49 protein-coding genes and 1 pseudogene (1 of these 50 only partly in view) are annotated in these 57,337 nt (G+C 59.1%); 25 read left to right on the top strand and 25 right to left on the bottom strand.

What is annotated here, in order from left to right:
- Positions 1-777: 777 nt before the first annotated feature.
- A complete protein-coding gene (locus E5J99_RS03770; protein WP_245318691.1) occupies positions 778-1,794 on the bottom strand; it encodes an OmpA/MotB family protein in 1,017 nt (338 codons plus the stop codon).
- Between the two features lie 177 nt (positions 1,795-1,971).
- On the opposite strand from E5J99_RS03770, the gene E5J99_RS03765 reads away from it, so the two are divergent.
- The 7 genes from E5J99_RS03765 (at position 1,972) to E5J99_RS03735 (ending at position 8,859) form a co-directional block, all read left to right on the top strand.
- On the top strand, positions 1,972-3,021 hold the full coding sequence (locus E5J99_RS03765) for a class I fructose-bisphosphate aldolase (RefSeq protein ID WP_135496381.1): 1,050 nt from the start codon (positions 1,972-1,974) through the stop codon (positions 3,019-3,021).
- Positions 3,022-3,173: 152 nt separating this feature from the next.
- Positions 3,174-4,058 carry an acetyl-CoA carboxylase, carboxyltransferase subunit beta gene (gene accD, locus E5J99_RS03760; RefSeq protein ID WP_135496380.1) on the top strand — a complete coding sequence of 295 codons (885 nt, stop codon included), beginning with the start codon at positions 3,174-3,176 and terminating at the stop codon, positions 4,056-4,058.
- A 230-nt stretch (positions 4,059-4,288) separates the two neighbouring features.
- On the top strand, positions 4,289-5,029 hold the full coding sequence (locus E5J99_RS03755) for an OmpA family protein (RefSeq protein ID WP_245318690.1): 741 nt from the start codon (positions 4,289-4,291) through the stop codon (positions 5,027-5,029).
- Between the two features lie 562 nt (positions 5,030-5,591).
- On the top strand, positions 5,592-6,299 hold the full coding sequence (locus E5J99_RS03750; protein WP_135496379.1) for an OmpA family protein: 708 nt from the start codon (positions 5,592-5,594) through the stop codon (positions 6,297-6,299).
- Positions 6,300-6,443: 144 nt separating this feature from the next.
- Complete coding sequence (locus tag E5J99_RS03745) at positions 6,444-7,202, top strand: endonuclease III domain-containing protein (protein WP_135496378.1); 759 nt, start codon at positions 6,444-6,446, stop codon at positions 7,200-7,202.
- Between the two features lie 65 nt (positions 7,203-7,267).
- The gene (locus E5J99_RS03740) at positions 7,268-8,251 is read left to right on the top strand and encodes a radical SAM protein (protein ID WP_135496377.1); all 984 of its coding nucleotides are present in this window, start codon (positions 7,268-7,270) and stop codon (positions 8,249-8,251) included.
- An 89-nt stretch (positions 8,252-8,340) separates the two neighbouring features.
- The gene (locus tag E5J99_RS03735) at positions 8,341-8,859 is read left to right on the top strand and encodes a gamma carbonic anhydrase family protein (protein WP_135496376.1); all 519 of its coding nucleotides are present in this window, start codon (positions 8,341-8,343) and stop codon (positions 8,857-8,859) included.
- A gap of 100 nt (positions 8,860-8,959) precedes the next feature.
- Here the strand turns inward: E5J99_RS03735 and E5J99_RS03730 are convergent, their stop codons facing one another.
- Positions 8,960-10,288 (bottom strand): hemolysin family protein, encoded by a 1,329-nt coding sequence (locus E5J99_RS03730; protein WP_135496375.1) that lies wholly within the window; start codon positions 10,286-10,288, stop codon positions 8,960-8,962.
- A gap of 229 nt (positions 10,289-10,517) precedes the next feature.
- Here E5J99_RS03730 and E5J99_RS03725 point away from each other — a divergent pair, with 229 nt between their 5' ends.
- The 6 genes from E5J99_RS03725 (at position 10,518) to E5J99_RS03705 (ending at position 16,538) form a co-directional block, all read left to right on the top strand.
- Positions 10,518-12,719: a protein-disulfide reductase DsbD family protein gene (locus E5J99_RS03725; RefSeq protein WP_135496374.1), complete on the top strand. Its 2,202-nt coding sequence runs from the start codon at positions 10,518-10,520 to the stop codon at positions 12,717-12,719.
- Positions 12,720-12,822: 103 nt separating this feature from the next.
- On the top strand, positions 12,823-12,963 hold the full coding sequence (locus E5J99_RS22125) for a hypothetical protein (protein WP_167851965.1): 141 nt from the start codon (positions 12,823-12,825) through the stop codon (positions 12,961-12,963).
- Positions 12,964-13,020: 57 nt separating this feature from the next.
- Complete coding sequence (locus E5J99_RS03720) at positions 13,021-13,881, top strand: isoaspartyl peptidase/L-asparaginase family protein (protein ID WP_394345938.1); 861 nt, start codon at positions 13,021-13,023, stop codon at positions 13,879-13,881.
- A 541-nt stretch (positions 13,882-14,422) separates the two neighbouring features.
- Entirely contained in the window at positions 14,423-14,887 is a 465-nt protein-coding gene (locus E5J99_RS03715) for an AsnC family transcriptional regulator (protein WP_135496372.1), read from the top strand.
- 286 nt (positions 14,888-15,173) lie between these two features.
- Positions 15,174-16,133 carry an energy transducer TonB gene (locus tag E5J99_RS03710; protein ID WP_135496371.1) on the top strand — a complete coding sequence of 320 codons (960 nt, stop codon included), beginning with the start codon at positions 15,174-15,176 and terminating at the stop codon, positions 16,131-16,133.
- A gap of 93 nt (positions 16,134-16,226) precedes the next feature.
- A complete protein-coding gene (locus E5J99_RS03705) occupies positions 16,227-16,538 on the top strand; it encodes a hypothetical protein (RefSeq protein ID WP_135496370.1) in 312 nt (103 codons plus the stop codon).
- A gap of 73 nt (positions 16,539-16,611) precedes the next feature.
- On the opposite strand, the gene trxA is transcribed toward E5J99_RS03705, so the two are convergent.
- The 5 genes and pseudogenes from trxA to E5J99_RS03680 form a co-directional block, all read right to left on the bottom strand.
- Positions 16,612-16,941, bottom strand: a complete 330-nt coding sequence (gene trxA, locus E5J99_RS03700) for a thioredoxin (RefSeq protein WP_135496369.1) — start codon at positions 16,939-16,941, stop codon at positions 16,612-16,614.
- Positions 16,942-17,189: 248 nt separating this feature from the next.
- Complete coding sequence (dnaE, locus tag E5J99_RS03695) at positions 17,190-20,873, bottom strand: DNA polymerase III subunit alpha (protein ID WP_135496368.1); 3,684 nt, start codon at positions 20,871-20,873, stop codon at positions 17,190-17,192.
- 165 nt (positions 20,874-21,038) lie between these two features.
- Positions 21,039-22,742, bottom strand: a complete 1,704-nt coding sequence (locus E5J99_RS03690) for a T9SS type A sorting domain-containing protein (RefSeq protein ID WP_135496367.1) — start codon at positions 22,740-22,742, stop codon at positions 21,039-21,041.
- 206 nt (positions 22,743-22,948) lie between these two features.
- Positions 22,949-23,095: pseudogene (locus E5J99_RS21760) on the bottom strand (PHP domain-containing protein); the annotation flags it as partial.
- Between the two features lie 241 nt (positions 23,096-23,336).
- Positions 23,337-23,810, bottom strand: a complete 474-nt coding sequence (locus E5J99_RS03680) for a hypothetical protein (RefSeq protein ID WP_135496365.1) — start codon at positions 23,808-23,810, stop codon at positions 23,337-23,339.
- Between the two features lie 304 nt (positions 23,811-24,114).
- Between E5J99_RS03680 and E5J99_RS03675 the strand changes: the two genes are divergently transcribed.
- On the top strand, positions 24,115-25,182 hold the full coding sequence (locus tag E5J99_RS03675; protein ID WP_135496364.1) for a fatty acid desaturase family protein: 1,068 nt from the start codon (positions 24,115-24,117) through the stop codon (positions 25,180-25,182).
- Positions 25,183-25,256: 74 nt separating this feature from the next.
- On the opposite strand, the gene E5J99_RS03670 is transcribed toward E5J99_RS03675, so the two are convergent.
- The 8 genes from E5J99_RS03670 to E5J99_RS03635 form a co-directional block, all read right to left on the bottom strand.
- Entirely contained in the window at positions 25,257-26,072 is an 816-nt protein-coding gene (locus E5J99_RS03670; protein ID WP_135496363.1) for a LysM peptidoglycan-binding domain-containing protein, read from the bottom strand.
- Between the two features lie 53 nt (positions 26,073-26,125).
- On the bottom strand, positions 26,126-28,303 hold the full coding sequence (locus tag E5J99_RS03665; RefSeq protein WP_135496362.1) for a LysM peptidoglycan-binding domain-containing protein: 2,178 nt from the start codon (positions 28,301-28,303) through the stop codon (positions 26,126-26,128).
- Positions 28,304-28,560: 257 nt separating this feature from the next.
- Positions 28,561-31,527 carry a TonB-dependent receptor gene (locus E5J99_RS03660; protein WP_135496361.1) on the bottom strand — a complete coding sequence of 989 codons (2,967 nt, stop codon included), beginning with the start codon at positions 31,525-31,527 and terminating at the stop codon, positions 28,561-28,563.
- A 63-nt stretch (positions 31,528-31,590) separates the two neighbouring features.
- Positions 31,591-32,232: an O-methyltransferase gene (locus E5J99_RS03655; RefSeq protein ID WP_135496360.1), complete on the bottom strand. Its 642-nt coding sequence runs from the start codon at positions 32,230-32,232 to the stop codon at positions 31,591-31,593.
- 38 nt (positions 32,233-32,270) lie between these two features.
- The gene (locus tag E5J99_RS03650) at positions 32,271-33,017 is read right to left on the bottom strand and encodes a DUF4184 family protein (RefSeq protein ID WP_167851963.1); all 747 of its coding nucleotides are present in this window, start codon (positions 33,015-33,017) and stop codon (positions 32,271-32,273) included.
- A gap of 10 nt (positions 33,018-33,027) precedes the next feature.
- Positions 33,028-33,951 carry a YDG/SRA domain-containing protein gene (locus tag E5J99_RS03645; RefSeq protein WP_135496358.1) on the bottom strand — a complete coding sequence of 308 codons (924 nt, stop codon included), beginning with the start codon at positions 33,949-33,951 and terminating at the stop codon, positions 33,028-33,030.
- A 6-nt stretch (positions 33,952-33,957) separates the two neighbouring features.
- Positions 33,958-35,190, bottom strand: coding sequence for a M16 family metallopeptidase (locus tag E5J99_RS03640; protein WP_135496357.1), 1,233 nt, complete (start codon positions 35,188-35,190; stop codon positions 33,958-33,960).
- 143 nt (positions 35,191-35,333) lie between these two features.
- A complete protein-coding gene (locus tag E5J99_RS03635; protein WP_135496356.1) occupies positions 35,334-36,371 on the bottom strand; it encodes a glycosyltransferase family 9 protein in 1,038 nt (345 codons plus the stop codon).
- Positions 36,372-36,709: 338 nt separating this feature from the next.
- Between E5J99_RS03635 and E5J99_RS03630 the strand changes: the two genes are divergently transcribed.
- Positions 36,710-38,008, top strand: a complete 1,299-nt coding sequence (locus E5J99_RS03630; RefSeq protein WP_135496355.1) for an aminopeptidase P N-terminal domain-containing protein — start codon at positions 36,710-36,712, stop codon at positions 38,006-38,008.
- Positions 38,009-38,225: 217 nt separating this feature from the next.
- Here E5J99_RS03630 and E5J99_RS03625 read toward each other — a convergent pair whose 3' ends face one another.
- From E5J99_RS03625 to E5J99_RS03605, 5 genes are all read right to left on the bottom strand, one after another.
- On the bottom strand, positions 38,226-38,786 hold the full coding sequence (locus E5J99_RS03625) for a DUF4252 domain-containing protein (protein WP_167851962.1): 561 nt from the start codon (positions 38,784-38,786) through the stop codon (positions 38,226-38,228).
- A 67-nt stretch (positions 38,787-38,853) separates the two neighbouring features.
- Positions 38,854-40,380, bottom strand: coding sequence for a hypothetical protein (locus E5J99_RS03620; protein ID WP_135496353.1), 1,527 nt, complete (start codon positions 40,378-40,380; stop codon positions 38,854-38,856).
- A 230-nt stretch (positions 40,381-40,610) separates the two neighbouring features.
- Positions 40,611-41,018, bottom strand: coding sequence for an EVE domain-containing protein (locus tag E5J99_RS03615; RefSeq protein WP_135496352.1), 408 nt, complete (start codon positions 41,016-41,018; stop codon positions 40,611-40,613).
- A gap of 102 nt (positions 41,019-41,120) precedes the next feature.
- Positions 41,121-41,534, bottom strand: coding sequence for a hypothetical protein (locus E5J99_RS03610; RefSeq protein WP_135496351.1), 414 nt, complete (start codon positions 41,532-41,534; stop codon positions 41,121-41,123).
- Positions 41,535-41,609: 75 nt separating this feature from the next.
- Positions 41,610-42,005: a hypothetical protein gene (locus E5J99_RS03605; protein WP_135496350.1), complete on the bottom strand. Its 396-nt coding sequence runs from the start codon at positions 42,003-42,005 to the stop codon at positions 41,610-41,612.
- A 193-nt stretch (positions 42,006-42,198) separates the two neighbouring features.
- Between E5J99_RS03605 and E5J99_RS03600 the strand changes: the two genes are divergently transcribed.
- The 4 genes from E5J99_RS03600 (at position 42,199) to E5J99_RS03585 (ending at position 46,049) form a co-directional block, all read left to right on the top strand.
- The gene (locus tag E5J99_RS03600) at positions 42,199-43,947 is read left to right on the top strand and encodes a DNA polymerase/3'-5' exonuclease PolX (protein WP_135496349.1); all 1,749 of its coding nucleotides are present in this window, start codon (positions 42,199-42,201) and stop codon (positions 43,945-43,947) included.
- A gap of 139 nt (positions 43,948-44,086) precedes the next feature.
- Complete coding sequence (locus E5J99_RS03595; protein WP_135496348.1) at positions 44,087-45,142, top strand: glycosyltransferase family 9 protein; 1,056 nt, start codon at positions 44,087-44,089, stop codon at positions 45,140-45,142.
- Positions 45,143-45,312: 170 nt separating this feature from the next.
- Complete coding sequence (locus E5J99_RS03590) at positions 45,313-45,774, top strand: OsmC family protein (protein WP_135496347.1); 462 nt, start codon at positions 45,313-45,315, stop codon at positions 45,772-45,774.
- A 17-nt stretch (positions 45,775-45,791) separates the two neighbouring features.
- A complete protein-coding gene (locus E5J99_RS03585; protein ID WP_135496346.1) occupies positions 45,792-46,049 on the top strand; it encodes a UBP-type zinc finger domain-containing protein in 258 nt (85 codons plus the stop codon).
- A gap of 79 nt (positions 46,050-46,128) precedes the next feature.
- Here E5J99_RS03585 and serS read toward each other — a convergent pair whose 3' ends face one another.
- Positions 46,129-47,403, bottom strand: a complete 1,275-nt coding sequence (serS, locus tag E5J99_RS03580; protein ID WP_135496345.1) for a serine--tRNA ligase — start codon at positions 47,401-47,403, stop codon at positions 46,129-46,131.
- Positions 47,404-47,875: 472 nt separating this feature from the next.
- Here serS and rho point away from each other — a divergent pair, with 472 nt between their 5' ends.
- Both rho and E5J99_RS03570 read left to right on the top strand, forming a co-directional pair.
- Entirely contained in the window at positions 47,876-50,011 is a 2,136-nt protein-coding gene (rho, locus tag E5J99_RS03575) for a transcription termination factor Rho (protein WP_135496344.1), read from the top strand.
- A gap of 116 nt (positions 50,012-50,127) precedes the next feature.
- Positions 50,128-50,796 carry a DsbA family protein gene (locus E5J99_RS03570; RefSeq protein ID WP_135496343.1) on the top strand — a complete coding sequence of 223 codons (669 nt, stop codon included), beginning with the start codon at positions 50,128-50,130 and terminating at the stop codon, positions 50,794-50,796.
- Between the two features lie 16 nt (positions 50,797-50,812).
- Here E5J99_RS03570 and E5J99_RS03565 read toward each other — a convergent pair whose 3' ends face one another.
- The 4 genes from E5J99_RS03565 to E5J99_RS03550 are packed head-to-tail and all read right to left on the bottom strand — an operon-like array spanning position 50,813 to position 53,661.
- The gene (locus E5J99_RS03565) at positions 50,813-51,424 is read right to left on the bottom strand and encodes a hypothetical protein (RefSeq protein ID WP_135496342.1); all 612 of its coding nucleotides are present in this window, start codon (positions 51,422-51,424) and stop codon (positions 50,813-50,815) included.
- A 60-nt stretch (positions 51,425-51,484) separates the two neighbouring features.
- Entirely contained in the window at positions 51,485-52,363 is an 879-nt protein-coding gene (locus E5J99_RS03560; RefSeq protein WP_135496341.1) for a UbiA family prenyltransferase, read from the bottom strand.
- Between the two features lie 42 nt (positions 52,364-52,405).
- Positions 52,406-53,194: a class I SAM-dependent methyltransferase gene (locus E5J99_RS03555; RefSeq protein ID WP_135496340.1), complete on the bottom strand. Its 789-nt coding sequence runs from the start codon at positions 53,192-53,194 to the stop codon at positions 52,406-52,408.
- Positions 53,195-53,244: 50 nt separating this feature from the next.
- The gene (locus E5J99_RS03550) at positions 53,245-53,661 is read right to left on the bottom strand and encodes a hypothetical protein (RefSeq protein ID WP_135496339.1); all 417 of its coding nucleotides are present in this window, start codon (positions 53,659-53,661) and stop codon (positions 53,245-53,247) included.
- Positions 53,662-53,952: 291 nt separating this feature from the next.
- Between E5J99_RS03550 and E5J99_RS03545 the strand changes: the two genes are divergently transcribed.
- The 4 genes from E5J99_RS03545 to E5J99_RS03530 form a co-directional block, all read left to right on the top strand.
- The gene (locus tag E5J99_RS03545; RefSeq protein WP_135496338.1) at positions 53,953-54,606 is read left to right on the top strand and encodes a hypothetical protein; all 654 of its coding nucleotides are present in this window, start codon (positions 53,953-53,955) and stop codon (positions 54,604-54,606) included.
- Positions 54,603-54,896, top strand: coding sequence for a winged helix-turn-helix domain-containing protein (locus E5J99_RS03540; protein WP_135496337.1), 294 nt, complete (start codon positions 54,603-54,605; stop codon positions 54,894-54,896). The genes E5J99_RS03545 and E5J99_RS03540 overlap by 4 nt, the downstream gene beginning before the upstream one ends.
- A gap of 81 nt (positions 54,897-54,977) precedes the next feature.
- Positions 54,978-56,591: a DUF4153 domain-containing protein gene (locus tag E5J99_RS03535; RefSeq protein ID WP_135496336.1), complete on the top strand. Its 1,614-nt coding sequence runs from the start codon at positions 54,978-54,980 to the stop codon at positions 56,589-56,591.
- A gap of 11 nt (positions 56,592-56,602) precedes the next feature.
- On the top strand, positions 56,603-57,337 hold the 5' portion of the coding sequence (locus E5J99_RS03530) for a ferritin-like domain-containing protein (protein ID WP_135496335.1). The gene runs 69 nt beyond the window's last position; 735 of the gene's 804 nt are visible here — the first part of the coding sequence; the start codon lies at positions 56,603-56,605; its stop codon lies off the right edge, out of view.

The raw sequence follows: 57,337 nt of genomic DNA, 5'->3' as shown, positions 1-57,337 counted from the left end.
CAACGGCGCACAGCGGGTCTTGACCTTGCGCGTCTGCGCGATGAGTAACCGATGGCAGCTGGTACGCCAACACATTGAACCCTTCAACACGGCCAGGGCGGCGTAGCGACAATTTGGGTTGCACCCCCTGAAACCTGAAACTGTTGTTTTAGAAGATAACTGTTAGCCGAGTAGCTGGTACTGCTGTCAGAAAGAGTCGGGGTGGGTTGTTCCTCTGGCTTTGTGCAACTGCCTACTAATAGCAGTGCCGCCATGGTGTAGATTCTGAAATGCGTGTTGTAGTACATTAAATGGTATATAAAAGGGTGAAAAATCGGTATTCACGACCAGGATAGGTTGATGACGCCTATTGAATTACTGCACGAAGGCAGTAAAACTGGAAAGAGAAAGCACAAAAGATGCAATAGAGATAGTAGCGCGAGACCAAACATAGAGTTTGGCTTATAATGGTTCACAAATAAAGGATTTTATGGAATGTATACTGCAAAATTTTCTTAAAAAAATGTGTTTCTGTATTCTTATTTGGTAATCCACACACGCTCTAAGGCCTCAGACGAACCCTTAGAGCGTGTGTGGGAATTTTCTGAAAAAGCTGATTCTGTCCTGTTGAGCGTAGCGGAGTCGAAGCATCTCTACCGCACTGGTATATGATTTTACTATTGCAGTAGAGCTGCTTTGACTCCGCTACGCTTCGCTCAGCAGGACACGAAAACCATAATCCCAAACACGCTCTTGGCGATACTTTAGCTGCGTGGACGCCAGAGTAAGCAGAGTGTTCTATTTGCCGGGCGTGGCAGTCGTCGAGTTCGAGTCCAGAATCTTGAGCAGCTCGTTGAGCTTGGGCGTCAGGATGATTTCGGTGCGGCGGTTCAGGGCCTTGTTGCCCGGCGAGTCGTTGGCGGCCACCGGAATAAACTGGGAGCGGCCCGATGCCGTGATGCGCTGGGCCTCGACGCCGCCGGCCGTGATGAGGCGGGCAATTTCGGTGGCCCGCAGCACGCTCAGGTCCCAGTTGTCCTGCATGGCGGCCGTGGGGCGGCTGAAGGGCACGTTGTCGGTGTGGCCTTCCACTACCACGTTCACGTCGGGCTGGGTTTTGAGCACCGTGGCCAGCTGCTTCAGCGCTTCCTGGCCCTTGGGGTCTACTTTGGTCGAGCCGCTTTTGAAGAGCAGCTGCTCCGACAGCGACACGTATACTTTGCCGTCCTTCATCTTTACCTGCAAATCGGTGCCCTGGAAACCGCGCAAGGCATTGCTCACGCTGGCCCGCAGGTCATTCACGGCTTTGTCCTTGTCGGCCAGGGCTTGGGTGAGCTCGGCCAGCTTGGCTTCCCGCACCTTCAGGTCGGCGTTCAGCTTGTCGATATCGGCTTTGCTGCGGCGCAGGTTGGTATCCAGCTCGCCCAGCTCGGCTTCGCGGCGGGCCAGGTCCTTGGCCACCTTGTTGTAGTCCGCCGATTTGTCGGCCATGGCCCGGTCGCTGTTTTTGAGCAGCTTGTCGTAGCTGTCGGTCAGCTGGGTGTAGAGTGTGCGGGTGCGACGCAGGGCGTTGCCGTTCTGGGTCGAGTCGGCCATGAGGCGCTTGTTGTTGAGGCGCATTTCGGTCAGCTCATCGGTCGTTTTTTTCAGCTCAGCTACGGCCTGGCGCTGCTGGCGCTCGGCTTCCGCCTTGCCTTGCTCGGTAGCTTGCTGGCGGGCCCGCAGGTCGTCATATTTTTTGGAGGCCACGCAGCCCGGCAGCGCCGAACCAGCCACCAGGGCCAGAGCTACTAGGAGGGAAGAAGATTTTTTCACGCAGGTAGTATCTTGAATAAGCAATGGAGAAAGATGCGGTCAACAATTGCCCCGCATCCTCGAAGCAAGGTAGCGAGGCGCGGGCGCATCTGCCAGTAAGCGGCCGGCAGCGGTTTAATTTTAGACTTATATTTGCTTGCTTTCCTCTGCGTCCTCCCGCTCCCTAACTCCCCACTCATGGCTACGCTTACCCCCTTGAGCGCCGAAACCGAGGCGTTGCTCCGGCACGAGTGCACAACCATTAGCAAAGACCTGATTCACCAGCCCGGCCCCGATTTTCTGGACCGCTGCTTTGTGCCCTCCAACCGCACGCCGCAAGTGCTGCGCAGCCTCGGGCAGCTCTATGGTCATGGTCGCCTGGCCGGTACCGGCTACTTGAGCATTCTACCCGTCGACCAGGGCATCGAGCACACCGCCGGGGCTTCCTTTGGGCCCAATCCGATGTATTTCGACCCCGAAAACATCATCAGGCTGGCGCTGGAAGGAGGCTGCAACGCGGTGGCTACCACGTTTGGCACCTTCGGAACGGTGGCCCGCAAATACGCGCACAAAATCCCGTTCCTGGTCAAAATCAACCACAACGAGCTGCTGACATATCCCAATACGTTCGACCAGATTATGTTCGGCTCGGTGGAGGAGGCCTGGAACCTGGGCGCTACTGCCGTGGGGGCCACTATTTATTTCGGCTCCGAGGAGTCGAGCCGCCAGATCGTGGAAGTCAGCCAAGCCTTTGCGCGCGCCCACGAGCTGGGAATGGCCACGGTGCTGTGGTGCTACATCCGCAACAACGCCTTCAAAACTGCCGACAAAGACTACCACGTCGCCACCGACCTTACGGCCCAGGCCAACCACCTCGGCGTCACCATTCAGGCCGATATCATCAAGCAGAAGCTGCCCGAAAATAACGGCGGCTTCTCGGTCCTCAAGTTTGGCAAGACCCACAAGGCCATGTACGAAACCTTGTCGTCGGACCATCCGATTGATCTGACGCGCTACCAAGTGGCCAACTGCTACATGGGGCGCATCGGCCTGATCAACTCCGGCGGCGAGAGCAAAGGCGCTTCCGACCGCGAAGAAGCCGTGCGCACGGCCATTATTAACAAGCGCGCCGGCGGCCAGGGCCTGATTTCGGGTCGTAAGGCTTTTCAGCGGCCGTTCGCGGAAGGCGTCGCGCTGCTCCATGCCATTCAGGACGTATACCTCGACCACACCATCACCCTCGCGTAGAACCGGCGGGCCGTCGGCGGCTCGTGGCCTTGCCTGGCTGCGAGCCGCTGGCTTATCTTTGACGACCACACTTTTGCTGAAAGTAACTTCCGGGGCTGGTAGTCTGGCTTTCCTGGGCTTACCTTGCAGCTTCCAACTTCTTATGAATAACAATGTCTTGGTTTAAGCGCGTAGAAAAGGGCATCGTCACCCCGACGGAGCAGAAGAAGGAGACGCCGGACGGCCTATGGTATAAGTGCCCGGAGTGCAAAACCGTGGCCTCGATGGCCGAGCACAAGCGCCTGCACTACACCTGCGCCAAGTGCAACCACCACGACCGGATTGATTCGGCCGAGTATTTTGAGCTACTCTTCGACGACAATCAGTTTGTGGAGCTGGACGAAAGCCTGACCTCGGGCGACCCGCTGCACTTCGTGGACACCAAAGCCTACCCCCAGCGGGTGGCGGCCACCCAGAAAAGCACTGGGCTGAAAGATGCCGTGCGCACGGCCCACGGCCAGCTCAACGGGCTGGATCTGGTAGTGGCTTGCATGGACTTCAAATTTATCGGTGGCTCGATGGGCTCGGTAGTAGGGGAAAAAATAGCCCGGGCCATCGACTACGCCCGCCTGAACCGGATTCCGTTCCTGATGATTTCCAAGTCGGGAGGGGCGCGCATGATGGAGGCGGGCTACTCGCTGATGCAGATGGCCAAAACCTCGGCCAAGCTTGCCCTGCTTTCCGAGGCCGGCATTCCGTATATCTCCATGCTCACCGACCCGACCACGGGCGGCGTCACGGCTTCCTTCGCTATGCTCGGCGACTTCAACATTGCGGAGCCCGGCGCGCTGATTGGCTTTGCTGGTCCCCGGGTTATCAAGGAAACCATCGGGAAGGATTTGCCCAAAGATTTTCAGAGCGCCGAGTTTGTACTCGAACACGGCTTTCTCGACTTCATCGTGGACCGCAAACAACTCAAGCAGCAGCTCGCCGACCTGATAACCATGCTGCGGCCCGCAGAAGTGCCGGCCACGCAGGCTCAGGCTACGCTGCGCTAACACCGGGCACTATTTCCGGCAAGCTTTTTGGAAAAGCCTGTTTAAGTGCATAACGAATGCATTTAGTGGGCTTTCATCTGGTGCGGCGGCCAAAAACTTCCGCTTGTATTTCAGCCAGGTATAGCCAGTCGTCTATATTTGGCGAACATTTTGACGGGAAGCCAAGTAAGCACCAACAAAATGATAAGCCAACCCGCTCCTTTTTTTTCTTTTCCACCAATTTCTCTCCGATGAAATCTTCTAAATCACTTCTGGCCATGTGTATGGCCCTGACTATGTTCCTGGGTTCGTGCGCATCGTCGCAGCCCGCCAGCCAGCCCGACCTCTCGACCAACAATGGCACGGGAGCCCGCAAAACCGGCATGAGCAAAACGGCTAAAGGTGGCCTGATTGGCGCTGGTGCCGGTGCAGCAGCTGGTGCGGTCTTGGGCCGGGTTATCGGTGGCAAATCGGGTACGGCGGCTGGCGCTATCATTGGCGCGGCCGTGGGCGGCACCGGTGGCGCACTGATTGGTCGTAAAATGGACAAGCAAGCCGAAGAGCTGCAGCGCGACATGAAGAATGCGCGTGTAGAGCGGGTAGGCGAAGGCATCAAGATTACATTTGACGCCGGTATCCTGTTCGACGTGAACAAGTCCGATCTGCGGATGGCTTCGCAGACGGAAATCCAGAAAATGGCGGAGGTGCTGAAAAAGTACCCCGATACCAACGTAATTGTGGAAGGCCACACCGACAACTCCGGTTCGGACGCCATCAACCAGCCCCTGTCAGAGCGTCGGGCGCAGTCGGTAGCCAACTACACTGTAACGCAAGGCGTCGATGCTTCGCGTGTTCAGACCAAAGGATACGGTGCTTCGCAGCCTGTGGCCGACAATACCACAACCGAAGGCAAGCAGGCCAACCGTCGGGTAGAAGTAGCCATCTTCGCCAACGAAAAGATGAAGAAGGCCGCCGAAAATGGTACGCTGTAAGCGGTAGCTTCCGCTGATACGTTAGAAAAGCCGCCCCGATGTGGGGCGGCTTTTTCTGTGTTTAGCAGCTGCTCAGAATTGGTAAACGGGATGGGGGCTTAGCGTAAATTTATCGTGGTGTAAGATCTGTTTGGTCGGTTGGCCGAAATACTGCTGACCTTTAGATCAAGCGGGATGTTCTATCAGCTTACCGCACGGCTTCATGGTCAAACAGATATTGTCCTACAAAATACACCGACTTGTATTGCCCAACGAAGGCCCGCACATCCCGCTTAGTAAGCGGTTACCGTCGAATTCAGCTGCCGGATTGATAGAATGTAGAGAAGCTGTTTGGGGCGTATACTAGCCACTTTGAGAAATGAATTTCCAATTAAAAAGCTTATTTAAGTATTGTTAAGCAAGTTTTCAATTATTTTATTCTCCTTCACTAGGTTTTGGCAAGGTGGTTGCCAAATACCTCACAACTGCCCGTTGGCTATACTGCAAAAACGAGTGGATGATGCCAGAAAATGAAAAACCTCTGCATCTTTACAGCACACCAAAAACACAAAATACAAAGACAATGAAAACCCTTCGTTCGTATATCGCAATGATGCTGGCAGTGCTCTTGCTGGGCACCAACTATGCTGAGGCTCAAACGACCCCTACGGCTAAGAAGCCCTGGAGCAAAACGGCCAAAGGCGCTGTACTCGGCGGTTTGGGCGGAGCAGCCGGTGGTGCCGTACTGGGCCGGGTAATCGGTGGCAAGTCGGGCACGGCCAAAGGTGCTATCATCGGTGCCGTAGTAGGTGGTGGTGCTGGCGCGCTGATCGGCCGTCGGATGGACAAGCAGGCTGCTGAGCTGAAAAGAGAAATGGCTGGGGCTCGGGTAGAGCGGGTAGGCGAAGGCATCAAGATTACCTTCGATTCGGGTTTGCTCTTCGCCAAGAACTCGTCGGCCCTGACCTCTACCGCCCAGGACAACATTGCTGAGCTGGCTAAAACCCTCATCAAGTACGACGACACCAACGTAATCGTGGAAGGCCACACCGACACCAGCGGCAACGACGCCGTCAACGACCCTTTGTCGCAGCGCCGGGCGCAGGCCGTGGCCAACTCGGCCCAGGCCCAAGGCGTAGATGCTTCGCGCTTCACCGTAACGGGCTACGGCTCGCGTCAGCCGGTGGCCGACAACTCGACCGAAGCCGGTCGGATTGCTAACCGCCGGGTAGAAGTAGCCATCTTCGCCAACGAAAAGCTGAAGAAGGCTGCTGAGAAAGGCACCATCTAAGCTCACGCTTAAAGTCTCAAAAAGGCGATACCCCTTTGGGTGTCGCCTTTTTTTGTGCGCCTCAGTTTCAAACTAAAGCAAGCAGCAGGCCTTGAAAGCGGCCAAAGCGGCAACCTGAATTCCCCGGCGGGGGTACAAGCTGGCATGACCGATGCCTACGCGCTGCCGCCCGCCCAGAAAACCTGGCAAGACCATGTTATCCTGAATGAGTTTTTCGGCCCGCTGGACCCCACGCCCCGGCGCGCGCCCATGCGGGAGCTCATTAGTACGTTGCTGTCGCACCGCACCACGCACCGGGACGAGGAGCTGGCCTACGACCGAATGCTGGAGGCTTTTACGGACTGGGAAGGCGTGCTGGCGGCACCCACTACCGAGCTGGCCCACGCCATCCGGACCACCCGCTGGCCTGATACGCAGGCCCCGCGCATTCAGGAAATACTACGCCGTATCAAAGCCGAGCAGGGGGCCTTCACGCTGGATTTTCTGGCCGACTGGCCCGTGGAGAAAGGTCTGGAATGGCTGACAGCTATGCCGGGTATCGGCTTGAAAACAGCTTCTCTGGTGCTGCTTTTTACCTATCAGAAGCCCGTGTTGCCCGTTGATGTGCATGTGCACCGGGTGGCACAGCGCGTGGGCATGATCGGGCCCAAGGTATCGGTGGAAAAGGCGCATCAGGTGCTGCTCGAGCAACTGCCCAAGGATGCGTTGGTGCTGCTCAACTTTCACAAGCACAACTATTGGCATGGGCAGCACGTCTGCTTTTTCGCCAAGCCTGACTGCCCGCGCTGTCTGCTCAAAGGCTTCTGCAACTATTATCTGGAACACTACGGGCCCGCTACGGCAGAGGCACTGGCGGCTACTCCCACCCACTGGGATAGTGCCCGGGGCACGTTGCAGCACTAGTTACCTCGCGTAGCCCATACTTCGGGCCGGCCGCTGCGGCACTACTGCGTACCTTTAGCCTCATTATGCGTCTAGTTCGTCATCCGGTGCTTTGCAATTATTACGTTACGTACCGGTGCAACGCGCGCTGCTCGTTTTGTGATATCTGGGAGAAACCTTCGCCTTACATTCAACTGGCCGACGTAGCGCAGAACCTGCGGGACCTGAAGCGGCTGGGCGTGAGCGTCGTCGACTTCACGGGAGGTGAGCCGCTGCTGCACCGCCAGATTCACGAGTTTATCGGTCTGGCCCACGACATGGGCTTTATCACAACGCTGACCACGAACTGCCTGCTCTATCCCAAGTATGCCGAAAAGCTGCGTGGCAAGGTAGATATGCTGCATTTCTCGCTCGATGCCTCCGAAAAGGAAGTGCACGACAAAGGCCGCGGGGTAGCCTGCTACGATTTCGTGCTCGAAAGTATTCGGGTGGCCAAAGAATTGGGCGAGCGGCCCGATATTCTCTTCACCGTGTTCCGCGACAACCTGCACGATCTGGAAGCAGTGTATCGGGATATTGCGCAGCCGAACGGGCTGATGCTCATCATTAACCCCGCTTTCGAGTATAACGGCATCGATGCCGGTGGGCAGCTGACACCGGCGGAGCTGGACTATTTGTCGGCCTTCGGCAAACGGCGCGGTGTGTACCTGAACGAGGCCTTTATTGCGCTGCGCAAGGATGGCGGCAACCACGTGGCCGCGCCCGTCTGCAAGGCCGCCAGCACTACGCTCGTTATTTCGCCCAGCAATGAGCTGGTGGTGCCCTGCTACCATTTGGGCGAGCAGAAATTTCCCATTCAGGGGCAGCTCTACGACCTCTACCACTCGCCCGAAGTGGGCCGTATGGTGGCGTTGGAAGGGCGCTTGCCGCAGTGTGAGGGCTGCACCATCAACTGCTATATGCAGCCTAGCTTTGCGGTGGAAGTCAACAAGTATTTCTGGCAGGCGCTGCCGAGTACTTTAAAATACAACATCGAGAAAGGAACCTGGAAACGCATGCTGACGCGGTAGCCGGACCCGTACGTACCGGACTGGCGCGGCTGCTTTTCACCCGTCTGAGCTTACCAATTCGTTGAAATTTATACCTCAATCACTACTAAATGCCTGCTTTGCTGCTGCCCGTTCGAGGTATTCACCCAACCCTGGGGCCCAACTGTTTCGTGGCCGAAAATGCCACCATCATCGGTGACGTGACGCTGGGTGCCGATTGCACCGTGTGGTTCAACGCCGTCATTCGGGGCGATGTGAACAGTATCCGCATCGGCGACAAAACCAACATTCAGGATGGGGCCGTGCTGCACTGTACGTATCAGAAGGCCGCTACCACGGTGGGCTCCCGGGTGAGTATCGGGCACAAAGCCATTGTGCACGGCTGCACCATCGAGGACGACGTGCTCATTGGCATGGGGGCCATTGTGATGGATAAAGCCGTGGTGGGGCGGGGCTGCATTATTGCCGCCGGGGCCGTGGTGCTGGAAAACACGATCTGTGAGTCGGGCTATCTGTACGCCGGCATTCCGGCCCGGAAAGTGAAGCCTGTGTCGGAGGAGCAGCGGGCTACTCTGGAGCGTACGGCTGATAACTACGTCTTATATGCTAGCTGGCTGAAGCCGGAGTAATATTCGCCTTTTTCGCAGTCGGCCATTTGTCGTCCAAGCAACAAGCCCCGGCACCTGAAGCTCAGATGCCGGGGCTTGTTGCCTGAATGGTTGCCTGCTACTACAGCGGCATGACTTCGTCGGTGGCCTCACGCTCCTCGCGGGTCGTGACGCGCAGCTGTACCAACTCTATGGCGCGCTTCGAGCGTTTCATGACCCGGAACTCGTAGTTGTCGAGCACGGCCACGTCGCCTACTTCCGGAATGTTGCCATAAATAACGTTCAGTAGGCCGCCTACGGTTTCGTAGTCGTCGCCTTCGGGCAGCGGAAAGGGCAGATACTCGTTGACGTCGGAAATAGGCGTGCTGGTGTTGACGCGGTAGTCGGTTTCCGAAACTTTCTCCACTACGGGTACCTCGTTATCGTATTCGTCCTGAATTTCGCCGACCAGCTCTTCCATAATATCCTCGATGGTGACGATGCCGGACACGCCGCCAAACTCGTCGCTCACGATGGCCATGTGCATATGCTTGCGCTGGAACTGGCGCAGCAGCCGATTGATCTTCTTGGTTTCGGGCACGAAATAGGCCGGCCGCATAATCTTTGCCAGCACGATGGGCTCGTTGCGCCGGATGATCTGCAGCAAATCCTTCACGTAGAGCACGCCCACGATGTTATCGATGTTGTCTTCGAAGACCGGGATGCGCGAATAGCCTTCGTTATACACCAACTCCAGCACGCTGTCCTGGGGGGTTTCCACGTCGATGGCCGAGAGCTTGGTGCGGGGCACCATGATCTGCTTCACCATCCGGTCATTGAACTGAAATACGTTCTCGATCAGCTCGTGCTCCGAATCCTGAATCTCCCCGCTCTGCTTGCTTTGGTCCAGCAGCAGTCGCAGTTCGTCGGCCGAGTGGGCCTCGGAGCCGTGCGTGGCCTGGCCGCCAAACAGGCCGGCCACCATATTGGAGAGCTTGTTGAGCAGCTTGATGAACGGCGTCATAATCCAGGTAAAGGCATACAGCGGCACAGCAATGGCAATGGCTGTATTCTCCGGTTTCTGAATAGCCAGTACTTTGGGAGCCTGCTCACCCAGGACGATGTGCAAAACGGTAATAATAGAAAACGACGTGACCAGCGAAATCTGGTGCACGGCGTTAGGCGACAGGGTAATATCGAACTGGTGAATAATAGCCATTACCACTTCGGCTACTACGCTTTCCCCAATCCAGCCCAAGGCCAGCGAGGCTAAGGTGATACCCAACTGGGTAGCCGAAAGGTAGTAGTTCAAATCCCGCAGCATCTTCTGCACGAGCTTGGCCAGGCGGTTGCCGCTCTGGGCTTTTATCTCGATTTGCGAGACGCGAACTTTGACGAAGGCAAACTCTGCCGCCACAAAAAAACCGTTGAGCAATACCAGCAGAACGGTAAGCAAAATATTTAAGGCCATAGGTGCGGCAACTCGAACTCACGCGGTTCAGCTGCCTTTATGTTGCAAAAGTACGGGATTCCGCCCAAGCGGTTCCGGCTAGGGTGTGGTATTTGTGCTTCCGCCGGCTTCGGCTTCGTGTGACCAGCCGATTAGTCATCGTGCCCAAGCAGCCTTTATAACAAGATTGTGACACTTCCTGCCGTACTTTGTTTGTTCTCCAACGTCATCGTTGACCTAATTCCGCTTCATGTTTTTTGGTAAAAAAATACTGCTGCCGCTATGGGCGCTGCTGCTCCTGGTGGGCAGCGCAGCCGCGCAGGTGCTCACGCCGGCCAAGCTCACCACGGCTCTCAGTCAGCCCGCGGCCACCGTCGGTCAGGAGCTGGACCTGCTCGTAAATGCTCGTATCGATAACACCTGGCACCTCTACGCCACCGACTTCGACCCCGACCTAGGCCCCACGGTTTTCACGTTCAGCTTCGCCAAAAGCCCGGCTTACGCGCTGGTGGGCAAGCCTAAATCGATAGGAGCAAAAAAGGCATTCGACGACGTATTCAAGGGCGACGTTACGTACTTCGAGAAAACGGGCCAGATCCGGCAGCGCATCCGCGTGCTGCAGCCCGGCCCCCTAACCATCACAGCCGACGTTGAGTACCAGAGCTGCACCGACGTTGATGGGCGCTGCATTCCCGGCAACGAAACGCTCAGTTTCGGCCCCGTTGAGGTAGCCGCCGCCGAAACTGTAGTGGGTGCTACTGCTGCGTCATCTGCTGCTATGCTTCCTGCGGCTCCGGTAGCTCCGGCCGCCGCTAGCCCGGCTCCGGCTATCGATTCGGCGGCGCTGCCAGCTACCACCGCCACGGCCGCCGCTACCGAAGAGGATTCTGCCGCCACGGTGGCATCTGAAACCGTTGAGCCGGCCGTTACTGCGTCGGCCCTCAGCGCTACGCCGGCCAGCAAGCCCGCGGGTGCCGGCCTGAGCTTGTGGAAATATCTGCTGCTGGCTTTTGGCGCGGGTCTGGTAGCCGTGCTCATGCCGTGCGTGTATCCTATGCTGCCCATGACGGTTTCGTACTTCACCAGCAACAGCCGCAGCCGGGGCGAGGCCATTAGCAAAGCGCTGGTCTATGGCTTGTCCATCATCAGCATCTACACTGGCGTGGGTGTGCTGGTAAGCCTGCTCTTTGGGGCCGACGCGGCCAACGTAATCAGCTCCCACTGGCTGCCCAATCTGTTGTCCTTTGTTATTTTCCTGATCTTCGGCATGTCGTTTCTGGGCATGTTTGAAATCAACGCGCCTAGCAGTCTGGTGAATAAAGTAGATGCCCAAGCTGATAAAGGCGGTTGGTCGGGGCTCTTTTTTATGGCGGCCACGCTGGTACTGGTTTCGTTTTCCTGCACGGTGCCCATCGTGGGGTCGGTGGCTATAGCGGCTGCCAACGGGGAGCTGCTGCGGCCTACGCTGGGCATGCTGGCTTTCTCCACGGCTTTCGCGCTGCCTTTCGTGCTGTTTGCCTTGTTCCCGACCTGGCTGAAGTCGATGCCGCGCTCAGGTGGCTGGCTCAACACGCTCAAAGCCGTACTGGGCTTCGTCGAGCTGGGTATGGCCTTCAAGTTCCTCAGCTCCGCCGACCTATCCTACCACTGGGGCCTGTTGCCGCGCCCGGTGTTTCTGGCCATCTGGATTGTGCTGGCTGGCTTGCTAGGCCTGTATCTGCTGGGGAAAATCCGCTTGCCCCACGATAGTGAAAGCACCAAAGTGAGCGTGCCGCACTTGCTGCTGGCGGCCGTGGCGCTGTCGTTTATGGTCTACATGGTGCCCGGCCTGTTTGGCGCGCCGCTCAATGGACTCTCGGCGCTGGCACCACCGGCCACCCGCCAGGATTTTGCCTGGCAAACCAGCGTATCAGCGGCCCCGGCCGCCGAAACCACCACCCTGTGCGGCTCGCCGCGCTTCGCCGACGAGCTGGAGCTGCCGCACAATCTGGCTGGCTACTTCACGCTGTCCGAGGCCCTGGCTTGCGCCCGGCAGCAGAATAAGCCGGTATTTGTCGATTTCACGGGCCACAACTGCGGCAACTGCCGCGTGATGGAGGCGGCGGTGTGGAGCGACCCACGCGTACTCAAGCGCCTGCGCGAAGATTTTGTGCTGGTGGCTCTCTATGCCGACGACAAGACCGAGCTGCCCGCCAGCCAATGGTACACCTCGGCCCGGGACAAGCGCGTCAAGAAAACGCTGGGCGAGCAGAACCTGGACTTTCAGATCAGCCGCTTCAATATGAATGCGCAGCCCTACTACGTGCTACTCGACCCCGCCAGCACGCTAGAACAACCAGTGCTGCTGGCCCCGGCGGTGGCCTATGAGTCGGAGGTGGCTAAGTTTCTACAGTTTCTGGATGCTGGTCTGGCCCGGCACCGGCAGCAAAGCCAGCCGGTAGCCCGGCGGTAAAGTCTTTTTCTCCTCTCGCCCTTTTCCGCTCTCCATAACCTCACCCCGTTTTCTCTGGCTTACTCTGTTGCTGTGCCTCGGTGTCGCAACCTCGCACGTAGCCGTGGCCCAACCCATAGCAGCCGCTCCCGACCCCAACCGGATTACTCTTGTCATTCATGGCGGGGCGGGCACCATCACTCAGGCCAATATGACTCCGGAAAAGGAAAAGGCGTACACGGCAGCACTCAATCTGGCCTTGTAAACGGGCTATGCAATTTTAAAGAAGGGCGGCACTTCGCTCGATGCCGTTGAGGCCACGGTGCGTACGATGGAAGATTCGCCACTATTTAATGCTGGCAAAGGCGCGGTATTTACCCATGAAGGACGCAACGAGATGGACGCCGCCATCATGGATGGCCAAACGACCAAAGCGGGCTCCGTGGCGGGGGTTACCGTCGTTCGCAACCCGATTCCGGCGGCTTGGGCCGTGATGGAGAAATCGGAGCACGTAATGATAGTCGGGGCCGGAGCCAAGCAAGTTGCCCGTGAGAAAGGCTTGGTCATTGCCGAGCCTTCGTATTTCTATACCGAGGCCCGCTACCAGCAGCTGCAAAAAGTCTTGCAGGCCGACAAAAGCGCCGACACATCCTATCAGCTCAGCGCGCCCACCAAAGCGGAGTCGACGGCCCCTGGCAAGGTTAAGGTGAAAATGAAGGGCGGCAAGCCCCAGAGCAGCCTCGACGGGCAGAACATCTTCACCGAAGGCCGTAAATACGGTACCGTCGGCGCCGTAGCCCTGGATGAGCATGGCAACCTGGCCGCCGCCACCAGCACCGGCGGCATGACCAACAAGCGCTATGGCCGTGTAGGCGATGCGCCCCTCATTGGGGCCAGCACCTACGCCGACAACCAAAGCTGCGCCGTGTCGTGCACGGGCTGGAGCGAGTACCTTATCAGGGCCGCCGTGGCCCACGACGTAGCGGCCCGCGTCGAGTACCTCCGCCAGCCTTTGCCACAGGCTGCTCAGGCCACCATCGATAAGGTGGGCAAGTTCGGCGGAGACCTTATTTCCCTTGACCGGCAGGGGAATTTCGCTATGCCGTTCAACTCGGAAGGGATGTGTCGAGGCTACATCAAGGCTTCCGGAGAAAGTCAGGTGCTGATTTGCAAAGCGGAATAGGATATAGGATTCTTGTCTGTTAACAAGCTCATTCACATGTGCTTGCCCTGTCAACTTGCTTCTGACGGTGCAGTATTTATGGCTGAGCTTTTCGGCGTCTAGGGTTTTTTGGCGTTCTTTGCGAAGAATTGTACTACGGAGGTAATAAATTGACTGCCTCGCTAGCCGGCCAGAACGCAAAAAGGCTGCACCCACCCAGATGCAGCCTCTTCAACAGAAAACGTACCCACCCAGATACGTCCCGGTATTTCCTCCTCACATTACCCAACAAAACAGCTGTAGAAGAAGGGTTCGAACCTCCATGGTGTAGTTAGCCGGCCGCCGGACCAGTTTTTCCCGAGCCACCACCCCCGAGAGAGGAGGGCATGTCTGCCAATTTCATCATTCTACAAAAAGGCCCAACACCATTTGCATCGGATTGAAACAAATGTAGCGTTTCGATTGATTAAATAAAATATTGGCATACATATGGTTAAAAATTTACATATTTTTTACTATTCACGAAACATAGTTGCGAAATAAGCAATTAAACTACTGCAAAATGGCCCGTAATTACGAACTTGACGACACCGACCGCAAAATACTGGCCCTTCTGATCGAAGACGCTAAGATTCCTTACACCGAAATTGCCCGTAAAGTCCACGTCTCGGGTGGCACGGTTCACGTCCGAATGGCCCGCCTGGAGGAGCTGGGAATTGTGAAGGGGGCTACGCTGAAGCTAGATTATCAAAAGCTGGGCTATGGCGTCAGTGCCTTTCTGGGCATATACCTGCTGAAAAGCTCCGTGTATGCCAGTGTGGTGGAGCAGCTGCGGGAAATTCCTGAGGTGGTAAGCATTCATTTTACTACCGGAGCCTACGGTGTATTTGCCCGCTTGGTGTGCCGCGACACCCAGCACTTGCGCGATGTGCTCCACGACAAGGTGCAACTCATCGAAGGCATAGAGCGGACCGAAACGCTTATTTCGCTCGAAGAAGCCATGAATCGCGCCATTCAGCTGCAATAGCAACGGCAAAACCTTACCGATATCCAGGGTCAGCCTCCCGCTCAGTAGCAGAGCGGCGGCTGACCTTCTTTGTGTTCCTCATCCTCCCTGCTGGAGCAAGCGTAATTAGGGTAACTATTCTAGTGTTCGGCTTCTGTACTTTTCCTGGAAATAGCCAAGTAAAATTTAGCGTATAAAGTACCAGGATGGCCGGGTTAAAGCTGTAGATTTAAAGTCTGGTTTGCCGGCACTTGGCTACAAACGAGTAAGTAAGTATCTTTCCTTTGCTGATTTTTATCTGAAATCTATGAAAGCGCTTCTCTTTGCATTTTTAGTCGCTACGGCCGCTTTGTCCACTGCTCGTGCGCAGAGCCTGCCGGCAGTGTACCTGAATGCCCGCGACGAGGCAACAGTGCCCGACAGTGCTACGCACTACCGCATCATAGATCGTAAGAAAGCAGAAGCTGGCTACGCCATGCGCGACTACTCGATGAATGGCACGCTGCTGCTGCGGGGCACACTCACGGGACTGGAGCCGGGCGTGCGCAACGGCTTATTTACCTGGTATCATCCCAATGGCACCAAAGCCGGCCAGGTGCACTATCACAACGACGAAGCTGACGGCATGTACGTGTCGTGGTATGAGGATGGAAAAGTGAGCCAGCGGGGAGAATACGCGGATGGCATGCGGGTAGGCAAATGGCTCAGCGTGCATCGCAACGGGCAGAAGCGCTCCGAAGGTAGCTACGTAGCCAGTCGCCCGCACGGGGAGTGGCGCTACTATTACGATTCGGGGCAGCTCAGCGCCGTGGAGAAGCTGGAGAATGGCCGGAGCGTCAACCTAAAATTTTTCAACCTTGAGGGTGAGCTGTACGCTGGCGTACCCCGGCGGCGACAGGCCGCTGAGTTTCCGGGCGGGCAGGCCGCGCTCATGCAATACCTGGCGCGTAATACCACGTACTCGAAGGCCGCCCGGCGCAAGAATATTACGGGTAAAGTGTATGTGTCGTATACTATTGGCGAGGATGGCCGGGTGAGCCAAGTGCGGGTTGTGCGGGGCCTGGCTCCGGAAGTGGACATCGAGGCGCGCCGCGTGGTGGCTGCTCTGCCCGCCTTCCGACCCGGCCGTGAATACAATGTGCCCACCGCTATGACCTACACCCTGCCCATTATGTTCGCTCCTAATTTTAAGCTGTTTGGCGGGGTGAAAGCCACTCAATCTCCCCCTACGGAAGCCCGGGCTGGTAACCCTGATGAGATGTATTGAGCTAATCTACAGCGCGAATACTACTGGTAGGTTAAACTATGGCGTGGCTTGTCACTCCAAGAGGCAAAAGGTCACCTCAAATTCCTCTGCCTTATGAAAACCTTCCTTTTTGCCTGTGCTGCTGCGCTGAGCTTACTAGCCTCCTCCGCTGCAACTGCCCAAACTGCTCCTCGCACCAACGACCAGGCCCGTATCCGGCAGGGTGTGCGCTCCGGGCAGCTCACTCGTACTGAAGCCGCCCGGGCGCAAGCCCAGCAGGCCGACGCCCGGCAAGCCCGGCAGTCAGCCCGCGCTGATGGCGTCGTAACGCCCGCTGAGCGCCATGTGGTGCGTCATGAAGAAAGACAAGCTGACCGGGTGCTGTACCGTCAGAAGCATGACTCCCGAACCCGCAAACCGCGCTAGGCACCTAAATGCCCACGCAAAAGCCCCGTTCCTGCTAGCAGAAACGGGGCTTTTGCGTGGGCACTAGCTTAATCTAAGCAGTAACCTGAGCGTCGAGCTTCTGAGCCAGTACGTGCTTTGGTACGGCGCCTACTTGCTTATCTACGACCTGACCGTTTTTGAAGACGAGCAGCGTCGGAATGCTGCGGATGCCGAACTTGGCGGAGGTCTGCGGATTAGAATCCACATCAACTTTGCCAATCACGACGCGGCCTTCGTACTCGCCGGCCAGCTCTTCTACTACCGGGCCCACCATGCGGCAGGGGCCGCACCATTCGGCCCAGAAATCCACGAGCACGGGCTTATCGGAATTGATGATTTCGTCGAAATTAGCATCGGTAATTTCGATGGCTTTGTGTCCCATAACAGTAGGGGGTTTGTGTGTTGAGTTATCCAGCTGCTTACGAGCATCGGGGCCGCAAGGTAGCAGATTGCGAGTTCAACAAGACCCGGGCCGGAAAGTTCAATCAGGACAGAGTGGCAGAAGGAGACTGATAACCTTGTCGTACGGCCGTGTAGCCTTGCCGATAGTCAAAGCAAATGCCGCAGATTCTTTCGATGGTAATTGAAAAAATCTGCGGCATTTGCTCAAAAACCAGGAAAGCCACGGCCCTAAATCAGTTGGCAGGCGTCGATTTCCATCTCGCGCATCTTGCGGATGAACTCCTTGGGCTCGATGCGGTAGCGGCGCGAGTAGGTATCCACGGCGAGGTGCTCGTGGGGCTCGGCGAACTTGATTTCCAGCTTTTTGGAGCCGGCGCAGTTTTCCACGGCTTCCATGAAGCGGTCCATGAAGGGTTCCGTGATGGTGCGCAGGTCGAGCTGCACGCGCACGCCGTTGGCCAGCTTCTCGGCCACGTTGAACAGGGGCTCCATCGTCATGATCTTGAACTCGAACTGGTCGGAGTCGCGGAAGCGCTGCTGGTACTTGCCGCGGATGAACATGGGCGGCACCTGCTCCTTGTCGTAGTTGCGGGGGTTGATGATGCTGGAAAACTTGGTGTAGTCGTCGCGGAACAGGGCCAGGTTGAGGCTGCTTTCGTAGTCTTCCACGTTGAATGACACGAAGGGCTGGCCGGTCTTGGTGGTCTTGAACAGCACGTTGGAAATCAGGCCGGCCACAGTCACGTCGCGGTTCTTGTACGTCTCAATCTTGTCCAGTCCGCAGGTGCAGTAGGAGTCGATTTCGAGCTTGAAGTCGTCGAGCGGGTGGCCGGAGAGGTAGAAGCCCACGATTTCCTTTTCGCGGCGCAGCTTCTCGGTGGGACTCCAGGGCTCCATGTCGTGAATCTTGGGCATCGGGATGCTCATCTCGCCGCCCCCGCCGCCAAAGAGGCTCTGCTGGGCCGATTCCTTGGCGGCCTGGTGCTGCTGGCCCACCTTCATGGCCTTTTCGATGAGGTTCTGGTCGCCGGTAGGAGCCTCCAGAAACTGGCGGCGGTGGTAGCGCTCAAACGAGTCGAAGGCACCGGCCTGGGCCATGCTCTCGAAGGTTTTCTTGTTCACGGCCCGCAGGTTGACGCGGCGGGCAAAGTCGAAGATGTCGGCGTAGTGGCCGCCCTTGTCGCGCTCCTGCACGATTTCCTCCACGGCGGCCTCGCCCGAGCCCTTCATGGCCGCCATGCCGAAGCGGATCTGACCCTGGGCATTCACGTTGAACTTGAGGATGGATTCGTTCACGTCGGGCCCGAGCACGGCCACGCCCTGCTTGCGGGCTTCCTCAATGAAGAACGTCACCTTCTTGATGTCGCCCATGTTGTTGGTGAGCACGGCGGCCATGTACTCGGCCGGGTAGTGGGCCTTGAGGTAGCCGGTCTGGTAGGCAACGATGCTGTAAGCCGCTGAATGTGAGCGGTTGAAGCCGTAGGCCGCAAACTTCTCCATCACGTCGAACACGTCGTTGGCCTTCTTGGCCACAATGCCGTGCAGCTTTTTGGCACCCTCCGTGAATTTCTCCCGCTCCTGGGCCATCTTCTTCATGTCCTTCTTGCCCATGGCCCGGCGCAGCAAATCAGCGCCGCCCAGGGAGTAGCCGGCCAGGATCTGGGCCGTCTGCATGATCTGCTCCTGGTACACCATGATGCCCTGGGAGTAGTTCAGGATCGGCTCCAGCAGCTCGTGCGGGTATTCTACCACCTCGCGGCCGTGCTTGCGGTTGATGAAGTTCGGAATGAACTGCATCGGGCCCGGCCGGTAGAGGGCGTTCATGGCAATCAGATCCTCGATGTTGGTCGGCTTGAGGTCCTTGAGGTACATGCGCATGCCTTCGCTCTCGAACTGGAACGTGCCGATGGTGTCGCCGCGCTGGTAGAGCTCGTAGGTCTTGAGGTCGTCAATCGGGATTTCGTCGATGTCGATTTTGACGCCGTGGTTGCGCTCAATCAGGTTGATGGCATCGACGATGATGGTCAGGGTTTTGAGTCCCAGAAAGTCCATCTTCAGCATCCCCGCACTCTCAATCACCTTGCCGTCGAACTGCGTGATGAGCAGGTCCGAGTCCTTGGAGGTGGAGACGGGAATGTACTTGGTGATGTCGTCGGGGGCGATGATGACGCCGGCGGCGTGGATGCCGGTATTGCGCACCGAGCCTTCGAGCTGGGTGGCCAGGCGCAGGATATGGCCCCGCAGGTTGTCGGGGGCATCGTCGCGGCGGATGGAGTCGAGCTCCTGGTTTTCGGCAAAGGCCTTGGCCAGCGTGGTACCCACCTGCTCGGGCACCATCTTCACCAGGTCGTTGGCCAGCTGCAAAGGCAGCTCCATAGCCCGCGACACGTCCTTGATGCTGGACTTGGCGGCCATCGTGCCGAAGGTGATAATCTGGGCCACCTGGGTTTTACCGTACTTATTCACCACGTAGTCGATGACTTTCTGGCGGTTCACGTCGTCGAAGTCGATGTCGATATCGGGCATCGACACGCGCTCCGGGTTCAGGAAACGCTCGAATAGGAGCGAGTACTTGATCGGGTCGATGTTGGTGATGCCCACGCAGTAGGCCACGGCCGAGCCCGCCGCCGAGCCCCGGCCCGGCCCCACGGCCACGCCGATGTTGCGGCCGTGGTTGATAAAGTCCTGGGTGATGAGGAAGTAGCCGGCAAAGCCCATCGTCTCAATCACGCGCAGCTCGTAGTCCAGGCGCTCCTCGATTTCGGGCGTGCGGTCGGAGTAGCGGCATTTCGGGCCTTCAAAAGCACCCTTGTAGGTGAGGTGGCGCAGGAAGGCGTCGGCGTTGGCGTGCTCGGCAGGAATCGGGAAGTTGGGGAGCAGAATGTCGCGCTGCAGCTTGGGCGGCGTGATTTTATCCACGATTTCGTTCGTGTTGTCCACACTTTCCGGCACGTCGCTGAACAGCGCGTTCATCTCGGCCTGGGTCTTGAAGTAGAACTGGTCGTTGGCGAAGCCGAAGCGGGCCCGGGGCTTGGGGCTCTGGGCTTCCTCGTCGATGCGCTGGAGCTGGCGGCGGATGAAGGCATCCTGACCGGCCAGGGGGCGCAGGTTGTCGATGTGGTCGTAGTGAACCTTGCTGTCCTGGGAAATCAGGCGGAAATACTGGGTCTGGAAGTCGCCGACGGGGATGCTGTGCTCCTCGCCGGTATTCACGCAGAGCAGGATGTCGTGGGGCGCGAAGTCGGTCTGGTCGACGTAGTGGGAGTCGTTGGTGCAGATGACCTTCACGTTGTACTTGCGGGCCAGATTCAGCAGCACCTGGTTCACGTCCTCCTGGCTTTTGCCGGTGCCGTCGAAGTTCATCAGCCCGTGGCGCTGGATTTCGATGTAGTAGTCGTCCTCGAACACGTCGAGCCACCACTTGAGCAGCTCTTCGGCCCTGGCCTCGCTCTGAAACAGAATAGCCTGCGGAAGCTCGGCCCCGATGCAGCAGCTGGTGGCAATCAGGCCCTTGTGGTACTTTAGCAGCAGCTCCCGGTCGATGCGCGGAAACTTGCTGTACACGCCCTCGATGAAGCTCATCGAGCAAAGCTTGCTCAGGTTGTGGTAGCCGTCCTGATCCTTGGCCAGCAGCAGCTGGTGGTAGCGCTTGTCCCGCTCGCCTTTTTCGCGGCTGAAGGCCTTTTTGTGGCGGTCTTCCACCATGTAGAACTCGCAGCCCACAATCGGCTTGACGTTGTACTTGTTGGCCTCGGCCACGAAGTTGAACGCCCCGAACATGTTGCCGTGGTCAGTGAGCGCCACGGCGGGCATGCCATCCGCCTGGGCCTTCTTCATCAGGGCCGAAATGCTGGCCTGGCCGTCGAGAAGGGAATATTGAGTGTGCGAGTGGAGGTGCGAGAACGTGGGCATGGGCAACCGGCACCGCGCCGTTAGGGCGCGAAGCGTACAGTAAAGTTACCCACGAATAAGCGGCCGGGAAGGATTGCGCGGCAAGGGATTTTGTGTATTGAGACTAAGAAAATGGAATGGCCGCAAAGCTTATCCCGATTTCAACTCATACAGTCCTATAGCCGCCTATTGCACGCATATACGCCGCATGACAGCTGGTTGGCCCGGTGCTTCTACGCTAAGCAAATACATTCCAGGCGCTACCCCACTGGTTATTAATTCCGTGCTGCGGCCAATTGTTGCCTGCTCCTGAACGAATTGCCCCAGCAAGGTGCGCAATACCACGCGGCCGGCCGGAACGGGCTGTTGTAGTTTTATCTGCAAGGAAGCACCACTTGCCACCGGGTTAGGCCAGACGGATAGTGCCTGCGCTACTGCTGACGAAGTGGCCGTAACCACTTCATTCAGGTGTATCTTTACATAGCCTAGCGTTGAATTATTAGGGCCCCCACTGCTAAGGCCCGGTTGAGCAGTCACCAAGTCCAGTGCCCCATCATTGTTCATATCGGCTAGCACAAGCCCTCCATCCGAAGAGGTGGCTGGCTGTAAATAGGTTGCTGGTCCGAATATGCCTTGGCCTAAGTTTACATGAATTCGGGATGCCCCATTCAACAGCAGATCCAGGTCGCCGTCACTGTCCACGTCAGCTAGGCTAGCGCTGGTGCACATGATTGGTCTAGTGGAAGTTATTGTCTGATTAACAGTGAGTTGGCCGGTTCCGTCGTTGAGCCAGGAAACAGCCACCCGACTGCCATCCAAGTAGTATGGGAGTAGGACATCCACGTCGCCATCACCATCTATATCGCCGGTAATGGGGGGAGTACGTGCCGTAAGTTCTGCAGTAGTTGGTGCCGCATAGGTGGCGCCTAAGGTGAAGAGGCCGTTTCCGCCGTTAAAAAAAGTGCGCAACAAGCCACCGTTGCCGCCAGAACCGCCGTAGCCCAGTAAATCAAGGTCGCCATCATTGTCCAAGTCGGTAGCAGTCAGGTTGCCTGGCTCAGGTACGATGAGGCTGGTAGGAGTGGCAAATACTCCGGTGCCGCTGTTGGGTGCTACATACAGAGCGTTTAGGCTGGTATAAACCAAATCCAGGTCGGAGTCGCCGTCCGTGTCAACGAGTAGGCGGTTGTAGCTGCTGCCAAGAGGCAGGATAGGGCTGCCGACGACCTGCGTAAAGCGTCCAGTACCGTCATTGCGAAAAGACGGCAGATCCAGGTCACCGTCGCCGTCTACATCACCGAGGGCGAAACTTGGAACAGTAGTAGAAGCGCCAAATGATGCGAATCTGCTACCCAGCTGGCCGCGACCATTGTTTAGATATAGACCAGAAGGGTTGGTGCCCATTTCGCCTACAATGACGTCCAGGTAGTTATCACCGTTCATATCGGCCACGGCCAGGTTGACAGCAATTACCCCATACGGATAAGGTGTGAGCGGCAGTGTGAAGCTGGCTCCGCCAAAAGTGCCAGTGCCGCCGGTAGTAGCAGCCGTGAACTGCCACATGTGGCGCCCGCTAGGAGTAGTCACCGTGGCCGTCAGCAGTTCGCCGGCTTTGAACGGAACCTGGGGCACAAATGCTGCTGTAGTACCAACACTGGAAGTAGTACCTGCCTTTCTGCCGCCAGCCTGCTGACTGAAAACTGCAAGCGTTGGAGTCCCGGCAGGAGATTGCCCGAACGTAACGCCAACAGCGCTGGTGCGTGAAGCTGCACTGGCGTGTCGTGCCGGAGATAGGTTACTCACTTGAAGCGACTGCGCAACCGAATTGGTAGCAAGTAGCCAGGCGCAACTCAAAAACAATGCAACCGGGGTGTGGTGGTAGAAATGCATATAGCAATCAACTCAAATAAGTGGTATTGCAAAGCTGAAATATAGTGTGGCTATACCACATTGCAGTGGTATGAAAATAAACGGATGCAATATGAACCACGAAAGCTAGAGATACTGCGTTGGGCAGTATTGGAATTCAGTTGCAGCTGCCCCCCCCCAAACCTATAAACGCGCCCGCGCACTGGTGCGACTTTACGTTGTACTTACTTGTTGGCCTCGGCCACGAAGTTGAACGCCCCGGAAATGTTGCCGTGGTCGGTGAGGGCTACGGCCGGCATCCCGTTGGCCCGGGCCTTCTTCATCAGGGCCGAAATGCTGGCCTGGCCGTCGAGCAGGGAGTACTGGGAGTGCAGGTTGCGAGAAAACGGGCAATGGCGGGGGAAATCCGGGATGTGAGGGCTGAATCGTGAATTCGCCGAATGCCGGCCAATTCAGCATTCAACATCCAGCACTTCCTAAGGGTAAAGTTACCGCCAAAAGCGCGGCCAAGAAAGATTGTCCGGCAAGGGATTTTGATGTATAAACTGAAAACGAGCAAAGCGTTGGGTCGTTTTCGTTTGAGGGCAATAGTGGTAGAATCAGGACTCTGGGAGCCTACTCGACCGGAGTTTTCGGAGGGTTCAGCGTGGTCAGCTGAGCCTCATCAAAACGCCGAAAAGCGTATTCCAGGGCCGGGTTGCGCTGACGGCGAGCCGGCATTTTAGCGGCGGCCGGGCTGGCTAGCAGTGCCTCCCGTGTCTGTACCCAGATAGCGGGCGGCTGGCGGGGGGCGCTACGGATCGGGCCGAGCAGGGCCGCTTCGGCCAGCAGGCCTTTCTTGCGGGCTCGGAATTCCGTGATAGTATGGCTCAGTAGCGCAATGGCCCGGCCGTCGCCAGAGGCTTGGTACACCTCGCGCAGGCGCTGGCTGAGGTCGGCAAAATATTGGTTTTCGCGCGCCTCCAGGCTGCTGTCGATCCGTGGCGCGGCAACTAACTTGCCGGGGGAGGCTGTTTGGGTCTGGGCGGCGAGGGGAGCGGCGGCGCAAAACACGCTCGCGGCGAAAAGCACAGATTCCAGGGCTGTCATATGCCCTGCAAAGGTGCCCGAGTGGTCAAGAAGTTCCGATGGGCGGACACCAGAGGAGCTTTGGGGCTTTAGCGGTGCCGGGTTTTCAGTGCCAGATGATGCGGCCCAATCCAATGCCGGGTTTGAACTACTTACCTTGGGCCGTGTTACCCGAACAGGAAAAGCCCGCCGGACCTGCTGCTGCCGGGAATTTATTAATCCGGCCGGCGTTGCCTTCCCACTTAATTATGCCCCCCAGCAGCCGTCAGGTGAGTATGCCAGAATCTTCATCCGTAGTGGGCTGCCAACAGCGCCCGGATTCCCCATGAAACACCTTACCGCCACCACCGACCCGGAATACACCGCTGTCGAAAATCCCTCGTCACTGGATGTATTTCTCTTGAAGTACATCCAGGATAAGCGGGATTTGCCGTTTGCTTACCTCACGTTAAACATAAGTCTGACGCTGCTGCCACTGGCCGCACTGCTGTTTGTGCCGGCCCTCACAGGCTGGGCGTGGTGGGCGGTGTTGGCCGTGTACCTGTTTCTGAGCAACGCCCGCTTCAAAGGGCCGTTCGGGCTAATGTTGCACTGCACTTGCCACCGGATTCTGTTCAAGCAGAAGTATAGCTTCATGAATAAGTACATTCCCTGGGTGATCGGGCCGCTGTTCGGGCAAACGCCGGAGTCGTACTTCACTCACCACATGGGCATGCACCACCCCGAAAACAACCTGCCCGACGACCAAAGCTCTACCATGTTCTACCAGCGCGACTCCTGGCGGAGCTTTCTGCGCTACCTCGGCGACTTTTTCCTGCTGGGCATTCCCAAGCTGGTGCTCTATTTCAGCCGCAAACAAAAAAGCACGCTGCGGGCCCGCCTGCTCCGCGGCGAGCTGCTCTACATCGCCGTCACCTTTGGGCTGTGCTTCGTGAATCTGCCCGCCACGCTGGCGGTGTTCGTGCTGCCGGTTATTCTGTCGCGGGTGGTGATGATGCTGGGCAACTGGAGCCAGCATTCCTTTATTGATGCCAATACGCCTGACAACTGCTACACCAACAGCGTGACCTGCATCAACACTACCTACAACCACAAATGCTGGAACGATGGCTACCACATCAGCCATCACCTCAAGCCGGCCCTGCACTGGACTGAACATCCGAAATCCTTTCGCCAAAATGTGGATCAATACGCTCAGAATGCTGCCATTGTGTTCGACGGCATTCACTTCCTGCACGTCTTCGTGTACCTGATGACTAAGCGCTACGATTTGCTGGCGAAGCATTTTGTGAACCTAGGAGAGCGGTACCAGAACGATGCGGAGGTGATAGAATTGCTAAAAAGCCGCACCCAGCGTATTCAGCGGCCTGCGCTGCTGGCGCAGGCGGCTTAACGCAGCATTCTTCACCTAAAGCAAAAAAGGCTGCAGTAATACTACTGCAGCCTTTTTTGCTTTAGGTGGAAGTACTATTTGGGAGCTACCACGAGGATACTTTCGCCAATTTTTACGCCGCCATCGGCCTTTTTATTCCACGCCTGCAGCTGACTGGGTGTGACCCCATATTGGCGCGAAATACTGAATAAGGTTTCGCCCTTCTGCACGGTGTGCTGGCTGGCAGCAGCAGTTACTGGTTTAGTGGCTGGCACCACCGCCTTAGAGGCCGTGACCTTAGGTGTCGGCGTTGTCGGTAGAACTGCTACTTTTCCTGGCGTGGCAGGCTTGGGCACCAGAGCTGGGGCCGTGCTAGGCTGCGGCTTGGCGGCTGGCAACGAAATGGTACCCGTTGGGGCAGTGGAGGCTGCGGAGGTGGAAGCGGCTGGCACCCGGGCAGTACCAGCAAACCCGGATGCCCGCAGCCGCTCCGTAGCCGCTTTGAGGTCCGGATTTTTGGCTACCCGGGCGTCGAAATTCCGAAACTGTGGGCTGCGCATCAGGGTCTGCAGCTCTATCTGCCAGGGCTGCTGCCGTAGCCGCTGGGCCAGGGCCTGCTGCTGCTCACGGGGCAAGCTGGCCGTGTAGCGGCTCAGGCGCTGGTTTAAAGCGGGAATTTCCTGAAGGGCTGTTTCGATGAGCTGTACGGCGTGGGTGTCGCTGGGCTCGAAGTAGATGTCGCGCAGCTTCCGCACGCTGGTCTGCACCAGCGCCGACATTATCCGCACCGAGTCTTCGGAAAGAGCCATGACCGGAGCTGGTGTTGGAGTCGGAATGGGCTGCTGCGCCTGGGCCGCCAGAGGGCCCGCCGTGAAACCAGTGAATAAGAGAACTCGAAAAAAGGGACGCATTCGAAAAGCAGAGAAATAAGAATCGGTAATCGTTCGAAAAATACAGTTGGCAGTTACTTCGCAGGGGTGATAACCAGAACCTCGCCCAGCTTCACGTTGGAATCAGCCTTGTTGTTCCACTCCTGTACCTGCTTGATACTCACGCCATATTTGCGCGCAATGCCGTACATCGACTCCCCGGTAACTACCTTATGGCGAACCAACTCTACCGTTGTTTCCGCCCCTGCAGCTGCAGGTGGTGCTGTGTCAGCTGCAGCCGGCGCGGCCACGCGTAGCACCTGGCCCAGGCGCAAGGAAGGGCTGGCGGGCAGACTGTTCCAAGCAATCAAATCAGCCGGCCGCAGGCTATACCGGCGGGCTACGGCATAAAGCGTCTCGCCTTTTTGCACCGTGTGCTGGCCGTTGGCTGGTACTGGCTCCACGGCGGCAGTTGGCGCCAGCGCGGGCAAGCTGGTTTTGGCCGCTGCCGGGTTGCTTATCGCGGCGGTAGGAGTGCTGGCTGGCCCTGAAACAGCAGCTGGCGTTGCTACTGTTGTCGAAGCTGTAGCCGCCGTCGGTACTGAGGTGGTGGCCAGCGGCTCGTCACGCGGCTCATCGGCAACCGAAGTTGTAGCAGGTAGCGGGCTGCGCGGCTTCTGTGCCAGTGGGGCCTCAGCAACGGGTGTGGCAGGCCGTATTGCCGGCTTGGCGGGAGCGGCCGCCGTGGCCTGGGGCAACTCGTTCAGGTTGTCCATGTGGTCGTCCGTCGCGCTGTCGGCTTGGGTAACGATGGCTGTATTAGGGGTTTCACTGGCGGTATCGGTGTCCGTCGCATCCTCCACAATGCGGGTTGCAGCCGCTGTGGTGCCGGTGTAAGGCTCGGCTTCATCCTTGGCTTTCTCCTTTTTGCGGGCGGGTTTGGCCTGCGCTACACTACTGGCCGCCGTAGGCTGCGGGGCCCGCTCGAAAGCTGCCAGAGCCGCCGCGTTTTCACTGTTGGCATATTCGATGGCTACCTCCTTGGGGCGGGTATGCTGCAGCCACAGAATGCGGCCCGGCCGCAATTCCTCGTTGCGGGGCATGCGGTTTTTGCTCCAGATGGCCTTAGCCCGCATGCCGTATTTCTGCGATACTACCGCTACACTTTCTCCTGGCTGCGCTACGTGGTACTCCACGGACGCCTTGTCGCGCTTTTTCTGTACGAAATAGGGTTGGCCAATAACGATGTTGTCAAAGGCGAACAGGTCGTTGTACTGCATAAACCGGCGCATTTTCACGCCGGCACGCTGGGCCAGACTTTCTTTCGAGTCGCCGGGCAGGGCAATAATGGCCCGCAAGCCATTCACCTGCACGAATTCCGCATTCTGTGGATCCACTTTGGGCTCGTGCAGTAGCTGGCCCGTGGCAGTTGTTTTCTGCTGGGCGGCCATAGCCGTCAGCTGCAGCGGGTCGGTGACGGGCACCAGAATGGTATAGGCCTTATCGAGCGGCACGGCCGTGCTGTTGAGCAGCCAGTGGTTGTGCTTGGTCAGCTCCTCGGGGCTGGTGTGCAGCGCAGCCGCCATGGCCGTGAGCTGCTGGCCAGCCATGGCCGGGAACTCCTGTAGCAGCATGGGCGGCTTGGGATTTTGACCACAGGCGGGCTCAAAGGCCACTTTATGCGCCAGAAACGTCAGGATGTAGGCGTGCGTCTGCTCCGAAATTTCCATTTCCGTCGCATGGGCATCGGTGGGCAGCGCGTAGGGTTTGGCACCAGTCAGGCCCAGGTTGTAGCTGAGCAGGGTGTTGAGCCAGTTGTGAAACGTGTTGTTGTTGCGCAGGAAATACTTAGCCGCCGCCCGCGACGAGGCCACGATGTGCTTGCGCTCATCCACCACGTCGTTGACCAGCACGCCCAGCTCCGTCGCCGATTCGCGTTTGAACTGCCAGTAGCCCACCGCGTCGTGAATCGACTGGGCTTCGCCCTGCAAGCCGCTTTCCTGCAACACGAGGTAGCGAAAATCAAGCGGCACCCCTTCGGTTTGAAACACCCGGTCGATGAGCGGGAAATGGGCGTCGGCCAGATTCACGCGGGCCTGGAACGAGGGCTGGTAGCGCCGGATGGCGTCCACTTTTTGCTGCACGGCGGCCCGCCCGCCATCGGTGAGGCGCAGGTGCAAACCGGCAAAATAAAGGTCGGCGGGAACTGGCACGCTCTGGGCCGTTGCCAGCAGGGGCAGCACGCACAGGAGCGTGAGTAGAAGTCGTTTCATAGGAGGCAAAGCGGGAGTTCTGGCTTCGATCCTATTGCGCACCAGATTTTACCGTTTACAAAGTAGGCGAAAAAACAGGGGATACGGCAGAAGAAAGGCTAAAAAGGGTCCATTTTACGCCTCAACTGCTCCGATTTAGCCCACTGCCTACTCCTGTGCAAGTGCGCCCCGGATGTCAAAAGCCAATCGGGGCCCCAACTCAGGAAGAGTCAGGGCCCCGGCTGATGGAACACGGCAGGCCTGGAGTGAGCGGGAAGCTAGCCTCCGAAACCGGGCCGGAAACCACCCGGTGCGCCCGGGCCATCGGGCCGCATGCCGGGGCGCTGCCCATCGGGCTGGCCCTGGCCGCGGCCGGGTGCATCGTTGCCACCGGCTCCCCCGAAGTTGCGCAGGTTATAGGTAAACATCACCATGAAATACCGCTGCAGAATGTTGGTGCGCACGTCTTCCGTATACGCGTCCGTGATGTTGCGCTGAATGCTATTGTTCTGGCTCAGCAAATCGAAGGCGAAGAGCTTGATTTCGGCTTGCTGCTTGGCAAATAGCTTTTTGCCCAGGCTGGCATTCCAGAGTACGAAGTTCTGGTTGAAGCCCGCCGTCAGGCCGCGAAAGGCCACATGGTTTACATCCGACTGCAGGGTGACGCCCTTCACCAGAATCCAGTTCAGGCGCAGGGCCGTGGTTTGGCGGAAATACTGGCTGTTGCTCTGGCTCTGCACCGTGTTGCGGGCGTAGGTCTGGGTGGAGTTGGAGGAAAGCGTGAAGTCCAGCTCGGGGCTGATGTTGCTGCTCAGCACCGCGCCCAACCCGAAATTGGGGGAGCGGTTGTAGTTGAGCCGGGAGTTTACGAAGCCCGGCGTCTGGCTGAAAGTGGCCGAGGCGTTCAGGTTCAGGTTCGACTTGATGAGCTTCAGCGGGAGCGTGTAGTTGGCGAAGGAGCGCAGCGAGTACTGCTCGTTCAGATTGATGGGCCGGGTAATGGTGCCCCCGGCCGGCACCACTACGCTGGTACCCGGCACGGTGGTCGATTCGCGCACCACTTCCGTGCTGTTGGCAATGAAATTATTGGTGTAGGAGCCGCCGAGCAGGGCAAAGAAGGAGCGCGACGTTTCGGGCTGCGACGAAGAGTAGCGCAGAAACACGTTGTGCGAGTATTCCTGGGCCAGATCGGGGTTGCCGGTCCTGATTTGCAGCTGATTGGAGTTGTTGACCACCGCCTGCAGCTGGTTGATGCTGGGGTTGTTGGTGCGGGCCTGGTAGTTCAGGCGCAGGTTCTGCTGGCGCGAAAACCGGTACTGCAGCGTCGCGTTGGGCAGTACGTTCAGAAAGGTGCGGTTGGTGGTGGCCACGCTCGGAAATTCCTGCTCGTTTTGCAGCTCGGCGTGCTGCACGGAGGTGCCCACGGCCCATTCCAGCTTCTCAAACTGGTAGCGGTACGTCAGGCCGCCGGCATTGGTGATGTAGCGGCTGGTAAACACGTTGCTGAGCTGCTCCACCAGTTCGCGCTGCTCTTCGGGCAGCAGGTTAAAGGTCTTTTTGTCCGAGTCGTTGGGCGCGTAGCCGATGGTATAGTTGAGCTGCAGCTGGCTTTTCAGGCTCAGCGGCTCGGTGTAGTTGGCCGCCCCGTTCCATGACCAGCCAATCTGGTCGAGGCGGGAGTACTGGTTGGTTTGGGTCAGGCTCGGCTCCGGGCGGGTGGTGAAGTCGAAGTTATCGGAATACAGATAATTGTCGGCGTTCCGGTCGTTGTAGGTCGTGTTCAGGCCCAGCGAGAACGTGCGGCCGCGCTTGCCAAAACGGTGCCGGTAGAGCACTTGGTTGGTGAAGGTAATGCCCGTCTGGGCCGAGTTGTACCGACTAATGTTGCCGCTTTGGGTGCTGTCGGGCACGTCGGAAAAACCGCTTAGAAACGTGCTGCCGTTTAGGTCGCTGTTGCTCGTGTTGCGCTGCATCGTCACGCGCGGCTGCCACAAAATGGAGTTCAGCGAGTCGAATTTGTGCTCCAGCCGCAGGTTGAAGCGGTTGTTGATGTTGCGCGCCGTGCCTGCCGATACTTCGTCGTAGCCAAGCGTCCGGTCCCGCGTCAGTACGTTATAGAGTCGGTTGGTGCTAGTGGTGGCGGTGTTGTCGCTCAGGTTGAAGAAGTAGCTGGCTTGTACCTCGGTTTTTTTGCGCCAGGTATTGGAGTAGTTCAGGCCCACCGCGTGGGTGGTCGAAATGCCGCTGTTCTGATTGACGAGAAAATTGCCCGCGTTGCCGCCTCCCTGGCCGCCCTGGCCCCGGTTGCCGCCTCCGCCCTGACGGCCCTGCGCGCCTTGCGCGCCCCGGGCACCGCCGCCGCCCTGGGCCGAGGTGCCGATAACGCCGAGCAGGTCGTCGGTACCGAAATTCTGCTCGTTCACGTTATTGGACTGCGCCACGATAGACAAGCGCTGGGTTCCCTTAAACGAGTTGAGGTTGCCGTTGACGCGGTACTTGTCGGCACCCACGCCGGGGCCGTAGCCCGCCACGATGCGCCCAAACTGCCCATTGCGGAAGCTGGGCTTGGTTACGATGTTGATGGTTTTGTCGGTGTTGCCGTCGTTGAAACCCGTGAACTGCGACTGGTCGCTGCGCCGGTCGTACACCTGAATTTTGTCGATGGCTTCGGCCGGCAGGTTCTTAAGCACGGCATCCGGGTCGCTACCGAAAAACTCCTTGCCATCGACCAGAATACGCTGCACCTGCTCGCCCTGAGCCTGCACTTTCCCATCGGTGACTACCACGCCGGGCATTTTGGTAATCAAATCCTGGGCGTTAGCATCGGCATTGGTTTTGAAAGCCCGCGAGTCGTATTGGCTGGTGTCGCCTTTCTGGACGGCGGCGGCAGCTTGTCCCACCACTTCCACGCCGCCGAGCTTCACTTGGTTGGTAGCCAGGGCCAGCGTGCCCAGCGCGACCGGTGCCGAGGTTACCTGCACGGGCCGCCGCAGGGTTTGGTAGCCCAAAAAAGAAACGGTCAGGATGTAGCGGCCGGGGGCTGCCGCCAGCTCGAAGCGGCCGTTCGGATCGACTGCCGAACCCGTTTTGAGCGAGTCAGGCACCCGCGTCAGCAGCACGTTGGCCCCAATGAGGGCCGATTGATCGGTGATATCTACCACCCGCCCGGAAATAGGGTAGGTTTGGGCAAACAAGGAGGTCGAAACCAGAAAAAACAAAACAACGCCTACTGCTTTTCTCATCATTCTATTGAGCCTGAAGCTCAATAGACGCGGCGAGGAAGCAAATGTTTAATGCCCACCCAAAAGTTAGCGCTTGCGCACCAGCAGGAGTCCGTCGCGCAGGGGCAGAAACACGTTTTCAACCCGCTCATCCTGCTGCACCAAATCGTTGAATGCCCGCACGGCGTGGGCATCTTTGTCGGCAGGCTTCAGTGCGTACGACGGCAACGCCTTGCCACTCCACAGCACGTTATCAATCAAAATGAAGCCCCCCGCCCGCACCTGGGGCAACACCAGCTCATAGTACAGCGCGTTATTGATTTTATCGGCATCAATGAACACCAAATCCCAGAGTTGGGTGAGGGTGCCCAGCACGGCGGCGGCATCGCCGATGTGGAGCTGAATACGCCCGGCGAGGCCGGCTTCCCGCACGTAGCGCCTGATGCGGTCTTCCTGTTCGGGGTTTTGCTCCACCGTGTGCAGCTCGCCGTCTGCCGTCAGCCCCTCGGCCAGGCACAGCGCCGAGTAGCCCGTGAAAGTGCCCAGCTCCAGCACGCGCCGGGGCCGAATCATGTGGCTGAGCATGCTGAGCACCCGCCCCTGCAAATGGCCCGACAGCATGCGCGGTGCCAGCACCTGCACGTGGGTTTCGCGGTTGAGGCGGCGCAGCAGCTCCGGCTCGGGCGTGGTGTGGGTTTCGGCGTAGTTCTGGAGGTCGTCGGGGTGCACGGCGCGGCGGAAATAAGGGTGTAGCCTGCAAAGATGGCTCAAGAAGCCAGAAAACGCCGCCGAATAGTGCCCGCTGCTACCAATACTCCTACCAGGCCGGCGCTCATACCCGTCACGATAACCGAGGCCAGATCGAAGGGCCAGATGCGCGCCGAATAGAGCATAAACGGCCCCCAGAGCAGCAGGACTATTCCGCCAATAGCCAGCCAGAAGGTTCGCTGCGCGGGAAGGGGCAGCCGCGCCGGACCAGCCTGCGCCGGTAGCTGCCACAAAAACCAGCCAATGCCGAAAAAGCCAGCCAGGGTACTGCCGTGCTGCAAAAATTTGTAGATGGGCCAGTGGAGCGCTCCTACCGCAACAGGCTGCATCAGCAAGGGCCAGTGCAGCACTACGCCGCCATCGTCGTGGGTGAAGGCATCCCACAGAATATGCGACACCGTGCCCACGAATGCCCCCAGCAGCACCGGTGCCCGAAAGGCGCGCCGCCACGGCCACGGCTGCCGCGCCGGCCACACGAGTCGCTGCCGCATGGGGCGCGGCAGGCAATGGATCAGCGGCTGCTTCACCAGCCGGTGAAACAGCATGGCAAACAGCACGACTAACGGAATATCCAGCCAGAATATTCCCGCTAGCGTGTGCCCATAAATACCATCGGGCCGCAGGCGCAGGAAGTATTCGAAATCGGGAGCCATAGCTCCCAGAATAAGCGCCGTGGCCGACAGGTGCCGGCGCAGGGGTCTTAACAGGGGAAGAACAATGGCCGGATGGGCAAGGGTGAAAGGCATGCAGCGCAGATTAATGTTCCGCAGGGTAGGCCCCGGGAGCATGAAAGTAATGCTCCCGGTGGTAGTGCAGAAAGTGAGGCTCCAGGCCGTGCCGCCGGTGTAAGGTCAATTTGCCATTCAGCCCCAGCAGGGTAAAGTCATTACGCACCGCAAAGCTGCCCAGATCGAACAACACGTGATGATTGGGGCAGAGGCACAACACGTTGCCCAGTACGTCGGGGCCGTGGTGCGGCGCCCCCAACGGCCGCACGTGGGCCGCTTCGGCATACAGGCCCGCGGGACTGGCAAGCTGCACGGCACACACCTGGCACCGATACGCATAGAGGTTTTTCACGGCCCGGCTCACGGCCGTGTCGCGAACGATGCGCAGCGTGGTTGTCAGCTGCCGGGGGGCCGCGCCATAGGGCAGGGCCGGTTCCTGAGCCTGGGAGAATAAGTCGCCGGGCAAGGCCGTAGAAGCCGGTTCGGCGGCTGGCAAAACCTCTTCGGGTAGGAGCTCCAGCCGGAAACGCCAGATTTTATGGCCCGAGCGGCCCTGTTCCTGCCAGTAGCTGGCCACGCGGTAGAGGCCGCCATACCGATAAAACGTCAGTCCGTTTTCCGTCACTTTGCGCGTAACGCGCACCGGGAGCCCCAGCACTTGGTTGCGGGCCAGCTCCAGATTAGCGCCCGTCAGCGTCTGGTCGGCCACCTGGCGGCCCGACTCATTGCTGCGGCCGCCTTTGCCCGTGTACAGCAGCCACGCGCCCAGGTCGAGGTCATCCTCGTAGCCACCCGACACCACGATGGATTCTGCCCCGCGTCCGGCCCGGGCGCTGATTCCGGCCTGGGTTTGCCCATGCACGCCCGCGCCCCACAGCTCCAGGCGGTTACGAAACTCGTGGCCCGGCCGGATTCCCGCAATTTCCCCAAAACTGGCTGGCGGCTGTGGCATGCAGGCTTACTCCGGCAGGTATTGCAGCACGCTCAGGTTGTCTTCGCGCAATACGTCGTTGGCCAAGTCGCGCAGCTCCGGGGCTGTAATCTGCTTGATCTGGGCGAATACTTCGTTAATAGACTCCACCCGGCCCAGGTCCAGCGTGCTTTTGCCCAGCAGCTGCATCATGCCGCTGTTGCTTTCCTCCGACATGGCCAGCTGGCCCATTAGCTGCTCTTTCACCACGTGCAGCTGCGTGGTGGTCAGGGTTTTATCGCGCAGCAGCTTCAGCTCTTTGTTGACCAGCGAAATGGTGCGGGCCACTTGCTTTTTCTCGGTCCCGAAGTAGATGCCGAACAACCCCGTGTCGGTGTAGGGGCTGTAGGTGGAGTCGATAGTGTACACCAAGCCATACTTCTCGCGCACGGCCAGGTTCAGGCGGGAGTTCATGCCGGGGCCACCCAGCAGGTTATTCAGCATGAAAAACGGAATGCGGCGCTGGTCGCTGATGGCGTAGGCCGGTCCGCCGATGATGCAGTGCGCCTGATTGATAGGCTTACGCTCGGTCTGGTCGATGCGCTGAAAAGCGGTGAACGGCGTGCGGGGCCGCGCGCCCAGCCGGGCCGGCAGCGGAGCCAGGTATTTGTCGGCCAGCCGCTTCACTTCCTTGAACGGCAGATTGCTCACCGAGCTGAAAGCCAGCCGGTCGGTGCGCACGTTGTCGACCAGAAACTGCCGGAAATCGGCCTGCTGAAAACCCGAAACACTGTCGCGGGTGCCCAGAATATTGTGGCCCAGGGAATGATTGGGGAAAATAACGCCGTCGAAATCGTCCACGATGGCGTCTTCGGGCGCATCCTGGTACATGCTCATTTCCTCCAGAATCACACCACGCTCCTTCTCGATTTCCTTTTCCGGAAACACCGAGTGGAACGTCAGGTCCGTCAGCAGTTCGAAAGCCCGCTCGAAATGGGTGCTGAGCAGCGACGCGTAGAAGCAGATTTTCTCCTTGGTCGTATAGGCATTCAGCTCTCCGCCCACGGTTTCGAGCCGGTTCAGGATGTGAAAGCTCTTCCGCTTTTCGGTGCCCTTGAAGGCCATGTGCTCCCAGAAATGGGCCAGGCCCAGCTGGTGCAGCTTCTCGTCGCGCGACCCGATATCGAGCAGAAAGCCGCAGTGGGCAATTTTGGTGTGTAAAACTTGCTTATGTAGAACCCGGATGCCGTTGGGCAGCTCGTAGAAGTCGTAATCGGACATTAGGGGGGATCTTGGTAACGTAGAGGGCGTAAGATGCTGGCATTGCCAGATCTTACAAGATACTAACCAGCTATTCCGGCCGCTGGTTTCAGTCCCGGCAAAGGTACGAGCGGTACGGCCGTGAAAGCAGAACCTGCCCCCGACTATTTCACCACTTCCGCCTCGGCCTCGGCCAGGGCACTCAGCAGCTGGCTGGTTTCGATGCCGTGGGCGCACTGGAAATGCGTGAGCGGGCATTTGCTGTAGCCGTGCAGGCCGCAGGGGCGGCAGGCCAGCTCGTCGGGTAGCTCCACAATGCGCGAGAAGGAGCTCAGCGGCCCAAACCCGAAAAACGGTACCGTGGAACAGTACACGGCGCAGGTCGGAGCATCCTGGGAGGAGCACAGGTGCATCGGCGCCGAATCGTTGACGTAGTTCAGTACCGCGCCCCGCATCAGGGCCGCCGACGCCAGCAACGAGAGCTGGCCCGCCAGGTTTACGACGCCGGCCCGGCCGCTGGCTTGCAGCAGGTGGGCACACTCGGCCACATCGGGCGGGCCGCCCAGCAGATACACGGTGTAGCGGAGTGGCAAGGCCCGCAGCAGCTTTAGCCATTGCTCGCGCGGAAACTGCTTGGTAAACCACACCGATGTGGGGGCGATGCACACATAGGGGCCCGCCGCCGCGTAGGCCGCCGCTGTAGCCTCCTCGACGGGCGAGGGGTAGAGGCGGGGTAAGGTAAGCGGCCCGTCGTAGGTGGGGTCGAGCAGGTGCAGGTTGCGCGATACCTCGTGCACGCCCGCCCCAATCAGGTGGGGCGTGGTGCGGGTGAAGCGGAAGGCAAACGGGTTCTTATCGAAGCCAATGCGCTCCGGAGCCCCCGAAAAAGCCGTGAGGAAGCCCGTGGAGGCGAAGCGCTGCAGCGTGATGACGCGCTGGTAACTGGCCGCCCGAATCTGCTGCAGCAAATACCACAGCCCCCGGTATTTCTCCTGCTTCTTGTCCCAAACCAATACTCGCCGCACGTGCGGATGATTTTTTACCAGCTCCTCATTGCCCTTGCGCACCAGAAAATCGACCGGCGTGCCGGGCTCCATCTGGTGCAGGCGCTCCAGCAAGGCCGTGGCCAGGATAACGTCGCCGATAAAAGCGGTTTGAATAAGCAGGACGGCGCGGCGGGCGGGCAGCGGAGCTGAGGGCATAGATGGGAGGGAAGAGGCGCGAAGATACCGCCCGCCACCGCAGGTTCAAGCCCCACCCCGAGAAAGCCGCTGCTGCCCGCTCACCCGGCTCCGTCTACACAAAAGACTTGTTCCCAAATACTCAAACATCCAAAAAAAACAGAACGTCATGCTGAGCTTGTCGAAGCATCTCTACCGCAGTAGTACTTATTTTACCAGTGCACGCGAGATGCTTCGACAAGCTCAGCATGACAGCCAAGTTTTAGCATCGGTTCCTAATTCAGGAACAGGTCTAAACTATTTATCTTGCAGCCAAGCCACTTTCAGCACGTCTATTTCCAGCCCACCAACTTCATCCTATGCGTTACGGCCCCATCGATCCGCAGCTGTTTATTCAGAATCGGCGCAACTTCGTTCAGCAGCTGCCCCCGGCTTCGCTGGCTATCTTCCATTCCAACGACGTGATGCCCACCAACGCGGACGGCACTATGGCTTTCCGCCAGAACAACGACCTGCTCTACCTGTCCGGCGTCGATCAGGAAGAGAGCATCCTGGTTATTTTCCCCGATGCCAAGCTGCCGCACTACCGCGAAATCCTGTTTTTGAAAGAAACCAGCGACCATATTCTGGTGTGGGAAGGCTACAAGCTGACCAAAGACGATGCCCGCGCCCAGTCGGGCGTGCCCACCATCCTGTGGCTCGACTCTTTCCAGTCGGTGCTGTCGGCGCTGATGAATGAGGCCGAAAACGTGTACCTCAACTCCAATGAGCACATTCGGGCCGTGGTGGAAGTCGAAACGCGGGATGCCCGCCTGGGCAACAAGCTGCGCGCGCAGTACCCGTTGCACCACTACCGGCGGGTGGCTCCCATCATGCACCAGCTGCGTGCCATTAAGAGTACCGAGGAAATCCGGCTGATGCGCGAAGCGGCCAACATCACCGAAAAAGCGTTTCGCCGTTTGCTGGGCTTCATCCGGCCCGGCGTGTGGGAATACGAGATTGAGGCTGAAATCCTGCACGAGTTTGTGCGCAACCGCAGCCGGGGCCCGGCCTATGGCAGCATTCTGGCCTCGGGTGCCAACGCCTGCATTCTGCACTACGTCAGCAACGACCGGGAATGCCGGGACGGCGACGTTATTCTGATGGATTTCGGGGCCGAATTCGCCAACTATGCCGCCGACCTGTCGCGCTCCGTCCCCGTGAGCGGCACGTTTACCAAGCGCCAGCGCGATGTATACGAAGCCGTGCTGCGGGTCATGAAATTCGCCACGTCGCGCCTCATGGCTGGCCACAATATCGAAGAATACCACGCCGAAGTAGGCCGCACCATGGAGCAGGAGCTCATCCGGCTCGATTTGCTCAACGAAGCCGACGTGCGCAACCAGGACCCCGCCGCCCCGCTCTACAAAAAGTACTTCATGCACGGTACTTCCCACTACCTGGGCCTCGACGTGCACGACGTGGGAGCCAAGTACCGCGCCTTCGAGCCGGGCATGGTCTACACCTGCGAGCCGGGTATTTATATCCCGGAAGAAGGGCTTGGAATTCGCCTCGAAAACGATATTCTTATCACCAAGACCGGCAACGACGACCTGATGAAGAATATTCCGCTGGAAGTGGCCGATATCGAGCGGCTAATGGCCGAGCAGCGCCGCTAGTATTGCCCACAGCCGGTTGCTCCCAGGCAAGTATGGCTAAGGCTGAATGAGCATACCGCAAAATAGTGACGCACCAAAAAGGCCGCCCTGCACAGCAGAGCGGCCTTTTTGGTTGTTACAATGAAGCTGTTTAGAAAATCATTCAAACCGTCATGCTGAGCTTGTCGAAGCATGACGGTTTGAATGATTTTCTAAACAGATTCAATAGCCAAGGATTCTACTTGGCCAGCTCGCCCGCTACGCCCGGCAGGAATTTGACCAGGCGGTCGAGTTGGCTCTGGGTGAAGTCGCCGGAAACGGATACGAGCATGAACGATTCGGGCGCGCCCTGCACGTTGCCGGTGGCTACCACTTCCTTCACCCGGTCGCCTTGCTGGCGGGCCGAGTAGCGCATCACGGCGGTGCCCGCTTCCGATGCCACTGGAAGGGGCGAGTACCGCTCATTGGCGAGCAGGCCATCTACTTCCTTATTCAGGCCTTCAGCCACCAACGACTTTGCACTGTTCGAGGTGGGGGAGAAGGTCAGCACTTTCACGCTGCGCACCGACGAAAGGACTTGGGTCAGCTCGTTGTCGCCGCCCAGGTTGCCCAGCTTCAGTAGCAATAAGCGCGTAGTTAGTCCCGCCGACCAGTCGGTGGCCTTGAAGCCGGAGCGGTTTTCATACTTGCTGAAGAATTCAGCTACGGTGCGGGCGGGAGTGCCGGGGCCGCTGGTGCGGCAGCTAGTGGCGGCCAGGAGTGTAATCAGCACCCACAGGGTCAGGATTCGATTTTTCATAGCGTAAAGAAGAGCAAAAAGAACAAACTGCCTTTCCCATACGCACCGTTGGCCGAACCGTTGGGGGTTACTCAAAATCCACGGTGTTGATGAAGAACACCTCCCGGCCGTTCCAGTTGACGCCCCGCACGTGCTGGTAGCCGAAGGCCAGGAAGCGGCTGCCATACCACGCTTGCATGTCGGTGTGAGAAGTATCCACCGATTTTTCTTTCAGCCCAGGGGTGAAGGTCGTCAGCACGGGCACCTGCAGATCATTGGGCGAAGGCTGAGCTCCCTCCATGATTTTGTAGTAGATGCGGTGGTCGTCGAGGTAGGTGAGAACGAAGCGTTTGCCATCTGCCAGCGGCCGGATATGTACTGTTTCCTCCAAGTTGTAGCGCACCATGTTTTTCACCACGAAGGTATTGTCCCAGAGTAAGTTGCCGCGCCGGTCAAAGCCGCACACAATGGCGTGGGTGGTGCGGTAGCCATCGAAGCTGCGCGGGGCCACGAGCAGGCTGAAGCCGGTATTCTCGTACCGGTAGTGCGGGTAGTATATCTCCGCTACCAGCACGTAGCCTTCCGGACTCGGAATGAGGTCGTGCATGAGTAGGCGGTAGCGCAGCCGCAACTGTCGGGCCGCTGCCTGGCGCCGCGCGCCGCGCTGCCGCAGGCGAGCCTGCCGGTTGGGGCTCATATAGTCGAAAAAGTGCTTCAGGTTCAGAAAATCGTAGAAGCGCAGCGAGGGCCGGGAGCCGGTTGGTGTCTGGCCCTGGGTGAGGTCGGCGGCAAACAGGCCCTGCGAATAGCGAATGTCCCGTAGCGTGTAGGTGCCGGCCATAAGCCGGTTGGTAGAGTCGCCGGGGCTTAGCTGGGCCGTGAGCAGGCTACGGTCGCTTTCGGCCTGCACAAACTCGCTGTGTAAGAGCTTGCCCTGGGACGAAATCTGCTTCACCTGCAAGCGCGACTTTACTCCGTTGTTCTGCGTCACCACAAACTTAATCTGCTTGGCTACGGAGTCGGCCATAAAGCTGAGCTGGCTGTCGAGCGGCTCATACACGGCCGGCAGAAACTGGAATTCCCCGGAGCGCAGATTGAGCAGCAGCACCGTCAGATGCTGCTCAATCTGCACCGTGACGAACAGATTGCCATCCAAAGCCTTCATGCCATACACGTCGTGGCTGATTTTGGTATCGAAGGAAGTGGTCCGGGTTTCGCCGGTGCGGCTGTTGAGCGTCGCTACCCACATCTTATTGCTCAGGAAATCATCCTTGAAGAGGGCATACACCATCATTCCCTGCCCGCTTATGTAAGAGAAGTTGTAGCGTTCGGGCACCTCCAGCGGCTTGGTCCAGCGGGTTTGCAGCTGCCGGTCCAGCTTTTGGAAGCTGAACGTGCTGCCGCCCGAAAACTTCGGTTCCCGCTCTATCAGCAGCACAATGCTGCTGTCTTCGGGCATCGCTAGCACCTGCACGTCGCTGGAAGAGGCCCGCAGGTCGAGCTCTAGCCGGGCGGGCTGCTTGGGGGCATCTACCGGAATGTTTTGCCCCTGGCCCCACACCGGAAAGAGGCCCAGGACCAGCAGTAAGAAAAGACCAGGTAGGGTGTGTTTCATAGAAGCTACGAGTCGGGTGCGCGGGGCCGACGGCCGGCAGTCAGGGAAGATACAGCGAAGCCGACACATAGTTGTGCCCCGCCCCAGAACAGATGCCGGGAAAGTGGCTTTTCCACACAACACGGAGCGCGGGCGGTTCTGTTCAGGAGCCCGAAAAAAGCCTGGCTCCCCGCTGTCGGTGCCAGGCTTTGCTCCCCAATCGACTCACTGTCGGCCAGCGGTTGGGGCCGTTAGCTGCCAAGCTCCAGCAGCACGTCAAACTCCTCGGGCCGCAGCGGCATCACGCTCAGGCGCGACTGCCGCAGGAGCCCGATGTGGCTGAGCCGGTCGTCCTGCTTGATGCGGGCCAGCGCCACAGGACGGGCCAGTGCCTGCTGGGGCAGCAGCGCCACGGCCACCCAGCCGCTGCCGGCTTCGGCCGTGGCATCGGGGGCGGCGGCCTGGGCCACGCAGGCAATACCGACCACGGCTTTTTCAGTCATGCTGTGATAGAACAAAACCAGGTCACCGGGCTGCATCTGCTGCAGGTAGTTGCGGGCCTGAAAGTTGCGCACGCCGGTCCAGTCGGTGCCGCCGTCGCGGGTGAAGTCGAGCCAGGAATAGGCGCTGGGTTCTGATTTTACGAGCCAGTAATTCATGTGGGTACTAAACAGAAAGCAAAGGAAAAGCCCGGCAAAAGAAGACTGAAAAATGTTCAGATCATCTTTTGCCGGGCTTTTTTGTCCGGGATTTCCGTTCGGCTACTCGATGCGCCGCAGTTTCAGCACGTCCTTTTCCAAGGAGATAATCTGGAGCCCGTAGCTGGTGCTTTCCCCGCTGGGCGTGATCCGAAACGTACTGTTGTCTTCCGTAAACCACAGGCCCGGATACACGGTTATACCATCGGTCGGGCCGGGGCCGCGACCGGTAAACACACCATTGGCATCAAACCGGAGGCCGGTGCGGGGCCACGAAGCCGGGAAAGCGTAGGTGTCGGGGCGAAATACCTTGATGCCGCTGCCGGGCTGCTCCTCTTCCCACGACTCCAGCCAGCCGCGCCCCAGTATCTGGGCGTCGAACACCGTTTGGGTAACGAGGGGAGCCGCCGAATCGGCTTCTTTCTTACAGCTGCCCAACAGCAGCATTGAGCACAAGAGAATAAGAGTAGGACGCATAACAAGAGAAAGTGGCGGTTATAAACGAGTATATAGGGCAGATGCTATAGTGCGGGCAAAGGTTGCACGCTGGGCTTACTCCACGCGCCGTACTTTCAAAACGCCGTTTTCCAGCGACACGATTTCGAGGGAATAATCCGGCTCCTTTTTGTCGTCGAGGCTAATCCGGATCATCGTGTTGCTGGTGGCTTTCCACTGGCCTTTGTGGCCTTCGAGGCCATCAGTGGGGGCAATGTCATACTGGGTAAATAGCCCGTTGTGGTCGAACTGGAAGCCCGTACGGCCCCGGGACGGCGGGAAAGCGTAGGTGTTGGGGCGGTACACGCGCACGTCGCCCTGGTCTTCTTCCTGCGCGTGCAGCCAGGTGCCTTCCAGCTGCTTAAGCTGGGGCGATGAGGCCTTGGTATCGGTATTGCAGGTGCCGGCCAGCAGCACGACACTCAGAGAAGCCAACAGAACAAACAGGCGCATTAGAAACGGGCGAAAGTGAAAAAACGTAGCCGGAGGCCCGTGTGGGGCCGTAGCAGCGAATGTACAACTTTGGCCCGTACCTTTGGCGGGTCACCTTTTCTCGGTTTTCGGCAGGTAGAGCACTCGTGGTGGCCCACGGGCCTCTCCCGAAGCGCCGCCGGCCAGCCGCTACCACCTGCCAACCCATCACCCAGTGGACAACCGCGCCCTAACTCGTGCCTTTCGTCTCGCCGCGTCGCTCATGGAGCTCCACGACGAGAATCCGTTCAAAATTCGTGCGTACGAAGGCACTGCCGCCACCCTGGAGCGCCTGGAGCTGCCCGTAGCCGATATGGACCGCACCGGCCTGCCCGACCGCACGGGCCTAAGCAAAACCGCTGCCGCCAAAGTGGCCGAAATGCTCGACACCGGCACGTTTGAGGAGCTACGCAAGCTGCTGGAGATTACGCCGCCCGGCGTGGTTGAAATGCTCAGTATAAAAGGTATCGGCCCAAAAAAAATCAGAGTACTGTGGCGGGAACTGGGCGTAGAGAGCCCCGAGCAGCTGCGGGAGGCCGCCGAGCGGGACGAGGTGAGCAAGCTGAAGGGTTTCGGGCAGAAAACGCAGGAAACTATTCTGGCGGCGCTGGAATTCAACCAGGAAAGCCAGGGGAAAGTCCTGTATCCGCAGGCTGAAACCCTGGCCGAGGATCTGGCCACTCGTCTGCGAGAGGCGCTGCGTACCGATACCGTAGCGGTGGCCGGCGAAGTGCGGCGCCGGCTCGAAATCGTGGAAATGGTAGTGCTGGTGGCTGCTACGGCCCAGCCCTGGCAGGCCCACGAATTGCTGAACCAGTTGACGGGCCTCACGCCGGACGTGCAGCGCTCGGGCCCGTTTGCCTGGCGCGGAACGGCTACGGCCTCCGGCGTGCAAGTGGAAGTGCAGCTGGTCAGCAAGGAGAACTTCGTCAATCAGCTGTTTTTGCTCTCGGCAGCCGAAGCCCACCTTTCTGAGCCACTGGCGCAGCCCTCGGGGCGCTTCGCCTCGCTACGGCAGCTGCTGAAGCAGGAAACGTTTTATCAGGAAAAATCTATTTATGAGAAGGCCGGTCTGCACTATGTGGAGCCCGAGCTACGGGAAGGCCTCGGCGAGCTGGCCCTGGCGCAGGCCGGCCAGCTGCCCGACCTGTTGGAGGAAGCTGACCTGCGCGGCTCGCTGCACAACCACAGCACCTACTCCGACGGCAACCACACGCTGCGCCAGATGGCCGAGTTTCTGCGCGACAAAGGCTACGAGTACCTCGGCATCTGCGACCATTCGCAGGCCGCCCACTATGCCAACGGGCTGAACCCCGAGCGGGTGCGCCAGCAGCAGCGCGAAATCGACCAGCTCAACCAGGACCTCGCGCCGTTCCGCATCTTCAAGGGCATCGAGAGCGACATTCTCGGCGACGGTTCGCTGGACTATGCACCTGCCGTGCTGGAAAGCTTCGACTTCATTGTGGCCTCGGTGCACAGCAACCTGCGCATGGATGAGCGCAAAGCTACCGAGCGACTCTTACGGGCTATTGCCAACCCCTACACTACCATGTTGGGCCACCCCACCGGGCGGCTGCTATTGCGGCGCGAAGGCTACCCCATCAATCATAAAGCGGTGATTGATGCCTGCGCCCAGCATAATGTCATCATCGAAATCAACTCCAACCCCTGGCGTCTCGACCTGGATTGGCGCTGGGTGCGGTATGCGTTGGACCAGGGCGTCAAGCTCAGCATCAACCCCGACGCTCACCATACCGATGGCTACGCCGATATGCGCTACGGCGTAATGATGGGCCGCAAGGGCGGACTGACCAAGGACATGACTTTCAACGCCCTGACTGCCGCGCAGATGGCCACGTACTTTGCCGAGCGCAAAGCCACCATCACGCCGCCGCTGGAGTACAAAGACTCGCTGTTTGGGTAAGAACATGCTTGGGATTTTACTTTTCGCGTCCTGCTTCGGTAAGCGGACGCCAGATGAAGCAGGACGGAATCGGAGTTTTTGAAAAATCCCAACCACCTTCTGAGTGCCGAAAACAACTACCCACCAGCAGGCCGCAGGTATGAAGATTCTGGTTTTGCGCTTTTCCTCCATCGGCGACATCGTGCTTACTACGCCCGTAGTGCGGGCGCTGAAACAGCAGGTGCCCGGCGCGCAGGTGCATTTCTGTACCAAGCCCGCCTACCGCAGTCTTGTGGAGCCCAACCCCTACATCGACAAGGTGCACTACCTCACCGGCTCGCTCGCCGAGCTGGTAGCGGAGCTGCGACACGAGCAGTTCGACTTCATCGTGGACCTGCACCACAACCTGCGCACCCGCCTGCTGAAGCTGCGGCTGGGGGTGAAGTCGGCCAGCTTCGAGAAGCTTAATTGGCAGAAATGGCTGTTGGTAAACCTGAAAATGGATACGCTGCCGCGCGTGCACATCGTGGAGCGCTACCTGGCCGCCGCCGCGTCGTTGGGCGTGAAAGACGACAAACAGGGGCTGGATTACTTTATTCCCCCAGCCGACGAAGTAGAGCTGGCGACCTTGCCTGCCGGGTTTCAGCGGGGCTACGTGGCTTTTGCCATCGGGGCGCAGCACGCCACCAAGCGCCTGCCCACCGAGCGCATCATTGAGCTGTGCGCCCAACTGAACCGTCCCGTTATTCTGCTCGGCGGCCCTGAGGACGAAAGCACCGGCCACATCGTCGAGCTGCACTTCGACGACCAGCCCGCCACCACGGCTCCCGCTACTATCCCTGCTGACCCCTACCGCTTCGATGCGCGGGCGTTGCCCCGGCCCCGGCGTACCACTATCTACAACGCCTGCGGGCATTTCTCCCTGAATCAGTCGGCCTCGCTGGTGCGGCAGTCGCAGCTCGTCGTGAGCCACGATACGGGCCTGATGCACATTGCCGCCGCCTTCAAAAAGGAGATTTTCAGCGTGTGGGGCAATACCGTGCCCGAGTTTGGCATGTATCCCTACCGCACCGAGTTTCGGGTGCTGGAAGTGAAAGAACTGCCGTGCCGACCGTGTTCCAAAATCGGCTACGCCACATGTCCGCAAGGTCATTTTAAGTGTATGCGTGATATTCGCTTCGATCTGAATCTGCCGCCAGCCCAAGACGGCCGCTAACGGAGGACCGCGCCCCGCCGGCTGTGCGTGACCCCATCCCCACCGTCGGCAGTGTACGCCACCGAATCGAAAGAGAGCGGTAAAGGCGTGATGCGTTTTTTTAAGGCTTATTCAGCGATACTGAGCGACGAATTACCGTACAACCTTCCTACACCTTTGGCTTGCGCACCATGACGGAATTCAACGATAAAGCGGTACTCGTAAAAGTGGGGCCCGAGGCGCTGCTGGCCGACGTGCAAGCGGGTCGGCACACCTATTTTGTGGATGAGCCGGTGGCCAGTGGGGGCCAGGACCGGGGGCCTACGCCCTACGATTTGCTGCTTTCGGCCCTGGGTGCTTGCACGGCCATCACCCTGCGCCTCTACGCCACCCAGAAAAAGTGGCCCCTCCACGGCATCGAAGTGCGGCTGAGCCACCAGCGCGTGCACGAGCAGGACTGCCAGCAGTGCGAGCAACCGGGCCAGATGCTGGAAGAAGTGCAGAAAGAGCTTCGGCTTATCGGCCCGCTCACCGAGGAGCAGCGCCAGCGCCTGGAAGCTATTTCGCAGAAATGCCCGGTGCAGAAAACCCTGCTCAGCAGCCTGCGCATCGTGACCCAATTGCTGCCCGAAACCGAAAATCCTTCCTCCTGAAGCCGCTAGCCATTGCAATGTGTGAACACCTCCAGGTCGTAGAAACGCTGATTACGGCCACTGCCTACAACTGCCCCGAATGCGTGGCCCTCGGCGACAAGTGGCTGCGCTTGCGCGTGTGTCAGAGCTGCGGCCATGTCGGCTGCTGCGACTCGTCCAAGAACAAGCACGCCACCCAGCATTTTCAGGTCACTCAGCATCCGGTAGTGATATCGGATGAGCCGGGCGAACAGTGGGCGTGGTGCTACGTGGATAGTCAGATGGCGGAATACTAGCTCAACCGACGCTACTGCCCAAAAGACAGAAAGCCCGCCCGGATATTCTCCAGACGGGCTTTCTGCCATAAGAAGTAGGCTACCCAATCTTCTCAAATCCGCAGTAAGCATGCAGCACTTCCGGCAGCCGGATGCCGTCGGCCGTCTGGTTGTTTTCCAGCAAGGCGGCCACGATGCGCGGTAGGGCCAGGGCCGAGCCGTTGAGCGTGTGCAGAAGCTGGGTTTTGCTGCCCTCACCGCGGTAGCGCAGCTTGAGGCGGTTCGCCTGGTAGGTTTCAAAGTTGCTGGCCGAGCTAACTTCCAGCCAACGGGCCTGGGCCGCGCTCCACACTTCCAGGTCAAACGTCAGGGCCGAGGTGAAGCCCATGTCGCCGCCGCAGAGGCGCAGAATGCGGTAGGGCAGTTCCAGCTTTTGCAGCAGGCCCTCAATGTGGGCGACCATGCCCTCCAAGGCGGCATAGCTGTTTTCGGGCTGAGTAATCTGGACTATTTCCACCTTGTCGAACTGGTGCAGGCGGTTGAGGCCACGCACATCGGCCCCCCAGGAGCCCGCCTCTCGGCGGAAGCAGGGCGTGTAGCCCGTGTTGCGGATGGGTAGCTGGTCGAGCGCTATTATCTCGTCCCGATATAGGTTTGTGATGGGTACCTCCGAAGTCGGAATCAGGTACAGATTATCCTGCTTGTCGTGGTACATCTGGCCTTCTTTATCGGGCAGCTGGCCCGTGCCGTAGCCGCTGGCCTCATTCACCAGAATCGGGGGCTGAATTTCGTCGTAGCCGGCAGTGCGGGCCTCGTCCAGGAAAAAGTTGATGAGGGCGCGCTGAAGGCGGGCTCCCTGGCGCTTATACACCGGAAAGCCGGCCCCGGTAATCTTGTTGCCCAGCTCAAAGTCGATAATGTCGTACTTCTTAATCAGGTCCCAGTGGGGGAGGGCATCGGCGGGCAGCTCGGGCTTGGTGCCGCCTTCGCGCACTACTTCGTTGTCGGCGGCCACGCGGCCTTCCGGCACGCTGCCGTGCGGCAGGTTAGGCAGCTTATAGAGTGTCTGTTGCAGTGCTTCCTCCACTTGCGCCAGCTCTTCGGAATGCGCTTTGGTGTGCTGCTTCAGCGTGGCGGTGCGTGCTTTCAGCGTCTCGGCCCCGGCTTTGTCGCCGCTTTTCATTAGGCCCCCAATCTGGCGGGCCAGGTCGTTGGCTTCGGCTTGGGCCTGGTCGTGGTCGGTTTGCAGCTGCTTGCGGCGCTGATCCAGCTCCAGGATAGCGGCAACATCGGCTTCCGCCGTTTTGTAGTGCTTTTTGGCCAGGCCCGCCAGGACCAGCTCGGTATTCTCTCTCAGGACGGAAACTTGCAGCATAAGGCAGAAAACGCGGTTTTGAACAAGGGCAAAAGTAAGTTTTTTTGGCTAGGGCCACGGATAAAAACACGTTATGCCCCGCCGCGAAATGCAACACGATGGGCGCACCCGGGCTAGCGGCCCAGTAGTGTATCGGCCAATAGATAGCTGCAGTATTCATTTTCGGCCCTCTCCATTTTCGCCCCTGGAATAGCGGCGCACCAATCCGCTAAAAAAAATGTATCTCATTTGGCGGTTCGGGCGTATTACGCTAACATTGCGTAAGTAAGCCGGCCGCTGATGCCGGGTCCGCAGTTAGTTCTATTGCGCACGGCCCGATTTATCCCCAGCGCCTCCCCCGCGTATTACTTCCCTTTTTCGTCCCGTACTTACTGTGCTTTGCGCCGCCTCGCGGTTGCCCTTTGTGCCCGGATTGGCTTGTGTTGCTTTGTGTCGGTTCGGCCCCGCCCGTTTTTTCTCCCAGTTTTAGTGTATGTACAATATTGAAGAGTTGAAGGACCGTCTGCTTTCCGAACTGAAGGAAATAGCAGAAGAACTGAACGTCGGTAACTTCAAGAAACTCAGCAAACAGGATCTGATTTACAAGATTCTGGATCAGCAGGCCATCACGCCAGCCGACAAGCTCCCCAGAAAAGTGAAAACGGCGGACGAGAAACCCGTGCCTGCGCCACTAGCCTTTTCGGATATGGCCGTGGCCGCGCCGGCTACTGAGCTGCCGGCTTCGGTTGCCGTTACGCCCCGGCCCGTTCCTGCTTCCCGCGCGCCCCGCACCACGCCACCGCGCCGGGGCAATGCTGCTCCCGTAGCGACTCCCGCCGCCGTAGCCACTCCGGCTCCCGCTGTGCCGGAGCCTGTGGCTGCCGCACCGGAGGTGGCTGCCGAGCCGCTGGCCACCATCGACGGCGACAGCCGGCCCGTCAAGCCCTATCAGCGGCCCGAGCGCCGCACCCGCTCCGAAGGCCGTGGCCGCGCTGAAGCTGCGCCGGTAGCTGAGTCCGCAGTGGAAGTTGTGGAGCCGGATAATGCGCCTATTGCCGCTGCGGTAGCCATACCAGCTGAAGCCGCCGCACCCGTCGCCCCGGAAACCGTAGCAGCCCCGGCTCCTATTATCTTCCGCGAGCCGCGCCCTGAGCAGCCCAATGGCCTACAGCGCGACGGTGGCCGCGAGCCTCGGGAGCCCCGCGAAAGCCGCGAGCCGCGCGAACCCCGGGAGCAGCGGGCCGATGCCCCCCGCGAATACCGGAATGATGTTCCGCGTGATGGTCGGGAGCCACGTGAGCCCCGGCCCCTGCGCGACTCGCCCCGCGAGCCGCGTGAGCCGCGTCCCGAGCGGGAAGGCCGGGAACAGGGCCGGCGCGACGACCGTTTTGCGGCCCGCGACCAGCAGCGGCAACAGCGGCAGCCCGGCGAGCAGCGGCAACCCGGTGAAGCGCGCCAAGCTGGTGAGCCTCGCCAGGGCGACCAGGCCGCGCAACGGCCGCGCAACGAAATAGACATTGTGCTTCCTAGTGAGGGCACGCTGGAAATGATGCCCGATGGCGGCTATGGCTTCCTTCGGTCGCCATTCTACAACTACCTCGCCTCGCCCGACGATATTTATGTAGCTCCCCAGCAGATCAAGCAATTTGCGCTCAAAGCCGGCGACACGGTAAAGTGCACAATTCGGCCACCGCGCGAAGGCGAAAAGTATTTTGCCTTGGTGGGCGTAGAAGGCATCAATGGCCGCACGATAGAAGAAGCCCGGGACCGTATCCCATTCAGCAACCTCACTCCGCTGTTTGCCGAGGAGCGCCTGAAGCTTTCCACCAAGTCGAGCCAGCTGAGCACCCGCATTCTGGACCTGTTTGCGCCTATCGGTAAGGGGCAGCGCGGCCTGATTGTGGCGCAGCCCAAAACGGGTAAAACAGTATTGCTGCAGGAAATTGCCAACTCGATTTCCGAAAATCATCCTGAGGTTTACCTCATCATTTTGCTCATTGATGAGCGCCCGGAGGAAGTAACGGATATGGCCCGCTCGGTGAAAGCCGAAGTGCTCAGCTCCACCTTCGACGAAACGGCCGACCGCCACGTGAAAATTGCCAGCATTGCCCTCGACAAAGCCAAGCGCCTCGTGGAGTGCGGCCACGACGTGGTAATTCTGCTCGACTCCATTACTCGCTTGGCCCGCGCTTATAACACGGTGCAGCCTGCTTCCGGCAAGATTCTGTCGGGTGGTGTGGATGCCAACGCGCTGCACAAGCCCAAGCGCTTCTTCGGTGCGGCCCGCAACGTGGAAAATGGCGGCTCGCTGACCATCATTGCCACGGCCCTCATTGAAACCGGGTCTAAAATGGACGAGGTTATCTTCGAGGAATTCAAAGGCACCGGCAACATGGAATTGCAGCTGGACCGCAAGCTGGCCAACAAGCGCATTTTCCCGGCCATCGACGTGCCGGCTTCCGGTACCCGCCGCGAAGATCTGCTGATGAGCAAGGAAGAGCTGAACCGGATTTGGGTGCTGCGCAAATTCATGGCCGACATGACCGCCTCGGAGGCCATGGAGTTCCTGAAAGACCGCATGAAGGGCACCAAGGACAACGAAGAGTTTTTGCTGTCGATGAACGGCTAAGCCGACTTACTGTAGCCCGCAAAAGCCAGTGGAACCTGTTTCCACTGGCTTTTTCATTTTTAATCGGCTCAAACTTTTGATTCCTTTGCGAGTCTTACTGCTTTGCCCGCAACCCCATGGAACAACCCACCGACCTACCCGAGCTTCTCTACATCTTCGACCCCTTGTGCGGCTGGTGCTACGGCATGAGCCCGGTGATAGAGCGGGTGCAAAACGAGTTTGCGGGTCGCCTGACGGTTTCGGCCCTGAGTGGGGGCATGGTGACGGGCCCGCAGGCTGGCCCGATCCGCAACGACTGGGAATACATCAGCGGGGCGCTGGAGCAGGTAGAAAAAGTGGCGGGCGTCACGTTTGGGCCGGCTTTCCGGCAGCTGGGAGCCGAAGGCAGCTACCGGCAGGATTCGGAGCCGCCGTGCCGCGCCCTGACCGTTTTCCGCCAGCTCGACCCTTATCATCAGGCAGCCAGCTTCGCGCACGCTATTCAGCAGGCCTATTTCCGGGACGGACAAAACCTGAACGACCCGGCTACCTACGAGCCGCTGGCCGCCGATTTTGGCCTGAACGTAGCCGAGTTCCGGCGGCGGCTGGCGCTGCCCGAAACGGCTCAGGCCACGCGGCAGGAATTTGCCGCCGTGGCCCGCATTGGCGTGCAGGGCTTCCCGACTACTATTCTGCGGGCCGGTGACCAAGGCTATCTGCTGGCGCGTGGGTTTCAGCCCTATGCGGCCTTCGTCGAAGGACTGGAGCTGGCTATGCGGCAGGCCGCAGCAGAAGGCAATAGCTGAAAAGCTCCGCAGGCGGCTAGCCGCCGAAGCTGGCGAGGCGGACCACTTGCTTTTTGAGCGGCGACCAAACGATGCGTCGCTTGTCCTCTTTTCCGACCAAGTAGTGAAAGCTCACGGCCTCGGGGCGCTGGTGTAGGTCATCCCAGGTGGCGCGGTCCAGGTCGCCGGGCGCGTAGGTTTCCTGGGGTCCCAGCGCGGGCTTATGGAAATTCCGCTCAGCAAAGAACGTGTCAAGACGGCGGCGGATGAAAGCTTCGCGCTTGGCGGGCGTAGCGGTGGGCGTTTTCATCTCATACACCATAGAAGCCTCCAGATCGGCCGAACTCAGCATCTCCCGAAAAATAACCTGCCCGGTCGCATCGGTTATAGTGAAGGTAGCCTCGCCGGTGAGCAATGATGTGCCACGCACCGCCAGCGTAAATACATCGGGCGCACCGGGAGCGGAAAATGGGTGCTGCTGGCGGACTACCTTCAGCGTATCCGACTGGGCCGTGACAGTGCGGGCACGTGTGGTGTCCGGCGGCTCCGGCATCGGGGCCGAAGTCGTTGTGTCGGTGGTGCGGGCTGCATCGGGGGAGGAGCAGGCACCTGCCAAAGAAAGCAGCGTAATCAGGTTGGTAACGCGCATAGCGAGGATTCGAAAGTAAGCTTTATGCCTTACGTGGTGTCCTTGTCCGCTGTTGAGCGCTTACAGGCGCGCCAGCAGCAGCATAGCCACAAATGCCGCGCTCAGGCACAGCGACGATACTTGATTCATACGCATCGTGTGCTCGTAGTCGGCAGCCGTGGGGGCGTGCCACACCGCCCAGGCCCAGCGCGCAAACAGGTACACCACCGGCCCGGTAGCCACCAGAAAAAGCAGCAGATTCCGGGTTTCGGCGCGCAGCCAGTACGTGAAAGCCAATAGCGCCGCCCCCAGTAGCAGGCCCACGGCGGCAAAAACGAATGTGCCTCGCAGCCCCAGCCACAGGCTGAGCGTCTGGTCGCCGCGCTGGCGGTCTTCCTGGTGTTGGTACACCTGCGTCAGTGGGTAGGAGCCGCACAAAAACAGGGTGCTAACCAAGGCCAGCAGCAGGTTGGTAGGCGCGGTAATAGCTGCCAATGAGGCACCCACGCCGATCTGCGTCATCAGAAACGTGAAAGCGCCTTGAAAAATTACTACTACTGCCGTGCTGAGAAACGGGTGCTTTTTGAGCCGGATTCCCTCGTAGCTGTAGGCTTTTGAAATCAGCAGGTACACGGCTACCAGCACGGCAAAAAGTGGCGACAGCAGCCACGCGCCCAGCACCGCCAGCGCATCAAACAGCCACACCAGATGAATTAATTCCTCGGAAACTTTCGGTGGCTGCTTGAGACCCCCGATGCTGCCCTCGTCCCGGTCGTAGTAGGAGTTGTAGCCGTTGGAAGCCGGGTAAGCCAGCAGGTGCAGCACCACGAATACGCCTACGGCCCGTGCTGCGTCTACCGGGCCGCGCAGGGCACTCAGGCCAAACCAGTACACGGGCATCAGGTAGATAGAAAAGGGGATACGCAACAACGGCAGGGCACGGCGGTAGGCAAGCAGCATGCGGCAAATGTAGGCTTTCGCCCGCAACCCCCTTTGCGAAGCTTAGCGTGGATACCCTACCAGGTACGTAACCTCCGGCCCCCAGCGGTGACGCACTTTTCCCGCCTGCCACTGAAAGCGGTGCTCCGGGTCGGCAAGCCGGGCCAGGGCCAGAAGCTGGTCGGGCGGGTACATGCGCAGAATCGACACGGTGCCGTCCCAGATGGTGAACAGCGGAATGAGCGGCAGCACGTAGGTGAAAAGCAAGCGGCTGAGCCGGAAAGGGCGAATCAAAGGCGTAATCAGCAGTTGGGCCACGGGTAATATGGTCCAGGCTAGCAGCATTTCGTGCCAGTGCTTTCCGGCGCCTTCAAACACGCCAATACCCGCGCCTTGCCGCACGGCATCGGCCAGCAGCGCCTCGGCGGCAGCGGGCGGAAAGTGGTGGAAAGCGGAGAATACCGTCCGGAAACCAGCAAGCCCCACGGGCACCGCCAGCGCATCCACCGCCGCGCTTTCGTAGCCGATAGCGCCGGCAGTACGCTCCTGTAGCAGCTGCCACGCCTCGGGCTGGGGATAGAGGTCGGTGAGCGTGACGCGCAGCTGGCGGAGCCCGGGCTGCCGGCGCAGGGCCAGCGCGACTCCTTCGGTGCCGCCGCCCGCGCCCGCGCACAGCTCCACTATGTGCTGCTGCCCCGTTGCCTGTAGCGCCTCGCGCAGCAGCGGTACGATAGGCTGGTAGATCCGCAGCCCACTGATCATGAAGCGCAGGTAATCCATCATGCCCGCCCGAATTACTTCCGGAAACCAGGGCAGGTCTTCAAATTCGAATAGCTGAAGGCGAAGTTTCACGCGGCTAAGTACGCACAAAACCTGTGTCAGGTCAGCGGAGTCCTAGTGTATCAGGATTTGTAGCGGCTGGCGGCCGGGCCATACAGCCAGAGCACCGTGAGCAGGGCCGCGCCCAGGTAGGGCAGCGACAATGCAAGTAAGCTGCTCAGTGAATCGATGGGCATGAGCAACAGTAGCAGTTGATTTGCCAGAATATAAAAGGCCGTAATGCCCGCCAGCGCCATGCTGCGCCGCGACCAGCCGGAGTAGTAGCTGCTCATCAGCGCGAAAAATGGCAGCACCAGCGGCACGATGCTCAAGGACACAATAGCCGCCACCAGCCCCACCATAAGCGCAATGGAATAGTCGTTGAGCCGGTCCAGGGAGAAGTCGATGAGCAGCCAGAGCGTACCGCCAAAGTTGCTGAGAAGCCACAGCAGCAGCGTGCGGCGGATAGTAGAATACGTGGAGAGGAGCTGTTGTACCATGGGGCCGGAGAATACGGGGAGTGAAAAAATAGCTGACAGCAGTGGAATGAGCTGTGCCTACATACGCAAGCGAAAAAGCAGCTGGTTTGCCGTAATGAGAGTATTTACGGGAATTTTGCCCCCCATTTTGAGTAGCTAATTCCCGAAATGGGAAGCATGGACACGCGCTTTGCATTAAGATTCGGAGAGGCTTTTTCCACCGGGCACATCGATAGCCACAAAAAATTCGGCCAAGCTTATAGGCAGCACCGTTCTTTTATTTAGCTTTGCAACACAAAGTGCTCTGGAAATATGAAGCCCGCTACCGATCCGCTTGCCCAGCTTACTGAGATTCGTGCCATTATGGAGCGTTCCTCGCGGTTTTTGTCGCTCAGTGGTCTGTCCGGCGTAGGCGCAGGCGTGGTAGCGCTGCTGGGGGCCGGTACCGGTCATTGGTACCTGCGGGAGCAGTATGGCGAAGGCGGCTTCGTACGGCTGGTCGAAGGCTCGGCCGTAGAGCAGCGGGCCGCGCTGCCGTTTCTGGTGGCGCTGGCCGCCGGCATGATTGTCGCCGCGCTGCTGGTAGCCACTTACTTCACGCTGCGCCGGGCCCGCCAAGATGGGCAGGTGATCTGGAGCACGCTGGGCCGCCGGCTGGCGCTGAGTCTGGTTATTCCGCTGGTGGCGGGCGGTCTGTTCTGTCTGGCGCTGTATCTGCGCGGCGTGGCCAGCCTCGTCGTACCCGGCATGCTGCTGTTCTACGGGTTGGCGCTGCTCAATGCCAGCAAATACACCCTCGACGAAATCCGGCTGTTGGGCCTTACCCAGATCGGCTTAGGGCTGGTAGCCTTGCTGCTGCCGGGCTATGGGCTGCTGTTTTTCGCTCTGGGCTTCGGATTGGGGCACATCGGCTACGGCCTGCTCATGTACAACCGCTACGAACGCGCCGCGCGGCCCCAACTGTGAAGCACGTCATTCATACCCTCAACAAGGCCTTCGACCACCGGGTGCGGCTGGGCGTTATGGCCGTGCTGCTGGCCAACGATTCGGTGAGCTTCACGGAGCTCAAAGAGGCCCTCGACCTGACCGACGGCAACCTTGCCAGCCACGTGGCAGCCCTGGAAAAAGCGGGCTATGTGCAAGTCAGCAAGCAGTTTGTGGGTAAAAAGCCAAATACGACCTACACCGCCAGCCCCAGCGGCAAACAAGCGTTTCAGGAGCATCTGACAGCCCTGGAAAAATTACTGCGTGGGTAAAGCGCCTTTTTTTTGCCCTTTTACTTTGAAATACAAAGTTCTTTTGGGACTATAAATCACTCACCTTCTTTCCCCGTAGTCATGCGTTTTCCGCTTACTTCCGTCCAAAAGCTGCTGCTGCCGCTGGGTGCGGTGCTCTTCGATTTTCTGTTCTGGCAGGAGCGCGCCGGGGTCAATATGATGCTCTACACGGGGTTTGTGCTGACAGCCGTGCTGGCTACCCTTCCCAAAGCTGCCGCCGCGCGGCGCTCCGGCTACTTCTGGCTGGCGAGTGGGGGGGCACTGCTCAGTGGGATATTCGTGGCGGTGTATGGCTCATTTGCCGCGCATCTGGCCTGCGTGGTGTCCTTGGCTTTGGTGCTGGGCTACGTCAATCAGCCCCATCTGAAGCTCGTGGGCTACGCGCTGCTTACGGCCTTGGCCAATCAGCTGCTGGTGGTGCCGGCACTGCTGGGGCTGGTGCGGCCGCTCCGGCAAGTAGGAGCAGAGGCGCGGCGCGTGGGCTTTTATGCCCGGCTGCTTGTGGTGCCGGTGCTGACGCTGGGCGTATTTCACGTGCTGTTTGCGTTGGCAAATCCGCGCTACAGTGCGTATGCGGAGCAGGCGTTGGAGACCGTAGCTACCTGGCTAAGCGCGCTGCTGATCAACATTTCCTTTGCCCACCTGCTGTTTTTCGTGCTGGGCCTGCTGCTCACGGGCGGCACGCTACTGGTGGTGCCCATTCATTTCTTTGCCGACCACGAGTCGCGCTTCGGGGAGTTTGTGCGCCGGCAGCGCGACCGGGTAGCGTCGTTCGGAGTGCGTCGGCCGGACTTTCAGCGCAAAGACTTCCGGGCGCTCGACCTACGCAAGGAATACTTGGTGGCGCTGGGCTTGTTCGGGCTGGTGAATGCGCTGCTGCTGGTCGTCAACCTCATCGACATCACCTGGATCTGGTTTGGCTTCCGCCCCGCGCCCGGCTTCGATATGACCCAGTTTGTGCACGAGGGCACTTACGTACTCATTCTGAGTATTCTGGTGGCTATGGGCATCGTGCTGTGGTTTTTCCGCCGCAATCTTAACTTCTACGCCGCTGGCCTGCGGTGGCTGCGGCTTGGCGCTACGGTGTGGGTGGTGCAGAACGCCGTGCTGGCTATTTCGGTGGCGTTGCGCAACTATTATTACATCCACTACACCGGTCTGGCCTACAAGCGCATCGGTGTCTACGGCTTTCTGCTGCTGACTTTCTTTGGTCTGGCTACTATTCTGCTGAAAATCTGGCAGCGCCGCTCGGCCTATTCTTTGGTTCGCCTCAACGCGCTGGCTGCCTACGCGCTGCTGCTGCTACTGGCCGCCGGCAACTGGGAAGTCTGGATGGCGCACTACAACCTGCAGCCCCGCTTTCAGCGCGTCGATTACGGCTTCCTGCTGGCTATGCCCGACCGGGTGCTGCCCGAGCTGGCCGCGGAGGCCGCTACCATGCCGGGCCGGGAGTTGCTATGGGAGGTAAACGGCCGGTGGGAACCCATGTCCTGGGCCGTGGCCAACGACCGGTTGCACCGCCGGCTGCGCAACTTCCAACGGCTCCAGCAGCGCCGCGGCTGGCAAAGCTGGACCTACCTCGACAGCCGGGCTTACACCGCTATGAACGCCTTGCCGCTACAGCCTGCCGCTGCACGCCCGGCAGCAACCACGCCGTCGGTTGCCAACCGCTAACTACCTCTCACATGACTTTTCAGGACTGGGCCACGTATTTCCGCCAAAATCAACACCACCTCGACCAGCTGAGTTGGGATGACCCCTACCGCCTCAATGACCGGGAAAAACGGCAGGTGCGGCACTCGCTGCAGCACTTTCAGAAAGGGGAAAGCTCAGAAGGCAAGCACCTCTACCAGCGGGTGAAAGCCGTTGGCGATGCTGAGTATACGGCTGCCATCCGTCTTTTTATTAAGCAGGAGCAAGGCCACGCCCGCGTGCTGGGCGAGTACATGGAGGGCCAGAAAATACCGCGCTTGCGCACCCACTGGCTCGATGCAATATTCCGGAGCCTACGCCGGTGGGCTACCCTGGAGCACACGATTCGGGTGCTGCTCACGGCCGAAATTATTGCCGCCGTATACTACAAAGCCCTGTTCCAAGCCACGTTTTCGGGGCTTCTCCAGCAGATTTGCCGCCGTATTATGCAGGCCGAGGAAATGCACATCAACTTCCAGTGCTTCAGCCTGCGGCAGCTCGAACGGGACCGGTCTGGCCTGCTCAGCTGGACGATTCGGCTGGCGTACCGCTTGTTGCTGCTGGGCACCACGCTGCTGGTGTGGCTCACCTACCACCGCATGCTCCGGGCGGGCGGCTTTGGGTTGCTGGCTTTTGCCGATGCCGTGTGGGATGAGCTGGACCGTGCCGAGCGCATGATGACCGGCACCGATTCGATTACCATTCGCGGGCAACAGGTAAAAGCCGTT

The sequence above is a fragment of the Hymenobacter elongatus genome (genome assembly GCF_004745955.1).
GTDB classification, from domain to species: domain Bacteria; phylum Bacteroidota; class Bacteroidia; order Cytophagales; family Hymenobacteraceae; genus Hymenobacter; species Hymenobacter elongatus.
The sequence above is the reverse complement of the archived record's forward strand: the minus strand, read 5'-3'. Positions and strand labels throughout refer to the sequence as shown.

Bases quoted from the DNA above. Each gene is read 5' to 3' on its own strand.
- E5J99_RS03765 (WP_135496381.1), top strand. From the start codon at position 1,972: ATGGCTACGCTTACCCCCTTGAGCGCCGAAACCGAGGCGTTGCTCCGG.
- accD (WP_135496380.1), top strand. From the start codon at position 3,174: ATGTCTTGGTTTAAGCGCGTAGAAAAGGGCATCGTCACCCCGACGGAG.
- E5J99_RS03755 (WP_245318690.1), top strand. From the start codon at position 4,289: ATGAAATCTTCTAAATCACTTCTGGCCATGTGTATGGCCCTGACTATG.
- E5J99_RS03750 (WP_135496379.1), top strand. From the start codon at position 5,592: ATGAAAACCCTTCGTTCGTATATCGCAATGATGCTGGCAGTGCTCTTG.
- E5J99_RS03745 (WP_135496378.1), top strand. From the start codon at position 6,444: ATGACCGATGCCTACGCGCTGCCGCCCGCCCAGAAAACCTGGCAAGAC.
- E5J99_RS03740 (WP_135496377.1), top strand. From the start codon at position 7,268: ATGCGTCTAGTTCGTCATCCGGTGCTTTGCAATTATTACGTTACGTAC.
- E5J99_RS03735 (WP_135496376.1), top strand. From the start codon at position 8,341: ATGCCTGCTTTGCTGCTGCCCGTTCGAGGTATTCACCCAACCCTGGGG.
- E5J99_RS03730 (WP_135496375.1), bottom strand. From the start codon at position 10,288: ATGGCCTTAAATATTTTGCTTACCGTTCTGCTGGTATTGCTCAACGGT.
- E5J99_RS03725 (WP_135496374.1), top strand. From the start codon at position 10,518: ATGTTTTTTGGTAAAAAAATACTGCTGCCGCTATGGGCGCTGCTGCTC.
- E5J99_RS03715 (WP_135496372.1), top strand. From the start codon at position 14,423: ATGGCCCGTAATTACGAACTTGACGACACCGACCGCAAAATACTGGCC.
- E5J99_RS03710 (WP_135496371.1), top strand. From the start codon at position 15,174: ATGAAAGCGCTTCTCTTTGCATTTTTAGTCGCTACGGCCGCTTTGTCC.
- E5J99_RS03705 (WP_135496370.1), top strand. From the start codon at position 16,227: ATGAAAACCTTCCTTTTTGCCTGTGCTGCTGCGCTGAGCTTACTAGCC.
- trxA (WP_135496369.1), bottom strand. From the start codon at position 16,941: ATGGGACACAAAGCCATCGAAATTACCGATGCTAATTTCGACGAAATC.
- dnaE (WP_135496368.1), bottom strand. From the start codon at position 20,873: ATGCCCACGTTCTCGCACCTCCACTCGCACACTCAATATTCCCTTCTC.
- E5J99_RS03690 (WP_135496367.1), bottom strand. From the start codon at position 22,742: ATGCATTTCTACCACCACACCCCGGTTGCATTGTTTTTGAGTTGCGCC.
- E5J99_RS03680 (WP_135496365.1), bottom strand. From the start codon at position 23,810: ATGACAGCCCTGGAATCTGTGCTTTTCGCCGCGAGCGTGTTTTGCGCC.
- E5J99_RS03675 (WP_135496364.1), top strand. From the start codon at position 24,115: ATGAAACACCTTACCGCCACCACCGACCCGGAATACACCGCTGTCGAA.
- E5J99_RS03670 (WP_135496363.1), bottom strand. From the start codon at position 26,072: ATGCGTCCCTTTTTTCGAGTTCTCTTATTCACTGGTTTCACGGCGGGC.
- E5J99_RS03665 (WP_135496362.1), bottom strand. From the start codon at position 28,303: ATGAAACGACTTCTACTCACGCTCCTGTGCGTGCTGCCCCTGCTGGCA.
- E5J99_RS03660 (WP_135496361.1), bottom strand. From the start codon at position 31,527: ATGATGAGAAAAGCAGTAGGCGTTGTTTTGTTTTTTCTGGTTTCGACC.
- E5J99_RS03650 (WP_167851963.1), bottom strand. From the start codon at position 33,017: ATGCCTTTCACCCTTGCCCATCCGGCCATTGTTCTTCCCCTGTTAAGA.
- E5J99_RS03645 (WP_135496358.1), bottom strand. From the start codon at position 33,951: ATGCCACAGCCGCCAGCCAGTTTTGGGGAAATTGCGGGAATCCGGCCG.
- E5J99_RS03640 (WP_135496357.1), bottom strand. From the start codon at position 35,190: ATGTCCGATTACGACTTCTACGAGCTGCCCAACGGCATCCGGGTTCTA.
- E5J99_RS03635 (WP_135496356.1), bottom strand. From the start codon at position 36,371: ATGCCCTCAGCTCCGCTGCCCGCCCGCCGCGCCGTCCTGCTTATTCAA.
- E5J99_RS03630 (WP_135496355.1), top strand. From the start codon at position 36,710: ATGCGTTACGGCCCCATCGATCCGCAGCTGTTTATTCAGAATCGGCGC.
- E5J99_RS03625 (WP_167851962.1), bottom strand. From the start codon at position 38,786: ATGAAAAATCGAATCCTGACCCTGTGGGTGCTGATTACACTCCTGGCC.
- E5J99_RS03620 (WP_135496353.1), bottom strand. From the start codon at position 40,380: ATGAAACACACCCTACCTGGTCTTTTCTTACTGCTGGTCCTGGGCCTC.
- E5J99_RS03615 (WP_135496352.1), bottom strand. From the start codon at position 41,018: ATGAATTACTGGCTCGTAAAATCAGAACCCAGCGCCTATTCCTGGCTC.
- E5J99_RS03610 (WP_135496351.1), bottom strand. From the start codon at position 41,534: ATGCGTCCTACTCTTATTCTCTTGTGCTCAATGCTGCTGTTGGGCAGC.
- E5J99_RS03605 (WP_135496350.1), bottom strand. From the start codon at position 42,005: ATGCGCCTGTTTGTTCTGTTGGCTTCTCTGAGTGTCGTGCTGCTGGCC.
- E5J99_RS03595 (WP_135496348.1), top strand. From the start codon at position 44,087: ATGAAGATTCTGGTTTTGCGCTTTTCCTCCATCGGCGACATCGTGCTT.
- E5J99_RS03590 (WP_135496347.1), top strand. From the start codon at position 45,313: ATGACGGAATTCAACGATAAAGCGGTACTCGTAAAAGTGGGGCCCGAG.
- E5J99_RS03585 (WP_135496346.1), top strand. From the start codon at position 45,792: ATGTGTGAACACCTCCAGGTCGTAGAAACGCTGATTACGGCCACTGCC.
- serS (WP_135496345.1), bottom strand. From the start codon at position 47,403: ATGCTGCAAGTTTCCGTCCTGAGAGAGAATACCGAGCTGGTCCTGGCG.
- rho (WP_135496344.1), top strand. From the start codon at position 47,876: ATGTACAATATTGAAGAGTTGAAGGACCGTCTGCTTTCCGAACTGAAG.
- E5J99_RS03570 (WP_135496343.1), top strand. From the start codon at position 50,128: ATGGAACAACCCACCGACCTACCCGAGCTTCTCTACATCTTCGACCCC.
- E5J99_RS03565 (WP_135496342.1), bottom strand. From the start codon at position 51,424: ATGCGCGTTACCAACCTGATTACGCTGCTTTCTTTGGCAGGTGCCTGC.
- E5J99_RS03560 (WP_135496341.1), bottom strand. From the start codon at position 52,363: ATGCTGCTTGCCTACCGCCGTGCCCTGCCGTTGTTGCGTATCCCCTTT.
- E5J99_RS03550 (WP_135496339.1), bottom strand. From the start codon at position 53,661: ATGGTACAACAGCTCCTCTCCACGTATTCTACTATCCGCCGCACGCTG.
- E5J99_RS03545 (WP_135496338.1), top strand. From the start codon at position 53,953: ATGAAGCCCGCTACCGATCCGCTTGCCCAGCTTACTGAGATTCGTGCC.
- E5J99_RS03535 (WP_135496336.1), top strand. From the start codon at position 54,978: ATGCGTTTTCCGCTTACTTCCGTCCAAAAGCTGCTGCTGCCGCTGGGT.